50 protein-coding genes, 1 other RNA gene and 1 pseudogene (1 of these 52 running past the window's edge) are annotated in these 57,671 nt (G+C 66.2%); 39 read left to right on the top strand and 13 right to left on the bottom strand.

What is annotated here, in order from left to right; all coding sequences use genetic code 11:
* The 4 genes in view from HAV18_RS37480 to lipA are tightly spaced (at most 54 nt apart) and all read left to right on the top strand, a layout consistent with a single transcriptional unit that may run on beyond the window.
* On the top strand, positions 1–884 hold the 3' portion of the coding sequence (locus tag HAV18_RS37480) for a thiamine pyrophosphate-dependent dehydrogenase E1 component subunit alpha (RefSeq protein WP_166965785.1). The gene continues 100 nt to the left of window position 1, outside the view; only the last 884 of its 984 coding nucleotides appear in the window; the start codon falls outside the window, past its left edge; it ends in the stop codon at positions 882–884.
* 54 nt (positions 885–938) lie between these two features.
* Positions 939–1,943, top strand: coding sequence for an alpha-ketoacid dehydrogenase subunit beta (locus HAV18_RS37475; RefSeq protein WP_166965783.1), 1,005 nt, complete (start codon positions 939–941; stop codon positions 1,941–1,943).
* Positions 1,944–1,947: 4 nt separating this feature from the next.
* Complete coding sequence (locus tag HAV18_RS37470; RefSeq protein ID WP_166965781.1) at positions 1,948–3,063, top strand: acetoin dehydrogenase dihydrolipoyllysine-residue acetyltransferase subunit; 1,116 nt, start codon at positions 1,948–1,950, stop codon at positions 3,061–3,063.
* A 2-nt stretch (positions 3,064–3,065) separates the two neighbouring features.
* Positions 3,066–4,031: a lipoyl synthase gene (gene lipA / locus HAV18_RS37465; RefSeq protein WP_166965780.1), complete on the top strand. Its 966-nt coding sequence runs from the start codon at positions 3,066–3,068 to the stop codon at positions 4,029–4,031.
* Between the two features lie 11 nt (positions 4,032–4,042).
* Here lipA and HAV18_RS37460 read toward each other — a convergent pair whose 3' ends face one another.
* The 8 genes from HAV18_RS37460 to trxA all read right to left on the bottom strand — a co-directional run bounded on the left by HAV18_RS37460 (position 4,043) and on the right by trxA (position 12,646).
* Positions 4,043–5,404: an MATE family efflux transporter gene (locus tag HAV18_RS37460; protein ID WP_166965778.1), complete on the bottom strand. Its 1,362-nt coding sequence runs from the start codon at positions 5,402–5,404 to the stop codon at positions 4,043–4,045.
* Positions 5,405–5,406: 2 nt separating this feature from the next.
* Positions 5,407–7,239 (bottom strand): glycosyltransferase family 39 protein, encoded by a 1,833-nt coding sequence (locus HAV18_RS37455; protein ID WP_208102276.1) that lies wholly within the window; start codon positions 7,237–7,239, stop codon positions 5,407–5,409.
* A 144-nt stretch (positions 7,240–7,383) separates the two neighbouring features.
* Entirely contained in the window at positions 7,384–7,644 is a 261-nt protein-coding gene (locus tag HAV18_RS37450; protein ID WP_006753671.1) for a type B 50S ribosomal protein L31, read from the bottom strand.
* A gap of 157 nt (positions 7,645–7,801) precedes the next feature.
* Positions 7,802–8,635 carry a zinc-dependent peptidase gene (locus tag HAV18_RS37445; RefSeq protein ID WP_166965774.1) on the bottom strand — a complete coding sequence of 278 codons (834 nt, stop codon included), beginning with the start codon at positions 8,633–8,635 and terminating at the stop codon, positions 7,802–7,804.
* A gap of 38 nt (positions 8,636–8,673) precedes the next feature.
* Positions 8,674–10,230 (bottom strand): MFS transporter, encoded by a 1,557-nt coding sequence (locus tag HAV18_RS37440; RefSeq protein ID WP_166965772.1) that lies wholly within the window; start codon positions 10,228–10,230, stop codon positions 8,674–8,676.
* Positions 10,227–10,727: a MerR family transcriptional regulator gene (locus HAV18_RS37435; protein WP_166965770.1), complete on the bottom strand. Its 501-nt coding sequence runs from the start codon at positions 10,725–10,727 to the stop codon at positions 10,227–10,229. Before HAV18_RS37435 ends, HAV18_RS37440 begins: the two co-directional genes overlap by 4 nt.
* A gap of 136 nt (positions 10,728–10,863) precedes the next feature.
* Positions 10,864–12,126 (bottom strand): transcription termination factor Rho, encoded by a 1,263-nt coding sequence (gene rho / locus HAV18_RS37430; RefSeq protein ID WP_006478662.1) that lies wholly within the window; start codon positions 12,124–12,126, stop codon positions 10,864–10,866.
* Positions 12,127–12,319: 193 nt separating this feature from the next.
* A complete protein-coding gene (gene trxA / locus HAV18_RS37425) occupies positions 12,320–12,646 on the bottom strand; it encodes a thioredoxin TrxA (RefSeq protein WP_006402348.1) in 327 nt (108 codons plus the stop codon).
* A gap of 405 nt (positions 12,647–13,051) precedes the next feature.
* Between trxA and ffs the strand changes: the two genes are divergently transcribed.
* The 10 genes from ffs (at position 13,052) to HAV18_RS37375 (ending at position 22,619) form a co-directional block, all read left to right on the top strand.
* Positions 13,052–13,150, top strand: an RNA gene (gene ffs, locus HAV18_RS37420) — signal recognition particle sRNA small type.
* A gap of 127 nt (positions 13,151–13,277) precedes the next feature.
* Positions 13,278–15,632, top strand: a complete 2,355-nt coding sequence (locus tag HAV18_RS37415; protein WP_166965768.1) for a DNA polymerase III subunit gamma/tau — start codon at positions 13,278–13,280, stop codon at positions 15,630–15,632.
* A 92-nt stretch (positions 15,633–15,724) separates the two neighbouring features.
* Entirely contained in the window at positions 15,725–16,051 is a 327-nt protein-coding gene (locus tag HAV18_RS37410) for a YbaB/EbfC family nucleoid-associated protein (RefSeq protein WP_006482124.1), read from the top strand.
* A gap of 31 nt (positions 16,052–16,082) precedes the next feature.
* Positions 16,083–16,679 (top strand): recombination mediator RecR, encoded by a 597-nt coding sequence (gene recR / locus HAV18_RS37405; RefSeq protein ID WP_006478665.1) that lies wholly within the window; start codon positions 16,083–16,085, stop codon positions 16,677–16,679.
* A 48-nt stretch (positions 16,680–16,727) separates the two neighbouring features.
* Entirely contained in the window at positions 16,728–17,933 is a 1,206-nt protein-coding gene (locus tag HAV18_RS37400; protein ID WP_166965766.1) for a CaiB/BaiF CoA-transferase family protein, read from the top strand.
* Between the two features lie 222 nt (positions 17,934–18,155).
* A complete protein-coding gene (gene surE, locus HAV18_RS37395) occupies positions 18,156–18,917 on the top strand; it encodes a 5'/3'-nucleotidase SurE (RefSeq protein WP_166965764.1) in 762 nt (253 codons plus the stop codon).
* Positions 18,914–19,846, top strand: a complete 933-nt coding sequence (locus HAV18_RS37390; protein WP_166965762.1) for a protein-L-isoaspartate(D-aspartate) O-methyltransferase — start codon at positions 18,914–18,916, stop codon at positions 19,844–19,846. Before surE ends, HAV18_RS37390 begins: the two co-directional genes overlap by 4 nt.
* 5 nt (positions 19,847–19,851) lie before the next feature.
* Positions 19,852–20,739, top strand: a complete 888-nt coding sequence (locus tag HAV18_RS37385; protein ID WP_166965760.1) for a peptidoglycan DD-metalloendopeptidase family protein — start codon at positions 19,852–19,854, stop codon at positions 20,737–20,739.
* An 11-nt stretch (positions 20,740–20,750) separates the two neighbouring features.
* Positions 20,751–21,839 carry an RNA polymerase sigma factor RpoS gene (rpoS, locus tag HAV18_RS37380; protein ID WP_166965758.1) on the top strand — a complete coding sequence of 363 codons (1,089 nt, stop codon included), beginning with the start codon at positions 20,751–20,753 and terminating at the stop codon, positions 21,837–21,839.
* 3 nt (positions 21,840–21,842) lie between these two features.
* Positions 21,843–22,619: a 3'-5' exonuclease gene (locus HAV18_RS37375; RefSeq protein ID WP_166965756.1), complete on the top strand. Its 777-nt coding sequence runs from the start codon at positions 21,843–21,845 to the stop codon at positions 22,617–22,619.
* 30 nt (positions 22,620–22,649) lie between these two features.
* On the opposite strand, the gene HAV18_RS37370 is transcribed toward HAV18_RS37375, so the two are convergent.
* Entirely contained in the window at positions 22,650–23,504 is an 855-nt protein-coding gene (locus HAV18_RS37370) for an endonuclease/exonuclease/phosphatase family protein (protein WP_166965754.1), read from the bottom strand.
* 152 nt (positions 23,505–23,656) lie between these two features.
* On the opposite strand from HAV18_RS37370, the gene rlmD reads away from it, so the two are divergent.
* On the top strand, positions 23,657–25,111 hold the full coding sequence (gene rlmD, locus HAV18_RS37365; protein ID WP_208102275.1) for a 23S rRNA (uracil(1939)-C(5))-methyltransferase RlmD: 1,455 nt from the start codon (positions 23,657–23,659) through the stop codon (positions 25,109–25,111).
* A 64-nt stretch (positions 25,112–25,175) separates the two neighbouring features.
* Here the strand turns inward: rlmD and HAV18_RS37360 are convergent, their stop codons facing one another.
* The gene (locus tag HAV18_RS37360) at positions 25,176–25,874 is read right to left on the bottom strand and encodes a Bax inhibitor-1/YccA family protein (protein WP_006484459.1); all 699 of its coding nucleotides are present in this window, start codon (positions 25,872–25,874) and stop codon (positions 25,176–25,178) included.
* A gap of 249 nt (positions 25,875–26,123) precedes the next feature.
* On the opposite strand from HAV18_RS37360, the gene ndk reads away from it, so the two are divergent.
* The 17 genes from ndk (at position 26,124) to HAV18_RS37270 (ending at position 44,872) form a co-directional block, all read left to right on the top strand.
* Entirely contained in the window at positions 26,124–26,549 is a 426-nt protein-coding gene (gene ndk / locus HAV18_RS37355; protein WP_011352265.1) for a nucleoside-diphosphate kinase, read from the top strand.
* Between the two features lie 55 nt (positions 26,550–26,604).
* Positions 26,605–27,744, top strand: coding sequence for a 23S rRNA (adenine(2503)-C(2))-methyltransferase RlmN (gene rlmN / locus HAV18_RS37350; protein ID WP_166965750.1), 1,140 nt, complete (start codon positions 26,605–26,607; stop codon positions 27,742–27,744).
* A gap of 164 nt (positions 27,745–27,908) precedes the next feature.
* Positions 27,909–28,937 (top strand): helix-turn-helix domain-containing protein, encoded by a 1,029-nt coding sequence (locus tag HAV18_RS37345; RefSeq protein WP_166965748.1) that lies wholly within the window; start codon positions 27,909–27,911, stop codon positions 28,935–28,937.
* 112 nt (positions 28,938–29,049) lie between these two features.
* On the top strand, positions 29,050–30,354 hold the full coding sequence (gene ispG, locus HAV18_RS37340) for a flavodoxin-dependent (E)-4-hydroxy-3-methylbut-2-enyl-diphosphate synthase (protein ID WP_166965746.1): 1,305 nt from the start codon (positions 29,050–29,052) through the stop codon (positions 30,352–30,354).
* A gap of 20 nt (positions 30,355–30,374) precedes the next feature.
* Positions 30,375–31,715 carry a histidine--tRNA ligase gene (hisS, locus tag HAV18_RS37335; protein WP_011352261.1) on the top strand — a complete coding sequence of 447 codons (1,341 nt, stop codon included), beginning with the start codon at positions 30,375–30,377 and terminating at the stop codon, positions 31,713–31,715.
* 55 nt (positions 31,716–31,770) lie between these two features.
* A complete protein-coding gene (locus HAV18_RS37330) occupies positions 31,771–32,400 on the top strand; it encodes a tetratricopeptide repeat protein (RefSeq protein WP_166965744.1) in 630 nt (209 codons plus the stop codon).
* 41 nt (positions 32,401–32,441) lie between these two features.
* Positions 32,442–33,587 carry an outer membrane protein assembly factor BamB gene (gene bamB / locus HAV18_RS37325; RefSeq protein WP_166965742.1) on the top strand — a complete coding sequence of 382 codons (1,146 nt, stop codon included), beginning with the start codon at positions 32,442–32,444 and terminating at the stop codon, positions 33,585–33,587.
* Positions 33,588–33,834: 247 nt separating this feature from the next.
* Positions 33,835–35,172: a ribosome biogenesis GTPase Der gene (der, locus tag HAV18_RS37315; RefSeq protein ID WP_166965740.1), complete on the top strand. Its 1,338-nt coding sequence runs from the start codon at positions 33,835–33,837 to the stop codon at positions 35,170–35,172.
* Between the two features lie 155 nt (positions 35,173–35,327).
* The gene (gene hfq, locus HAV18_RS37310) at positions 35,328–35,567 is read left to right on the top strand and encodes an RNA chaperone Hfq (protein WP_006399927.1); all 240 of its coding nucleotides are present in this window, start codon (positions 35,328–35,330) and stop codon (positions 35,565–35,567) included.
* Positions 35,568–35,639: 72 nt separating this feature from the next.
* Complete coding sequence (gene hflX / locus HAV18_RS37305; protein WP_208102279.1) at positions 35,640–36,815, top strand: GTPase HflX; 1,176 nt, start codon at positions 35,640–35,642, stop codon at positions 36,813–36,815.
* Positions 36,816–36,862: 47 nt separating this feature from the next.
* Positions 36,863–38,209, top strand: coding sequence for an FtsH protease activity modulator HflK (gene hflK, locus HAV18_RS37300; RefSeq protein WP_166965736.1), 1,347 nt, complete (start codon positions 36,863–36,865; stop codon positions 38,207–38,209).
* Positions 38,210–38,224: 15 nt separating this feature from the next.
* Positions 38,225–39,124: a protease modulator HflC gene (gene hflC / locus HAV18_RS37295; protein ID WP_166965734.1), complete on the top strand. Its 900-nt coding sequence runs from the start codon at positions 38,225–38,227 to the stop codon at positions 39,122–39,124.
* Between the two features lie 36 nt (positions 39,125–39,160).
* On the top strand, positions 39,161–39,352 hold the full coding sequence (locus HAV18_RS37290) for a DUF2065 domain-containing protein (protein WP_011352254.1): 192 nt from the start codon (positions 39,161–39,163) through the stop codon (positions 39,350–39,352).
* A 114-nt stretch (positions 39,353–39,466) separates the two neighbouring features.
* Positions 39,467–40,615: an ATP phosphoribosyltransferase regulatory subunit gene (locus HAV18_RS37285; protein ID WP_059687423.1), complete on the top strand. Its 1,149-nt coding sequence runs from the start codon at positions 39,467–39,469 to the stop codon at positions 40,613–40,615.
* 113 nt (positions 40,616–40,728) lie between these two features.
* Entirely contained in the window at positions 40,729–42,075 is a 1,347-nt protein-coding gene (locus HAV18_RS37280; RefSeq protein ID WP_166965732.1) for an adenylosuccinate synthase, read from the top strand.
* Between the two features lie 7 nt (positions 42,076–42,082).
* Entirely contained in the window at positions 42,083–42,679 is a 597-nt protein-coding gene (locus HAV18_RS37275; protein WP_166965730.1) for a phosphoribosyltransferase, read from the top strand.
* Positions 42,680–42,955: 276 nt separating this feature from the next.
* Positions 42,956–44,872: a potassium transporter Kup gene (locus tag HAV18_RS37270; RefSeq protein WP_166965728.1), complete on the top strand. Its 1,917-nt coding sequence runs from the start codon at positions 42,956–42,958 to the stop codon at positions 44,870–44,872.
* A gap of 22 nt (positions 44,873–44,894) precedes the next feature.
* Here the strand turns inward: HAV18_RS37270 and HAV18_RS37265 are convergent, their stop codons facing one another.
* Entirely contained in the window at positions 44,895–45,923 is a 1,029-nt protein-coding gene (locus HAV18_RS37265; RefSeq protein WP_166965726.1) for a terpene synthase family protein, read from the bottom strand.
* A 411-nt stretch (positions 45,924–46,334) separates the two neighbouring features.
* The gene (locus tag HAV18_RS37260) at positions 46,335–48,659 is read right to left on the bottom strand and encodes a Tex family protein (RefSeq protein ID WP_166965724.1); all 2,325 of its coding nucleotides are present in this window, start codon (positions 48,657–48,659) and stop codon (positions 46,335–46,337) included.
* A 160-nt stretch (positions 48,660–48,819) separates the two neighbouring features.
* Between HAV18_RS37260 and HAV18_RS37255 the strand changes: the two genes are divergently transcribed.
* From HAV18_RS37255 to HAV18_RS37245, 3 genes are all read left to right on the top strand, one after another.
* Positions 48,820–49,572, top strand: coding sequence for a hypothetical protein (locus HAV18_RS37255; protein WP_166965722.1), 753 nt, complete (start codon positions 48,820–48,822; stop codon positions 49,570–49,572).
* A gap of 77 nt (positions 49,573–49,649) precedes the next feature.
* Positions 49,650–49,865: a YdcH family protein gene (locus tag HAV18_RS37250; protein ID WP_034181296.1), complete on the top strand. Its 216-nt coding sequence runs from the start codon at positions 49,650–49,652 to the stop codon at positions 49,863–49,865.
* A 55-nt stretch (positions 49,866–49,920) separates the two neighbouring features.
* Positions 49,921–52,170 (top strand): ATP-dependent DNA helicase, encoded by a 2,250-nt coding sequence (locus HAV18_RS37245; RefSeq protein ID WP_166965719.1) that lies wholly within the window; start codon positions 49,921–49,923, stop codon positions 52,168–52,170.
* 120 nt (positions 52,171–52,290) lie between these two features.
* Here HAV18_RS37245 and HAV18_RS37240 read toward each other — a convergent pair whose 3' ends face one another.
* On the bottom strand, positions 52,291–53,115 hold the full coding sequence (locus HAV18_RS37240; protein ID WP_011549700.1) for an outer membrane protein assembly factor BamD: 825 nt from the start codon (positions 53,113–53,115) through the stop codon (positions 52,291–52,293).
* A 41-nt stretch (positions 53,116–53,156) separates the two neighbouring features.
* Between HAV18_RS37240 and HAV18_RS37235 the strand changes: the two genes are divergently transcribed.
* The 4 genes and pseudogenes from HAV18_RS37235 to HAV18_RS37220 all read left to right on the top strand — a co-directional run.
* On the top strand, positions 53,157–54,365 hold the full coding sequence (locus HAV18_RS37235) for an RluA family pseudouridine synthase (RefSeq protein ID WP_166965717.1): 1,209 nt from the start codon (positions 53,157–53,159) through the stop codon (positions 54,363–54,365).
* A gap of 6 nt (positions 54,366–54,371) precedes the next feature.
* Positions 54,372–55,211: a peptidoglycan editing factor PgeF gene (pgeF, locus tag HAV18_RS37230; protein WP_166965715.1), complete on the top strand. Its 840-nt coding sequence runs from the start codon at positions 54,372–54,374 to the stop codon at positions 55,209–55,211.
* A 360-nt stretch (positions 55,212–55,571) separates the two neighbouring features.
* Positions 55,572–57,437, top strand: coding sequence for an alpha/beta hydrolase (locus tag HAV18_RS37225; protein ID WP_166965713.1), 1,866 nt, complete (start codon positions 55,572–55,574; stop codon positions 57,435–57,437).
* A gap of 98 nt (positions 57,438–57,535) precedes the next feature.
* Positions 57,536–57,671 (top strand): annotated as a pseudogene (locus HAV18_RS37220) (acetyl-CoA C-acetyltransferase); the annotation flags it as partial.

The raw sequence follows: 57,671 nt of genomic DNA, 5'->3' as shown, positions 1-57,671 counted from the left end.
CGACCGGCGAGATTCCGGGTTTCGTTCACCTGTACGCGGGCGAGGAGGCGTCCGCGGTCGGCACGATCCTGCATCTCGGCCTCGACGACTACGTCGCGACCACGCACCGCGGCCACGGCCATTGCATTGCGAAGGGCGTGGACGTGCACGGGATGATGGCCGAGATCTACGGCAAGAAAACCGGCGTCTGCCACGGCAAGGGCGGCTCGATGCATATCGCCGACCTGTCGATGGGGATGCTCGGCGCGAACGGGATCGTCGGCGCGGGCGGCCCGCTCGTGTGCGGCGCGGCGCTCGCGGCGAAGCACAAGAAGACGGGCGGCGTCGGCGTGTGCTTCTTCGGTGACGGCGCGTCGAACCAGGGCGTGATCTTCGAATCGATGAACCTCGCGTCGGTGTGGCGGCTGCCTGCGATCTTCGTGGCCGAGAACAACGGCTACGCGGAAGCGACGTCGTCGAGCTGGTCGGTCGCGACCGACAACATCGCCGATCGCGCGAACGGGTTCGGGATGCCGGGCGTGATCGTCGACGGCTTCGACTTCTTCGCGGTGCACGAAGCGCTCGGCGAGGCGGTCGAGCGCGCGCGCAACGGCGGCGGCCCGACGCTCGTCGAGGTGAAGTTCACGCGCTATTTCGGCCACTTCGAAGGCGATGCGCAGACCTACCGCGCGCCCGGCGAAGTGCAGAAGCTGCGCGACGAGAAGGATTGCCTGAAGCATTTCGAGACGCGTGTCGTGCGTGCCGAAGCGCTGACGAGCGCCGACCTGCGCGCGGTCGACGCGCAGGTGAAGGCGCTGATCGATGACGCGGTCGCGCAGGCCAAGGCCGCGCCGGTGCCGGATGCCGCCGACCTGCTGACCGACGTCTACGTGTCATACCCGTGAGCGCGGCCTGAAACCGCGGCAGGCACGGCGAACCGAACATTCCAGGAGACAGACATGGCAAGGAAGATCACTTATTCGCAGGCGATCAACGAGGCGCTCGCGCAGGAAATGGCGCGCGACGACAGCGTGATCGTGATGGGCGAGGACAATGCAGGCGGCGCGGGCGCGCCGGGCGAGGACGACGCGTGGGGCGGCGTGCTCGGCGTGACGAAGGGGCTGTTCCACAAGTTTCCGGGCCGCGTGCTCGATACGCCGCTGTCCGAGGGCGGCTACATCGGCGCGGCGGTCGGGGCGGCCGCATGCGGGATGCGGCCCGTCGCGGAGCTGATGTTCATCGATTTCATGGGTGTGTGCTTTGACCAGATCTTCAACCAGGCCGCCAAGTTCCGCTACATGTTCGGCGGCAAGGCCGTGACGCCGGTCGTGATCCGCGCGATGTACGGCGCCGGGCTGCGCGCGGCCGCGCAGCACTCGCAGATGCTCACGTCGCTGTTCACGCACATCCCGGGGCTGAAAGTCGTGTGCCCGTCGACGCCGTACGACGCGAAGGGGCTGCTGATCCAGGCGATCCGCGACAACGATCCCGTGATCTTCCTCGAACACAAGCTGCTCTATACACGAGAAGGCGATGTACCGGAGGAGTCCTATGCAATTCCGTTCGGCGAAGCGAACGTGATGCGCGACGGCGACGATGCGACGATCGTCACGTACGGCCGGATGGTGCATCTCGCGATGGACGCGGCCGCGAGGCTCGCGAAGGACGGCATCCAGGTCGACGTGATCGATCTGCGCACGACGTCGCCGCTTGACGAGGAAACGATCCTCGAAAGCGCGGAGCGCACCGGGCGCGTGGTGGTCGTCGACGAAGCGAACCCGCGCTGCTCGATCGCGACCGACATCGCCGCACTCGTCGCGCAGCGCGGGTTCCATGCGCTGAAGGCGCCGATCGAGCTCGTGACCGCACCGCATACGCCCGCGCCGTTCGCGAGCGTGCTGGAAGACCTGTATATCCCGTCCGCCGATGCGATTGCGCAGGCGGTCCTGAAGACGAGGAGCTGACACGATGTCGATTCACATGATCACGATGCCCAAGTGGGGGCTGTCGATGGAGCAGGGGCAGGTCAACGGCTGGCTGAAGGCGCTCGGCGAACGCGTGACCAAGGGCGACGAAGTGCTCGACGTCGAGACCGACAAGATCTCGTCGGGCGTCGAATGCGCGTTCGACGGCACGCTGCGCCGGCAGGTCGCGCAGGAAGGCGAGACGCTGCCGGTCGGCGCGCTGCTCGGCGTCGTCGCGGCCACCGATGCGAGCGATGCGGACATCGATGCGGCGATCGCCGATTTCCAGCGCGATTTCGTGCCGAGCGCGGCCTCCGACGAAGCCGCGGGCCCGCAGCCCGAAAAGGCGCAGATCGGCGGCCGGACGGTGCGCTTCCTGAAGCTCGGCGAAGGCACCGGCACGCCCGCCGTGCTGATCCACGGCTTCGGCGGCGACCTGAACAACTGGCTGTTCAATCACGCGGATCTCGCCGCGCACCGGCCCGTGTGGGCACTCGACCTGCCCGGTCATGGCGAATCGGGCAAGGCGGTCGAGACGGGCAGCCTCGACGAACTGGCCGACACGGTGCTCGCGTTCCTCGATGCGAAGGGCATCGACCACGCCCACCTGATTGGCCATTCGATGGGCGGCGCGGTGGCGATGGCGGCAGCCGAGCGCGCGCCGCAACGCGTCGCGTCGCTGACGCTGATTGCGAGCGCGGGGCTCGGCACCGACATCAACCGCGCTTACATCGACGGTTTCGTCGCCGGCAACAGCCGCAACACGCTGAAGCCGCACCTCGGCGCGCTGTTCGCGGACAACGCGCTGGTCACGCGGCAACTCGTCGAGGATCTCGTCAAGTACAAGCGGCTCGAAGGCGTGCAGGCCGCGCTCGAGAAGATCGCGAATGCCGCGTTCGACGGCGCCGCCCAGCGGCGTGTGTTCCGCGACCGGCTCACGACGCTTGCGCCGCGCACGCTCGTGATCTGGGGCGAGCGCGACCAGGTGATCCCGGCGCAGCACGCGCAGGGTTTGCCTGAAGGCGTGCGTGCCGAGGTGATCGCCGGCCGCGGGCACATGGTGCAGATGGAGGCGGCCGCCGACGTGAACCGCCTGATCGTCGCGTTTCTCGGAGACTGACGATGGCCGCCGCGCTCGAACGACCCAGCCTCACGGCGCTCGGCCAGCCGGGCGCGAGAAGCCGCGACAAGCTCGCGCGCATCCCGGTGCGCGTCGAGCCCGCGGCAGGCGCGGCGCTGCCGAAGCCGCCGTGGCTGCGCGCGCGGCCGATGATGAGCGCGGCGGTGGCCGACATGGCCGACGTGCTGCGTGACCATCGGCTGCATTCCGTCTGCGAGGAGGCGATGTGCCCGAATATCGGTGAGTGCTTCGCGCAACGCACCGCGACCTTCATGATCATGGGCGGGCTGTGCACGCGGCGCTGCCCGTTCTGTGATGTCGCGCACGGCCGCCCCGAGCCGCTCGATCCCGACGAGCCGGCGCGGCTGGCCGACGCGGTCGCGGCGCTCGGGCTGCGCTACGTCGTGATCACGTCGGTCGACCGCGACGACCTGCGCGATGGCGGCGCCGCGCATTTCGCCGCGTGTATCGCGGCGGTGCGCGCGAGCGTGCCGGGCATCGGCGTCGAAGTGCTGACGCCGGACTTCCGCGGCCGCGTGGCCCGTGCGCTCGATGCGCTGTCGACGGCCTGGCCGGACGTGTTCAACCACAACATCGAGACGGTGCCGTCGCTGTATCGCGCGGCGCGACCCGGCGCCGACTATCGCGGCTCGCTCGAATTGCTCGCGCAGGCGAAGCGGGCGCGACCGGGGCTGGTGACGAAATCGGGATTGATGCTCGGGCTGGGCGAGTGCGACGACGAAGTGCGCGACACGCTGCGTGACCTGCGCGCGCACGACGTCGATGTGGTGACGCTCGGCCAGTATCTCGCGCCGTCGGAACACCATCTGCCGGTGCGGCGCTACGTGAGCCCGGAGGCGTTCGCTGCGTGGCGCGACGAGGCGCTCGAACTCGGTTTCAGGGAAGTCGTCGCCGGCCCGCTCGTGCGGTCGTCATATCATGCGGCCGACGTGCTGGAGGACGCGTAGCGGGCCTTGTGTCAGGCGGCGGAGGCGGCAGAGGCGTGCGCACGACTCACGCGCCGCAGGTACAGCACGAGCCCGGCGCCCGCGAGCATCAGGCTGATCGTGTTCGCGAACCAGAAGCCGCGCGCGCCCGTCAGCCACACGGGCGCGATCCCGCCCACGTCGAAGCCGAGCGCGTAGCCGCCGCTGAGCCCGACGCCCCATAGCGCGACCGCATAGATTACTGTCGGCACGACCGCGACCTTGTACGCACGCAGCACGAACGCCGACGTGACCTGCAGCGCATCGAAGACGTGGTAGCACGCAACGATCGCGACGAGCGGCATCGCGGCCGCGGCGACGGCCGGGTTCGGCGTGTAGCCGCCGATGATCAGCGGTCGCAGCACGAACACGAGCAGGCCGTATGTCGCGGCAATGCCGCAGGCGAAGATCACGCTGTGCCGGCCGAGCAGCCGCGCTTCTTCCGGGCGTCCGGCACCGAGCGCACGCGCGACCAGCGTCGACGCCGCCACGCCGATCGACAGCGGCGTCATGTACAGCACCGCGCCGATGTTGCCGGCGATCTGGTGGCCGGCGAGCGTCGTCGTGCCGAATTGCGCGATGAACAGCGCCATGCACGTGTACGACGTGACCTCGATCAGGTACGACAGGCCCATCGGCACGCCGAGCTTCAGGATCGCTTTCTGGCGTTCCCAGACCGGCCAGCAGAAGCGCGAGAAGATCGCGAGCGGCGCGAACACGTCGAGCTTCGCGAGCAGCGTGTAGCCGATCAGTGCAAGCGCCCAGTTGATCAGCGTGCTCGCGAGCCCGCAGCCCGGGCCGCCGAGGGCCGGTACGCCGAACCCGCCGAAGATGAACCACACGTTGAGCGGAAACTTGAGCAGCAGCGCGCCGATCTGCAGGATCATCGCGAGGCGCGGCTTGCCGGCTGCATTGGTCAGCGCGTTGTAGATGCGGAAGACGAGGCTGGCGGGCAGCCCGTACGACAGGATGCGCAGGTAGTCGACGGTGCGGTCGTGCAGCGCGGCGGGCGTGTGCGCGACATGCAGCAGCGGTTCGGGAAAATGCAGCAGCAGAAAGCCGGGCACCGCGAGCAGCAGCGCGAGCCACAGCGCCTGGCGCACTTCCTCGCCGATTTCGGCATAGCGCCGCGCACCGTACAGTTGCCCGGTGATCGGCTGCAGCGCGGACAGGATGCCCGTCAGGCCGATATAGATCGATATGTAGATCGACGAGCCGAGCCCGAGCGCGGCCAGATCGACGGCCGAGTAACGCCCGACCATCGCGGTGTCGATCACGCCGAACGCGATGATCGCGAGCTGGCCGACGAGCACCGGCCACGCGAGACCGACGATCCGGCGGATGTCGCCGAACATCGTCAATCGGCCGGCTGACGGCGCGGCGGTCGCCGCTTGACGGGCGCCTTCGGCCGTTCGATGCGCTCGTACAGGCGGAAGCGCTCGTCGCGATCGGCGACGCGGCGGCCTTCCCACACGAGGCGCCACACGTATTGCGACATCGAGCTCGGCTCGCCGAAGTCCGCGTGGTCCTGGCGCAGGATCACGTCGCAGTCGCCGGAGAAATCGAAGCGCATGTTGCCGAAATACGCGAAGGTCGCGATCTGTGCGTCACCGAGCCGCACGGGCGAGATGCACTCGTAGTCGGACGGCAGGTGCACGGCGATCTGCTGCGCGACATCGCGATAGGTCCGGCCGTAGTTGACGATCGGCAGCCACAGCGTCATCAGCAGCACCCACATCAGCGTGGTGCCTGCACCCGACAGCACGACGCTGCGCCACAGGACCTTCGGCTGTCGCGAGATGCGCCAGCGCACGAGGAAGCACCAGCACACCGTGGCGATCACCGCGCAGATGAACGACAGGATCTTGAAATGCGGCTCGTAGCCGGGCACGAGGCGCGCGAGGTTGCGTGCGAGCGGATGCGGGAAGCCCGTGAGCGATGCGAGCCACACGAGCCACACGAAGGTGCCGAGGATCGTGAAGCTCAGTACCGCGAACCAGTCGATCGCGTTGATCGCGCCGCGCTTGAGGGTCGGCAGCGCGAACGTCGCGAGCACCGCGAGCGGCGGCAGCAGCAGCATGTACATGCGGTTCGACTGCTGACTCTGCAGGATCACGAGCGCGACGAGCGGCACGGCGACCGACAGCGGAATCGCGACGTGCGCGCGGCGGCGCATGCCGGCCCAGCTCCACCATGCCCAGATCGCGAGCGGCCACGCGGGCCAGGTGAACAGCGGCAGGTTCTTTGCCGCATAGCCGAGCACCGCGGTCGGCGGGCCCGAAAAGCGCATCAGGCTGCCGTGGATCCACTGGTTGAAGAACCATGCGGCATCGTCGGGCGCCGCGACGAACGCGGCAAGCGGCCACAGCGCGAAGATCGCGGCCGCGAGCGGCACGCCGACCAGCGGCAGGTGCAGGTTGCGCATCTCGGGCGTGACGAGCCACAGCACGGCCGTGCCGGCGAGCAGGGCGACGACCAGCACCGGGTTGCCGGACAGTGCGACGAGGCCGATCGCGAGGCCCCACCACAGCGCGCCCTGCATCGGCTTGTCGATGCCGCGCACGAGTCCGTAGACGAGCATCGCGATCCACGCGAACTGCGCGAGCTGCGGCGTCGTTTCGTGCCCGCGCTCCGCGAGGCCGAAGCAGGCGACGAGAACCAGCAGCGCGCCGTCGGCGAGCGTGCGGCCGTAGTCGCGCGGCTCGGGCTCGCCGCCGAACGCATATTTGAACGGCTGGACCTCGGCACGCCGGCCGAGCAGGTAGGCGGCATACCAGACGAATGCGCACGCGACGCAGAACAGCACGCCGGTATCGACTCGCGACGCGTTGCTCGCATCGACCCAGGGGCCGAGGCCGCGGATCGACAGCGCGCCGAGCCAGTAGCCGAGCGGCCCGTCGGTCGTGATGTACTTGCCGACGAGGTTCGGCAGCAGCCAGTCGTGCCAACCGCCCTTGGCCATCGTCCACATCACGCCGAAGCCCGCCGCGTCCTCGTTTTTCCACGGGTCGCGGCCGAACAGGCCGAACGCCGCATAGACGAAGCAAAGCGTGAGCAGCAGCCAGCGCGGCAGCGCACGCGTGGCGGAGGCGGTGAGACGGACGACAGGCTTCATGCAGATGAGCGTTTTGTTATGGGCGGGCGTCCGGCGCGGTCGCGCGCGGACGAGCCGGTTTCGAGCATCCGGCATTGTAGACGCGCCGGCTTTTGCGCGTCAGGTCATTGCCCGGACGCCGGCCGGCGCTTTCCGGGCGAGCAGAGACAAAAAAGGGCAGCCTGGGCTGCCCTTTTGTGCGATACCGGTGCGTCGCAACCACCGGATGCGGTGCGAAGCTTACTTCGCCTTGCCGCTGGCGCGAACGCCGAATTTGTTCTTGAACTTCTCGACACGGCCTGCCGTGTCCATGATCTTTTGCTGACCCGTGTAGAACGAGTGCGATTCCGACGACACTTCGATCTTGGCGAGCGGGTAGGTCTTGCCGTCGAGTTCGATGTTTTCGCGCGTCTGGATCGTCGAGCGCGTGATGAACTTGAAGCCGTTCGACATGTCTTGGAAGACGACTTCGCGGTAATTCGGGTGGATGCCTTCTTTCATGGTCTTTCCTTGGTGAGAGCGGTAGCCAACCCGCCGCTTGCCGTGCCGGATCGCGTGAATGACGCGTACCAGCCGACGCCAAGCTCGGCGCGAGCCACTTGCCTAAGGTCGAAAAACGGCGATTATGCCAGAAAATCAGATGGTTGACGAATAATTTTCACGGTGCGTCGAGTGCGCCGGTGCCTGCCGGATCCTGCCGGTAGTAGCGCGCGAGCAGCCGGTACAACTCCGGAAATTCGGACTCGAACGCTTTCGGCCGCACGAACAGCGCTTCGCTGCACACCGCGAAGAATTCCGACGGGTGGTCGGCGGCATAGGGATCGATCAGCGATTCCCGCTCGAAGCGCGCCCACGCGCGGTCCGGCACCGCGTCGACACGCGCGCAGAACTGGTCGTACGCGTGTTCGAACACATCGGCCCACGCCTGCGCGTCGAGGTGCGGCGCGTGCCAGCGGCGAAAAAGGGGCGGATAGCCGTCGGCCGCGCCGTTCACCATGTCGATCTTGTGCGCGAACTCGTGAATCACGACGTTATACGCGTCGCGGCCGTCCGTCATCTGCGCGTCTTCCCAGGACAGGATCACGGGGCCGCCTTCCCAGGCCTCGCCGCTCGCATCCTGCTCGACTTCATGGACGACGCCGTCCTCGTCCTGCACGGTCTTGCGGATCACGAATTCGCCCGGATACACGACGACGCCCACCCAGCCGTCGTACAGCGACAGGTCGAGATTCAGCACGGGCAGGCAGGCTTGCGCGGCGATCGCGACGATCATCTCGTCGGTCAGTTCCAGTCCGTGCGCGGTCGAGAACGATTTCTTCGCGACGAACAGGCTGGTCAGCTCGCGCAGCCGGCCGAGCGCCTCAGGCGCCAGCGCCGCGAGGAACGGCAGGCGCTCGACGGTGTCTTGCCACAGCGCGTCGGAGATCGGGTGGCTGCGCAGCGCACGGTCGCGGCGGCGGTCGTCGAACCAGCGGGTGAGTTTCGAGAGCATGGAGATGGCTGACGATAATCCAAAGCCTGTCTTTTAACTCAATCGATCTCTTTTTGCCATGCTGCGAAGACGCCGCCGACGAGCGCGACGCCCGCCAGGAAGTAAAAGCCGTCGAGCGACGCGAGGAACGACGCCTGTTGCGCGACCATCCGCGCGATCGAGGCGATCGCGAGGGCGTGCGCCTCGTTCAGCGCGTGGCCCGCCGCTGCGTAGCTGCGCGTAAGGGTATCGACGGTCTGCTGGAACAGCGGGTCGAACACGTTCGCGCGCTCGACGAGCCGCGTCTGGTGCACGGCCACGCGGTGCTGTTCGACGATGATCACCGACGACGTCGCGAACGAGATCGTCAGTTGCCGCACGATGTTCTTCAGCCGGTAGCCATGCGTATATTCGTCGATCGCGAAGATCCGGAACGTCAGGTTGGCCACCGGCAGCACGATGAAGAGCAGCAGCAGCCCGCGCAGCAGCAGCGGGACGATCAGCGCGGCTTCGCCGACCTGCGGCGTCATGCGTGTCATCCATAGCGCGGCCGTGATGGCGATCGCGAACCCCGGCACGACGAACCACTTCTTGTGCGTGACGAATTTCGCGTACCGCAGGTAGGCGAACAGCGCGGTGGCCGAAATCAGCGACATCGTGCCCACCAGGCGCCCGGCGTTCTCGACCGGATAGCCGAGCCCGCCTTCGAGAAACCGCGACGTCAGGTAACTGAAGCCCGTCGACTCGTAGTAATAGAACATGTAGAGCAGCAGCCCGACCTGGAACGTCCGTTCGCGGAACGCGTGAAGGCGCACGAGCGGAGTCGGATGGTTCCACTGGTGATACGCGAACCACGCAAGCGCGCCGATCCCAGCGATCGTCAGCAGGATCAGCATCGGCGAGCCGCTGTAGAGCTGGTAATGCACCTGCTGCAGCACGATCTGCAGCGCGCCTTGCGCGAGCGCGAACACGACATACGGCCAGAAGTGTCCGGAGCCGCGTTCGTCGTCGGGTGTCCGGCCCGAATCGGGCAGCGTGAGCAGTGCGAGGATCGCGAACGCGATTCCGGTCGGCGCCGTGCACGCGAACAGGGCGCGCCACGTCGAATGCGCGACGAGCAGGCCGCCCGCAATCGGCGCGAGCGCGCTGCCGAGCAGGATCATGATCAGGAACGCGCGCGTTGCGGGCGGCCGTTCCTGCGGCTTGAAACTGATCTGGATCAGGATCCGGCACGCGCCCATCATCGGGCCGATGAAATAGCCCTGGAAGCCGCGCGCGAACGCGAGTTCGAGCGACGTGTCGGCAAGCGCGGCCGCGATCGCGCCGAACGAGAACATCAGCATGCAGCCGGCGACGTAGCGGCGGTGGCCGAGCCGGTCGACCCACCATTGCTGCTGCAGGATGCCGAGCACGGCCGTGACCGCGTAGGCGCTCGACGACCACACGAGTTCGTCGGGCGATGCGTTGATGCCGCCCGCGATGTAGCTCGCGAAGAACGAGAAGACCGCGTTGTCGAAATAGTCGATGCCGGTGACAAGCGCGAGCGCCCACGGGAACAGGTCCGCGCGCAGGTTCGCGCGGCTCCACAGCGGCGGGCGACCGGGCATCGCGTTCATTCGCGAGCCTTGCGCGCGCGCCGCGTGCCGGCTTCGGCCTGCCGCTGCGCGATCAGCGCGTCGGCGTTTTCGCCGGCAAGACGCCGTTCGACGTAGTCGATGTCGTGCTGCAGTTCCTTGCGCAGCGCGACGGCTTCCTTCAGTTCGCGCTGGACCGCCGCGATCCGCCGGTCGAGCGTATCGATCTGCTCGGCGAGACCGTTACGGATGTCGCGCAGCGACGCATCCGAATAGCGGCGCCGACCGTCGCCCGTTTCTTCCAGCGGGCGCTTCAGCATCTCGGTGATGCCATGCAGCGAGAAGCCGATCGCCCGCAGCCGCAGGATGCGCGCGAAGCGCTCGAGGTCGGCTTCGTCGTAGAGGCGGTAGCGGCCTTCGCTGCGCGACGGTGTGACGAGCCCGCGCTCTTCGTAATATTTCAGCGTGCGCGGCGTGACGCCGAGCCGCGACGCGGCGTCGCTCACGGTCAGCAGCGGGTTGGGGGCGTCGTTCGGCATCGGGGTGGGGCGGGGAATTCGGTCAGGGCAATGACGCGATTATAGGTCAACCTGTACGTTCACGTTCATGTTTGGATCGAAAAACGGCCGCCGGGCACGATGCGCGGGCGGCCGTTCGAATGCGGGGCGAGGGCGATCAGCCGCCGCGGCGCATCAGGTCGAAGAACTCGGAGTTGCTCTTCGTCTGGCGGATCTTGTCGAGCAGGAATTCCATTGCCTCGACTTCATCCATGTCGTGGATGAACTTGCGCAGCACCCAGATCTTTTGAAGGATCTCGGGCTTGATCAGCATTTCTTCGCGACGCGTGCCCGACTTGTTCAGGTTGATCGACGGATACACGCGCTTTTCAGCGAGGCGGCGCTCGAGGTGCACTTCCATGTTGCCGGTGCCCTTGAACTCTTCGTAGATCACGTCGTCCATGCGGCTGCCGGTTTCGATCAGCGCGGTGCCGATGATCGTCAGCGAGCCGCCTTCCTCGATGTTGCGCGCCGCGCCGAAGAAGCGCTTCGGACGCTGCAGTGCGTTCGCGTCGACACCGCCCGTCAGCACCTTGCCCGATGCCGGGATCACGGTGTTGTATGCGCGTGCGAGACGCGTGATCGAGTCGAGCAGAATCACGACGTCGTGCTTCATTTCGACGAGGCGCTTGGCCTTCTCGATCACCATTTCGGCGACCTGGACGTGGCGCGTGGCCGGTTCGTCGAACGTCGATGCGATCACTTCGCCCGCAACCGAGCGCTGCATTTCGGTCACTTCTTCAGGGCGCTCGTCGATCAGCAGCACGAACAGGATCACGTCCGGGTGGTTCTGCTTGATCGCGTGCGCGATGTGCTGGAGCATCACGGTCTTGCCCGACTTCGGCGACGCGACGAGCAGGCCGCGCTGGCCCTTGCCGATCGGCGCGATCATGTCGATGATGCGGCCCGTGACGTTTTCCTCGCCGCGCATTTCGCGTTCGAGCGACAGCGGCTTGTTCGGGTGCAGCGGCGTGAGGTTCTCGAACATGATCTTGTGTTTCGAGGCCTCGGGCGGCTGCCCGTTGACTTTGTCGACCTTCACCAGCGCGAAGTAGCGCTCGCCGTCCTTCGGCGTGCGGACTTCACCTTCGATGGTGTCGCCGGTGTGCAGGTTGAAGCGGCGGATCTGCGACGGGCTGATGTAGATGTCGTCGGTGCTCGCGAGGTACGACATTTCCGGCGAGCGCAGGAAGCCGAAGCCGTCCGGCAGCACTTCGAGCGTACCGTCGCCGAAGATCGTCTCTCCCGTCTTGGCGCGCTTTTTAAGAATGGCAAACATCAACTCCTGCTTGCGCAGGCGGTTCGCGTTTTCGATCTCCAGGCCGTTGGCCATTTCGATCAGTTCGGAGACGTGCAGAGACTTGAGCTCGGATAAATGCATACGGAGAACCCGCCAGGGAGGAGACGACGAAAGAAATAAAGGGAGGAGGGCGAGCGGAAGCGCTCAGAGACTTAAATGCGTCTTGTAGACGTTTTTTAATTCTAGCATAGGCCGATTCGCGCTTGAGCGAGCGATCGGCGGCTTGACGACGGACGTGTTGCCGGTTGACAACACGTCCGCGGAACTGCCTGTATTACAGGTGGCTGTCCAGGAATGCGGTGAGCTGCGACTTCGACAGCGCGCCGACCTTCTGCGCGGCGGCCGCGCCATTCTTGAACAGGATCAGCGTCGGGATGCCGCGCACGCCGAACTTGGCGGGCGTCGCCTGGTTGTCGTCGACGTTGATCTTCGCGATCTGCAGCTTGTCGCCGTAGTCCTTCGCGACTTCGTCGAGGATCGGGGCGATCATCTTGCACGGGCCGCACCATTCGGCCCAGAAATCGACGAGCACAGGCTTGTCGGACTTGACGACGTCCTGTTCGAACGATGCGTCGCTGATGTGTTTGATCTGTTCGCTCATTGGGTCAATACCTCTTACGGTTCGGGGACTGCCTGCTTGCGCGTTGCGGCGTACCGGCCGCCGTTGGCAGCCGGCCGCTGCGGCAGGTCACTCCGCTCTCCGGAAAGGAGGGGTGTAAGCGCTGCATGCCGCGGCTCGCGGGTCGTTCGGGCGTCATATTAGCCTAAATTGCTATCTGCTGCGGGCGGCGATAGTAGCCGCTACGCGAGTAGGGGTACGGCGCGCCGTTCGACCGTTGTGTCCAGCAGGTGGAGGCCGGCCCGCGAATTACAAGGGGTGGGCGCGCATGCAATTCGATGCGCGTGATCGTCGTGCGGCCCGATGCGCGGCGGTTTGCCTGGTCATATTCGCATTGGTGCGAACAAACGGTCGCATTCATCCGGAAGCGGTGATAGAATATGCCGTGACGGGCCTCCTCGCATGGTGGGGCGGTGAACCTGGTCAGGTCGGGAACGAAGCAGCCACAATCGTTTTCCGCCAGTGCCGAGGGTTGGGCTCGTCACCTTCCTTCTCGCCCCGTTCGCCGGGCGTTTTTTATTTCTGCACCACACTCCGTTTTGCCTGCGCGTTGCCTGTCTTCCGCACCGTTTCGCGTGTCGGCGCGACGCAGCGTTACTGATACAATTTCCCGATGACCTATCAAGTTCTCGCACGCAAGTGGCGTCCGAAGGATTTCGCTTCGCTCGTCGGCCAGGAGCACGTCGTCAGGGCGCTCACGCACGCGCTCGACGGCGGGCGTCTCCATCACGCCTATCTGTTTACCGGAACCCGCGGTGTCGGCAAGACGACACTGTCGCGGATTTTCGCCAAGGCGCTCAACTGTGAAACCGGCGTCACGTCGCAGCCGTGCGGCGTGTGTCGCGCCTGTCGAGAGATCGACGAAGGGCGTTTCGTCGATTACGTCGAGATGGATGCCGCGAGCAACCGCGGCGTCGATGAAATGGCCGCGCTGCTCGAGCGTGCCGTGTACGCGCCCGTCGATGCGCGCTTCAAGGTCTACATGATCGACGAAGTGCACATGCTGACGAATCACGCGTTCAACGCGATGCTGAAGACGCTCGAAGAGCCGCCGCCGCACGTCAAGTTCATCCTTGCGACGACCGATCCGCAGAAAATCCCCGTCACCGTGCTGTCGCGCTGCCTGCAGTTCAACCTGAAGCAGATGCCGGCCGGGCACATTGTGTCGCATCTCGAACGGATTCTCGGCGAAGAGCACATTACGTTCGAGTCGCAGGCGCTGCGCCTGCTCGCGCGTGCGGCGCAGGGCAGCATGCGCGACGCGCTGTCCCTCACCGATCAGGCGATCGCCTACTCGGCAAACGAGGTGACCGAGTCGGCCGTGTCGGGCATGCTCGGTGCGCTCGACCAGACTTACATGGTGCGTCTGCTCGACGCGCTTGCAGCGGGCAGCGGCCCGGAAATCCTTGCGATTGCCGACGAGATGTCGCTGCGCAGCCTGTCGTTCTCGACTGCGCTTCAGGATCTCGCGAGCCTGCTGCACCGGATCGCGTGGGCGCAGTTCGCGCCAGGCTCGGTGCTCGACGAGTGGCCCGAAGCGGGCGACCTGCGCCGCTTCGCGGAGACGCTGAGCCCCGAGCAGGTCCAGCTGTTCTATCAGATCGCGACGGTCGGTCGCGCGGAACTCGGCCTGGCGCCGGACGAGTACGCCGGCTTCACGATGACGCTGCTGCGGATGCTCGCGTTCGAGCCGGCTGTTGCAGCCGGCAGTGCGCCGGGCGGCCAGCCTTCCGTGCCGCGTGCGGTGCCGGGTCCGCGCATTGCGGCGGCAACGGCTGCTGCGGCGAAGCCGGTATCGGCCGCACCTGCCGAGGCAGCGCGGCCGCAGGCTGCCGCAACGGCTGCGCCCGCGGCGCCGGTGCAGTCGGGCGACGAAATGGCCCGGCCGGCCGCGAAGCCGGCTGCCGTCCAGGTAACCGCACCGGCCCCGGTTGGCGCGCCAGTCGTCGAAACGCCGCAGCCGCATCCGGCCGCAGCGCTGCAAGCGGAGTCGCAAGCAGAGCCGGCCGGCGAAAAGCCGACACCCGTCCGCAATGAACCCGAGCCGCCCACTGCCGTTGCGCAGCGTAGCGACGAACCGGCTGCGCCGGCCGAACCGGTGCCGCGCGCTGCGCCGCCCGAGCCCGCCGCGCGTCCGGCAGCGCGTTCCGGAGGCGCCGCCGCCGCGCTCGACGTGCTGCGCAACGCGGGGATGCGTGTGTCGTCCGACCGCGGGCGCGCAGGCGCTGCCGCGAAACCGGCGGCCCAGCCGGCCGCCGAGAAGCCGGCCGCACCTCGTCCCGCCGCCGTACAGGTGCCGACGCCGCGCGCTGCGGCCCGTGCGCCGCAAGCGGCCGATTCGCGCCAGGCCTCGCCGCCGTGGGAGGACATCCCGCCCGACGACTACGTGCCACTCAGCGCCGACGAGATGTTTGGCGGCCCGCCGGACGATGGCTTCGTGCCGGTATTCGACAGCGGCCCCGACGACGTGCGCGTGACGCCGAAGCCGGCGGAAATGCGTCCGTCCGCACCGGTCGACACGCGTCCGCTGCCGCCCGCGATCGCGCTCGATCCAGTCGGCTTCGACGGCGATTGGCCGGCGCTCGCCGCGCGGCTGCCGCTCAAGGGTGTCGCGTACCAGCTCGCGTTCAACAGCGAGCTGACGGCGGTCGATGCGACGACGTTGAAACTTTCCGTGCCGGTGCCGCAATATGCGGACGCTGCGCAGGTGGCGAAGCTGAAGGCCGCGCTGGCCGATGCGCTCGGCAAGCCGGTCGAGGTGGCGGTCGAAGTCGGGCCCGCACGGCGTACGGCGGCGGCACTCGATGCGGCCGCGCGCGCGGCACGCCAGCGTGAGGCCGAGCAGGAGATTCACGGCGATCCGTTCGTCCAGCAGCTCGTGCGTGACTTCGGTGCGCGCATCGTCGAGGGTTCGGTGCGCCCGCTCGCCGACGCGGCGCCGGACGGCCCGCCGCCGACGCTGCATTGAACTGACCGCCCCGCGACAGGCACAATCACGCCCACACATTGACCGGCACGCGCCGCGTGCCGGTTTTCACACGATCAAGAAGGAGTATTCCCATGTTGAAAGGCAACCTCGCCGGACTGATGAAGCAAGCGCAGCAAATGCAGGAAAACATGAAGAAGATGCAGGAGCAGCTTGCGCTGATCGAAGTCGAAGGGCAGTCGGGCGCCGGTCTCGTCAAGGTGACGATGACGTGCCGCAACGAAGTGCGTCGCGTGTCGATCGACCCGAGCCTGCTCGCGGACGACAAGGACATGCTCGAGGACCTCGTCGCAGCTGCGTTCAACGACGCCGTGCGCAAGGCCGAAGCGACGTCGCAGGAAAAGATGAGCGGCATGACGTCGGGCCTGCCGCTGCCCCCGGGCTTCAAGCTGCCGTTCTGAGCGCGGCGTCCGTGCCACTTTTTGCCGCCGTATGAAACAGCCGTCCGCCCTGTCCGCTCTCGTCGAAGCGTTGCGCGTGCTGCCCGGCGTCGGGCCGAAATCCGCCCAGCGCATGGCGGTCCACCTGATGCAGCACGATCGCGAAGGCGCGGAGCGGCTCGGCCGGTCGCTGCTGTTCGCGACCGAGCACCTGCAGCACTGCGAGAAGTGCAACACGTTCACCGAAGCGCAGATCTGCGAGGTCTGCAGCGACGAAGAGCGTGATCCGACGCTGCTGTGCGTCGTCGAGACGCCCGCCGACCAGATCATGCTCGAGCAGACGATGACTTACCGCGGGCTGTATTTCGTGCTGATGGGGCGGCTGAGCCCGCTCGACGGGATCGGCCCGAAGGAAATCCATTTCGACCGCCTCGTGCGGCGCGCGTCCGATGGGGTAGTCAAGGAAGTCGTGCTCGCGACCAACTTCACGAACGAGGGCGAAGCCACCGCGCACTACCTCGGCCAGACGCTGAAGGCGCGCGGGCTTGCGGTCACGCGCCTCGCGCGCGGCGTGCCGGTGGGCGGCGAGCTCGAATATGTCGATGCGGGTACCATCGCCCGCGCGATGCTCGATCGCCGCACGATGTAAGTCGGGCGCCGCCGGTCGGCGGCGCCGTTCCTCATGCCAGGGAGACACATGAGCACCAGCCAGGGCCCGCTCGCGGGCGTCAAAGTGCTCGAATTCGGAACGCTGATCGCGGGGCCGTTCGCGTCGCGGCTGTTCGCCGAATTCGGCGCGGAAGTGATCAAGATCGAGGATCCGAACGGTGGCGACCCGTTGCGCAAGTGGCGCAAGCTCCACCCGGAGCAGGGCGGCACGTCGCTGTGGTGGTCCGTCCAGGCGCGCAACAAGAAATCGGTCACGCTCAACCTGAAGGCAGACGCCGGCAAGGCGATCGCGCGGCAACTCGCGCGTGAGGCCGACATCGTGATCGAGAATTTCCGCCCGGGTCTGCTGGAAAAGCTCGGGCTCGGCTACGACGTGCTGTCGGCCGAGAACCCGGGCCTCGTGATGGTGCGCCTGTCCGGCTACGGGCAGACGGGCCCGTACCGCGACCGGCCCGGCTTCGGCGCGATCGCCGAATCGATGGGCGGGCTGCGTCACATCACCGGATATCCCGACCTGCCGCCGCCGCGCATCGGCATTTCCATCGGCGATTCGATCGCCGCGCTGCACGGCGTGATCGGCGCGCTGATGGCATTGCATCACCGCAAGGTCAACGGCGGTGCGGGGCAGGTGGTCGACGTTGCATTGTATGAAGCCGTCTTCAACATGATGGAAAGCGTGGTGCCCGAATACGGCGTGTACGGGATGGTGCGCGAGCGCACCGGCGCGTCGCTGCCGGGTATCGTGCCGTCGAACACGTATGCATGCCGCGACGGCAGCATCGTGATCGGCGGCAACAGCGACCCGATCTTCAAGCGGCTGATGAAGGCGATCGAGCGCGACGACCTCGCCGACGATCCCGCGCTCGCGCAAAACGACGGGCGCGTGCCGCGCACGCAGGAGATCGACGACGCGATTGCCGCGTGGCTCGCACCGCGCACGATCGATGAAGCGCTTGTCGTGCTCAACGCGGCCGATGTGCCGGCCGGTCGCATCTACAGCGCCGCCGACATGTTCACCGATCCGCAGTTCGTCGCGCGGCAGATGATCCAGCGCTTCAAGCTGGCCGACGGCACCGACATTCCGCTGCCGAACATCACGCCGAAGCTGTCGGATACGCCCGGCGAAACGCGTTGGCTCGGGCCCGAACTCGGCGAGCACACGGACGAGGTGCTGCGCGGCCTCGGCTACGATGTGCAGGCGATCGCGGCACTGCGCGACGCGGGCGCGATTTGAGCGCTCCCGGGCCTGTCGCCGCGTGCCAGGCTCCCCGAAGGGAGCCTTCCCCAAGGGGGCTCCTTCGGCGGCGGAAAACCCGGGGCGGCCCGGCGTTTTCCTGAGCGCGCGGAACGCCGCCGCGCAACGCGGCGGCGCAGCGTGTACGGGTGCCCGCAACGGTCCATCCGCAGTCGCCGGACTGTCGCTCTCGCGCCATCTTTCCTCGGTTACAATCGCCGGATGCGAATCCTACTCAGCAACGACGACGGCTATCTCGCCCCCGGTCTCGCCGCGCTCAGCGACGCGCTGCAGCCGCTGGCCGAGCTCACGGTGATCGCGCCCGAGCAGAACTGCAGCGGCGCGTCGAATTCCCTCACGTTGTCGCGGCCGCTGTCGGTGCAGCGTGCGGCGAGTACGGGTTTCTTCTACGTGAACGGCACGCCGACCGATTCGGTGCACGTCGCGTTGACCGGGATGGTCGACGCCAGGCCGGACCTCGTCGTTTCCGGGATCAACAACGGCCAGAACATGGGCGAAGACACGCTCTATTCGGGGACAGTTGCAGCCGCCACCGAAGGCATCATGTTCGGCGTGCCGGCCATCGCGTTTTCGCTGGCCGACAAGGGCTGGGCCTATCTGGCGGACGCGGCGCGCGTCGCCGGGGAAATCGTCGGGCACTACCTCGCGCATCCGCTGCCGGGACAACCGCTGTTGAACGTCAACATTCCGAACCTGCCTTACGACGAACTGAAAGGCTGGAAGGTCACGCGTCTCGGCAAGCGTCACCCGTCGCAGCCGGTGATTCGCCAGACCGACCCGCGCGGTGAACCGATCTACTGGATCGGCGCGGCGGGCGAAGCGCTGGACGCCAGCGAAGGCACCGATTTTCACGCGGTGGCAAACGGTTTCGTGTCGATCACGCCGCTGCAGCTGGACCTTACGCACACGCAGATGCTGCCCGCGACGCGCGATTGGGCGAGCGCCGGAGGGCGGGCTTCATGAGCGGCGAGCGCGCGAAGCGGTTCCCGCTCGCGCTCGAGGATCTCAAGCGAGCGCCACGCAAGTCGGAAGTTCGGGCCGGCGAACGCCATGCGGCGGTCGCGGTATCGAAGGCCGCCGACAAGCCCGCGGCCGTGCTGAAACCGGTTGCGGTGAAACCTGCTGCGGCGCGAACAGCATTGCCCGGTTCCGCCGCCGCGAAGCCCGCGACCGCACCGAAGCCGACCGCGCTGAAGCCCGCGATGCCGAAACCGGCTGCGCCGAGCGTCGCGCCGGCCGGCGCGTTCGCGCTCACGTCGGAACGCGTGCGCGAGCGGATGGTCGAACGATTGCGCGCGAACGGCGTGACCGACGCGCGCGTGCTGGACGCGATGGCCGCGGTGCCGCGCCACCTGTTCGTGGATCCGGGGCTCGCGACGCAGGCCTACGAGGATTCGGCGTTGCCGATCGGCCACCAGCAAACCATTTCCAAGCCGTCGGTTGTCGCGCGCATGATCGAGCTCGCGATGGCCGGCCGCACACTCGAGCGCGTGCTCGAGATCGGCACGGGCTGCGGCTATCAGGCCGCCGTGCTGAGCCACGTGGCACGCGACGTGTATTCGATTGAACGCATCAAGCCGCTCTACGAGCGCGCGAAGCTGAACCTGCGGCCGCTGCGCGTGCCGAACATCCGTCTGCACTACGGCGACGGGCGTGTCGGCCTGCCGTCCGCGGCCCCGTTCGACGCGATCGTGATCGCGGCGGCAGGGCTTGACGTGCCGCAGGCGCTGCTCGAGCAGCTCGCGATCGGCGGGCGGCTCGTCGCGCCGGTCGGCGCGCAGAGCGGGCAGCACCAGGTGCTCACGCTCGTCGAGCGCGTCGCGCACGCGCAATGGCGAGAGTCACGGCTTGATCGCGTTTTCTTTGTCCCTTTAAAATCCGGAGTAATTTGAAACCGATGAGTATGTTGCGCGCGATGCAAAACAACCGATCCAGGGAACCGCTCACGCTCGCCCAGCGCGCGATCTGCGTAGCTGCGTTCTCCACGCTACTGGCCGCCTGTGCGACGCGGCTCGACAACGCGCCCGTCGTCGATCGCTCCGGTTCGCTCGGCACGACTGCCGCCGCGCAGCCCGCGGTGCCGCTTCCGCCGGCGCCGCCGGGTTACTACCGGGTGAAGCCGGGCGACACGCTGTACCGGATCGCACTCGAAAACGGGCAGAACTATCGCGACATCGCCGCGTGGAACAACCTGGCGAACCCGAATCAGATTGAAGTCGACCAGCTGCTGCGCGTTTCGCCGCAGGCCGGTGCCGCCGTGGCGGGCACGCAGGTCGCCGCGCCGATCGCGGGCGCCGCCGTTGCTACCGCGCCGCTCAGCAGCGGCCCGGCAACGCCGGCCGCCGGTATGTCGTCCTCGGTTGCGACACCGCCTGCCGCGGCAGGCGCATCGAGCGACACGGCAGCTGCGCCGAGTGGCCCCGTGACGTTCGCGTGGCCCGCGCGCGGCCCCGTGCTGAACGGGTTCGACGACGCGAAGAACAAGGGCGTCAATATCGGCGGTACGGCCGGCGAGGCCGTGAAGGCGGCAGCCGACGGCCGCGTCGTCTATTCCGGCAATGGCCTGCGTGGCTACGGCAACCTCATTATCATCAAACACGATGCAACTTACCTCACGGCGTATGCACACAATCGCGCTTTGATGGTAAAAGAGGGGGACGCGGTAACGAAGGGGCAGAAGATCGCCGAGATGGGTAACAGCGACTCCGACCGCGTGATGCTGCATTTCGAGGTTCGCCGGCAGGGTAAACCTGTCGATCCGCTGAAGTATTTGCCGCCTCAATAACCGAGACGACCATGCCGAAATCGAAGCGCCACGAGCCGCAAGCCGAGTCTGAGAAGATCAGTCGTGCCACGCAAGCATCGGTGGGGCGAGCGGGTGCTTCGACGGACGACGATGACGACAGCGCGGATAACGAACGCGATCTCGAGGCGCGCGACGCCGAGGCGGACGGCGGCGACGACGAGCGCGAAGGCCGCGCCGAGGCGGCGCCGGATGTCGACGATTTCCGCACGATGCTACAGGCCGAACTCACGGCCGACACGATCCAGCATTACCTGAACCGTATCAGTGTGAAGCCGCTGCTCACCGTCGAGGAGGAGCAGCGCTATTCGCGTCTGGCCAAGGCCGGTGAATTCGAGGCGCGGCAGGTGATGATCGAGCGCAACCTGCGCCTCGTCGTCAGCATTGCGAAGGGGTATCTGAACCGTGGGGTACCGCTGCTCGACCTGATCGAGGAGGGCAACCTCGGCCTGATGCACGCGATCGAAAAATTCGACCCGACGCGCGGCTTCCGTTTTTCGACCTACGCGACGTGGTGGATCCGGCAGAGCATCGAGCGGGCGATCATGAACCAGGCCCGCACGGTGCGCCTGCCCGTGCACGTGATCCGCGAACTGAACCAGGTGCTGCGCGCGAAGCGCCACCTCGAAAAGAATTCGATGTCGACGGGCGAAGCGGCCGAGCGCCGCGAAGCCAGCATCGACGACATCGCCTATCTCACCGGCAAGACCGCCGAGGAAGTCACCGACATCCTCGCGCTCAACGAGCACACGGCGTCCCTCGACGCGCCGCTCGACCTCGATCCCGCGAGCAGCCTGCTCGACCTGCTGCCCGACGACCAGAGCCAGTCGCCCGACGCCGAAGTGCAGCACCGCGAGCTCGAGACGCTGACCCGCGCGTGGCTGTCGCGGCTGTCCGACAAGCATCGGCACGTGATCGAGCGCCGCTTCGGCCTGAACCACATCGAACCGGCGACGCTCGAGGAGCTTGCCGACGAGATGGGGCTCACGCGCGAGCGCGTGCGCCAGATCCAGCAGGAAGCGCTGGTGCGCCTCAAGCGGTTTTTTGCCTCCAACGGCGTGCGCAAGGACGCCGTTCTGTAACAGATGACTCCGATTCTTGTTTTTGACATCGAGACGATTCCCGATGTCGACGGCATTCGCCGTCTGGAAGACCTGCCCGCGACGCTCGACGATGCCGCGGTGGCTGAACATGCGTTCGCCGCCCGCCGCGAGAAGACCGGCGGCGATTTCCTGCCGCACCACCTGCAGCGCATCGCGGCGATCTCGTGCGTGTTCCGTGACAACAACGGTTTTCGCGTACGCTCGCTCGGCACGGCGCAGGACAACGAAGCGACGCTGATCCAGTCGTTCTACCGCGTGATCGAGAAATACACGCCGCAGCTCGTGTCGTGGAACGGCGGCGGCTTCGATCTGCCGGTGCTCCATTACCGCGCGCTCGTGCATGGCATTCCCGCGACCCGCTACTGGGATCTGGGCGAGGACGACCGCGATTTCAAGTGGAACAACTACATCTCGCGCTATCACTCGCGGCATACCGACCTGATGGATGTGCTCGCGATGTATCAGGCGCGCGCGAACGCGCCGCTCGACGCGCTCGCGAAGATGTGCGGCTTTCCGGGCAAGCTCGGGATGGACGGCAGCCAGGTGTGGCCGGCGTTCCAGGACGGGCGGATCGAGGAAATCCGCAACTACTGCGAAACCGACGTCGTCAACACCTACCTGTTGTACTGCCGGTTCCAGTTGATGCGTGGCGGCCTGACGCCGAGCGAGTATGCGGACGAGATCCTGCTTGTGAAGAACTCGCTTGCACAGGAGCCTGCGTCGCACTGGGCCGAATACCTGGCTGGCTTCGACGCGTAGCGCGTGCGGGTTGCGCCGCGGCCGGCACGATCAATCGAGTTCGAGCAGTACCGGCTGGTGATCCGACGCGCGGACGTCGCCGTCGATGTCGCAGTGCATGACGCGCGGCAGCAGCGTATCGGTCACGAATACGAAGTCGCACGCGAGCGGCCCCTCCGACCATTGCACCGTATCGTAGACGCCCGCCGTTGGCGGTGGTGAGCGGCCGGGGTGCCGTTCGACCCACGCGTCGACGAAGCGCGGCGCGTCTGCGATCGGCTCCAGGAATCGACAATAGGCATCGCTGCCGAACGCGCTGTTGAAATCGCCGCAGACGATCGCATCGCACGGCTGGCCAGTCGCGCTGAACGGCCCCTCAACGGTTTCGGCAGGTGCCGGTCGTGCCGCGTGCGCGCAGGCCTCGCGGTGCCGGTCACGCAGCGCGTCGACCTGAGCGAGCCGCTGGCGCGCCGAATAGTATTCCAGATGCGTGGTGACCACGCGCAGTGGCCCGAAGGGTGTCTGCAACTCGACGTCGAGTGCGACGCGCGGCATCGACGGCGCGCCGGCGTCTGCCGGCCACGGCAGTAACTGGCGGAGCACGCGCCCGACCGGCAGCCGGGTCGCGATCGCATTGCCGAACTGGCGGCGCGGTGCGCCGGCTTCGATGGACGGCAGGTCGGCGCCGATCGCTTCGACGATCGTATGGCAGGGCAGCAGCGCCGCGAGTTCGGCGAACTGGTCGGCGCCGGGTCGGCCGGGCAATGCGCCGAAGCCGCGCGTGACTTCCTGCAGGCACAGCACGTCGAAGTCGCCGAGCCTGCGGATCGCAGCGACGGTGCGCGAAAGATCGACGACGCCGTTCGCGTCCCGACCCCATTGGATGTTCCAGTCGATCAGTCGCATGGTCGAATCTCCTGCCGGGCGGATTCCGGGTCGGGGGCGGCTCCCGATCGGCTCCACTGCCTCTGCGCCGGCCGTGGGCTGCCGGGCCGTTCCGGCGCAATGCCGGGCCGTCTATGCTTAAGTATCGACGCTTGCCTCATGCAAAGCGGGCGATGCGAGCCTTCGTCGTCTACAATCTCGCCTTCTTCAACGTTTGTCAGGAAAAGCTGGTGTCCGAAGCCGTCCCCACTTCTGCGCGCAAATCAAGAAATGCGCCCGTCGCGCCCGGAATCGCCCCGGTTCTCGAGATCGAATCGCTCGACATGGAAGCGCGCGGTGTCGGCCGCACGATCACCGAGGACGGCGAGCCGGGCAAGGTCATCTTCGTCGAGGGGGCACTGCCGGGCGAGCGCGTGACCTATTCGAGCTACCGCCGCAAGCCGAGCTACGAGCAGGCGACGGTTGTCGATATTCTGCGCCCGAGCGTGATGCGCACGAAGCCGAAATGCGCGTTCTTCGGCACCTGCGGTGGCTGCTCGATGCAGCATCTCGATATGCGCGCACAGGTGGCGGTCAAGCAGCGCGTGCTCGAAGACAATCTGTGGCACCTGGCGAAGCTGCGCGCTGAAACGATGTTCGCGCCGATCCACGGCCCGTCGTGGGGCTATCGCTACCGTGCACGCCTGACCGTGCGCAACGTCGCAAAGAAGGGCGGCGTGCTGGTCGGGTTCCATGAGAAGAAGAGCAGCTACGTTGCCGACATGACGAGCTGCGAAGTGCTGCCTCCGCACGTGTCGGCGATGCTGGTGCCGCTGCGCCGGCTCGTCGAGGGGCTGTCGATTCGTGATCGGATGCCGCAGATCGAGCTCGCGGTCGGCTCGGAAGTCACCGCCCTCGTGCTGCGTGTGCTGGAGCCGATCAACACCGACGACGAAGCGTTGCTGCGCGCGTTCGCGGACGAGCACAAGGTGCAGTTCTGGCTGCAGCCGAAGGGCCCTGATACCGTGACGCCGTTCTATCCGCTCGACGTGTCGCTCGACTACACGCTGCCGGAATTCGGTATCCGCATGCCGTTCAAGCCGACCGACTTCACGCAGGTCAACCATCAGATCAACCGCGTGCTGGTGGGCCGCGCGCTGCGTCTGCTCGCGCCGTCGCGCGACGACCGCGTGCTCGACCTGTTCTGCGGAATCGGCAACTTCACGTTGCCGCTCGCGCGGCTGTCGCGCGAGGTGATGGGCATCGAGGGCAGCGACACGCTGACGACGCGTGCACTGGCGAACGCGCGCGAGAACGGTGTCGACGGCCACACGACGTTCGCGTGCCGGAACCTGTTCGAGGTGACGGGTGACGACCTCCGTGCGCTCGGCGCATTCGACAAGTTCCTGATCGACCCGCCGCGCGAAGGCGCGCTCGCGGTGTCGAAGGCGCTGGCCGAGATCGCGCAAAGCGGTGAAGGCCCGCTGCCGAAGCGCATCGTCTACGTGTCGTGCAACCCGTCGACGCTGGCGCGCGACGCGGGCCTGCTCGTGCACGAGGCCGGCTACCGCCTGAAGGGCGCCGGTGTCGTGAACATGTTCCCGAATACGTCGCACGTCGAATCGATCGCGCTGTTCGAGCGCGACTGATCCCCGGGCGGCGGACGTAAAAAAACCGGCCCGCGGGCCGGTTTTTCATGATGCATGGCGAACGTCAGTTGCGGTTGCCGCCGAAGATGCCGAGCAGCGCGAGCAGGTTCGTGAACACGTTGTACAGGTCGAGGTAGATCGCGAGCGTCGCCGAAATGTAGTTCGTCTCGCCACCATTCACGACGCGCTGGACGTCGAACAGCATGTAGGCGGAGAAGATCGCGATCGCGAGCACCGACACGGTAAGCATCAGCGCCGGCAGCTGCAGGAAGATGTTCGCGACCGACGCGAGCAGGATCACGATCACGCCCATGAACAGCCACTTGCCGAGACCCGAGAAATCACGCTTGCTGACGGTGGCGATCGTCGCCATCGTGGCGAAGATGATGCCGGTGCCCCCGAACGCGAGCATGATCAGCGACGGGCCGTTCGAGAAGCCGAGGATGAAGCTCAGCAGCCGCGACAGCATCAGGCCCATGAAGAACGTGAAGCCGAGCAGCACGAACACGCCGGCCGCGCTGTTTTTCGTCCGCTCGATCGCGAACATGAAGCCGAACGCAATCGCGAAGAACGCGAGCAGGCTCATCATCGGGCTCGTGGCCGCGAACAGCGAGAAGCCTGTCGCGACGCCGACCCAGGCGCCCAGCACGGTCGGCACCATCGACAGCGCGAGCAGCCAGTACGTGTTCCGCAGCACGCGGTTGCGAACCTCGGCGGTGCTGACGGAACCGCCGCGGCCGAAATTGTACGGATAGTCGTTCATGGTTTCTCCTAACATTGAACGCGTGGGCGTCCGGGGCCGGTTCGGCACACGCGGTGTGCGGCGCAGCAAACCGGAGCAGCTATGGCTAAGATACGTTCCGTGCCGGGAGGTTTCAATGGCCGTGCGGCACAAAACATATAGATTCGGAACCTTTCACGTGTGTAAGGGTTCAATCGCAATGATACACGGGATCGTGCTACAATAGCGGATTCATTTGAACCTGTAACTTCTTAATTTCTTGGAGTTTTTATGGCAATCGAGCGCACCCTGTCGATCATCAAGCCGGATGCGGTGGCAAAGAACGTGATCGGCCAGATCTACAGCCGTTTCGAAGGCGCCGGCCTGAAGATCGTCGCATCGCGCATGGCACACCTGTCGCGTGCTGACGCAGAGAAGTTCTACGCGGTTCACGCAGCGCGTCCGTTCTTCAAGGACCTCGTCGATTTCATGATCTCGGGCCCGGTGATGATCCAGGTTCTGGAAGGTGAAGGCGCGATCCTGAAGAACCGTGACCTGATGGGCGCAACGGATCCGAAGAAGGCAGAAAAGGGCACGATCCGCGCCGATTTCGCCGACAGCATCGACGCGAACGCCGTTCACGGCTCGGACGCTGCAGAAACGGCAGCGGTCGAAGTCGCGTTCTTCTTCCCGGAAATGAACGTTTACTCGCGTTAAGCCCTGGCTGACAGCAAGTAGGCAGGATCCAGCGCACGCGGCAAGGCAGCACATCATGACGAGCGAAACTTCCGTCAATCTTCTCGACTTCGATGCCGAGGGTCTTGTCGCGTACTGCGGCAGCCTCGGCGAGAAGCCGTTCCGCGCCAAGCAGTTGCAGCGCTGGATCCATCAGTACAACGCTGGCGATTTCGACGGCATGACCGATCTCGCGAAGTCCTTGAGAGAGAAACTCAAGGGCCGCGCGTCGATCGGCATGCCCGAGATCGCCAGCGATCACGTTTCCGCCGACGGCACGCGCAAGTGGCTGATCGACGTCGGAAACGGCAATGCGGTCGAAACCGTGTTCATCCCGGAAGAGACGCGCGGCACGCTGTGCGTGTCGTCGCAAGCCGGGTGTGCGGTCAACTGCCGCTTCTGTTCGACGGGCAAGCAGGGCTTTTCCCGCAACCTGTCGACAGCCGAAATCATTGGCCAGCTCCGCATGGCCGAATTTGCATTGCGAGCGTCGCTGGGCCGCGCGCCCGGCCCGAACGGCAAGGCCGAACGGGTCGTCACCAACGTGGTGATGATGGGCATGGGCGAGCCGCTGCTGAATTACAGCGCAGTCGTGCCGGCGATGCGGCTGATGCTCGACGACAATGCGTACGGCCTGTCGCGCCGCCGCGTTACGCTGTCGACGTCCGGCGTGGTGCCGATGATGGACCGCCTCGGTGCCGAGCTGCCGGTTGCGCTGGCCGTTTCGCTGCACGCGCCGAACGATGCGCTGCGCGACGAGCTGGTGCCGCTCAACAAGAAGTACCCGCTGCGCGAGCTGATGGCGGCTTGCCAGCGTTATCTGAAAGTCGCGCCGCGCGACTTCATTACTTTCGAATACTGCATGCTGGACGGCGTCAACGACACCGAAGCGCATGCACGCGAATTGCTGGCCGTCACGCGCGACGTGCCGTGCAAGTTCAATCTGATCCCGTTCAATCCGTTTCCGGAATCGGGCCTCATCCGCTCGAAGCCGGAGCAGATCAAGCGCTTTGCACAGGTCCTCATCGACGCGGGTGTCGTCACGACCGTGCGCAAGACGCGCGGCGACGACATCGATGCCGCGTGCGGCCAGCTGGCCGGCGCGGTGAAGGATCGCACGCGCCTCGCGGAACGAACGGGTACTGCAGGAAAAATCATCGAAGTTCGGGCAGTTTGACAGGGATGCCTGGCCGGGGATGCCAGGGCCTGTTGGCGGTACAACACGCGAATAGCGATCGGTCGCGGCGCCTCGGCGTCGCGCATGGTATGGACAGTTGCGGGTGCCGGCCGGCGGGAACCGGTGGCGGCCGCCAGTGAAGAAGAATCGACGCGAGGACAAGGATGAGTGAGCCGCAGCCGTCTAACGGCGCAGAGACGAATGGCGCGAAGCCGGCACCGGCAGGGTTGGAATCGCTTGCGGCGGTCGGAAGCCGACTGGCGCAGCTTCGGGAGACAAGAGGGTGGACCGTCGACGACGTGTCGGCGCGACTCAAGGTCGCACCGCAGAAGCTCCGGGCGCTCGAGGCGGGTGACATCAGCCATTTGCCCGGCGTCACGTTTGCGCTCGGCGTCGTGCGCAGCTACGCGAAGATGCTAGGCGTCGATCCGGAACCGTTCGCGCAGGCGTTGCGTCGTGAGCGCGGGGTGCCGGAAGTCGACTTGTCGATGCCCGCGTCGTCGGGGACGGATCTGCCGCGCGGCCGCGTGTCGATTCCGCTGGGCGGGTCGTCGCGGCATCACCCGTGGCTGTGGGGCACGGCGATTGTCGTGGTCGCGGTGGTTGCCGTACTGATGTGGCACACTGGCGGCGATTCGTCGAGCCTGCTCGCGCGCTTCAAGAGCGGCGACGCGGAGCATGCGTCGGCCGCGAGCGTGCCGGCGGCGGCATCCTCGTCATCCGTCGAAGAGGCGGCCTCGAGCGGCGCGTCTGCCGTGATCGCGAATGAGGTTCCGGCCCCGGCTGCTGCATCCGCAGCCCCGGCGCCGGCAATTGCATCGGCTGTTCCGGCGCCCGCGCCGGTGGCGCCGGTCGTGACGGCGGCCGCGTCGCAGCCCGTCGTGGCAACGACGGCGACAAGCGCCGCCGCGCCGGCTCAGCCGGCGAGCGTCGCGGTTGCGGCTGGCCAGTCGATGGTGGAACTGAAGGTCAAGCAGGACAGCTGGTTCAGCGTGCGCGACAAGAACGGCAAGGAGCTGTTCTCCGGGCTGGTGCGGGGCGGCGAGGCGAAGCAGGTCGCGGGCGACGGCCCGTTCAAGGTCACGATCGGCAACAAGGCAGGCCTCGACGCAGTTGCGTTCGACGGGAAACCCGTCGATCCGGCAAAATATTCGGCAGCGCGGGGTAACGTGGCGCGGTTCACGTTGCCCTGACGTCAAGCGCCGTGGCGAAGGCCTGTCGTCGATATCGGCAGGCCGTGAGGGCACGGCGCTTTTTCAATTCATGCGCCGCGTCGCGGCGCATTCCGCGTAAATGGATCTATCGATGCAATCCGAAGCTCAATCCCCACGCAGCAGTCAGATTTGTTCAACCGAGCCGGTGTTCGGCGGGCATCAGCCGCGCCGCGTATCGCATGCGGTGGATGTCCGCTGGGGCGGGCAGCTCGTGACGATCGGCGGCGACGCGCCGGTGCGCGTGCAGTCGATGACGAATACCGACACGGCCGACGCGATCGGCACGGCGATCCAGATCAAGGAACTCGCGAACGCAGGCTCCGAACTGGTGCGCATCACGGTCAACACGCCCGAGGCCGCGGCCGCCGTGCCGGCGATCCGCGAGCAGCTCGACCGCATGGGCGTGACCGTGCCGCTCGTCGGCGATTTCCACTACAACGGCCACCTGCTGCTGCGCGATTACCCGGGCTGCGCGGAGGCGCTGTCGAAGTACCGGATCAACCCCGGCAACGTCGGCCAGGGCGCAAAACGCGATACGCAGTTCGCACTGATGATCGAGGCCGCGGCCAAGTACGACAAGGTCGTGCGAATCGGCGTGAACTGGGGCAGCCTCGACCAGGACCTGCTCGCGCGCATGATGGACGAGAACGGTGCACGCTCGCAGCCGTGGGGCGCGCAAAGCGTGATGTACGAGGCGCTGATCCAGTCGGCGATCGGGTCGGCCGAGCGTGCGGTCGAACTCGGCCTCGGCCGTGACCGCATCGTGCTGTCGTGCAAGGTCAGCGGCGTGCAGGACCTGATCGCCGTGTACCGCGAGCTCGGCCGCCGCTGCGGCTTCGCGCTGCACCTCGGGCTGACCGAAGCCGGCATGGGCTCGAAGGGCATCGTCGCGTCGACGGCCGCACTCGGCGTGCTGCTGCAGGAAGGGATCGGCGACACGATCCGCATCTCGCTGACGCCGGAACCGGGCGCGCCGCGCACGGGCGAAGTGATCGTCGGCCAGGAAATCCTGCAGACGATGGGCCTGCGCTCGTTCGCACCGATGGTGATCGCGTGCCCGGGCTGCGGCCGCACGACGAGCACGCTGTTCCAGGAGCTCGCGATGCAGATCCAGACCTACTTGCGTGAGCAGATGCCGGTCTGGCGCAAGGAGTACCCGGGCGTCGAGAAGATGAACGTCGCGGTGATGGGCTGCATCGTCAACGGCCCGGGTGAGTCGAAGCACGCGAACATCGGCATCAGCCTGCCGGGTTCGGGCGAGAACCCGGCCGCACCCGTCTTCATCGACGGCGAGAAGGTCAAGACGCTGCGCGGCGAGCGGATCGCCGAGGAATTCCAGCAGATCGTCAGCGACTACGTCGCACGCAATTACGGCCGCACCGAGGCCCTGAACTAATTCGTCCACACACACGAACGATGACTGAACAGAAACGCAAGATCGAGAAGCTCACCGGCGTCAAAGGCATGAACGACATCCTTCCGCAGGATGCCGGCCTGTGGGAATTCTTCGAAGCTACCGTGAAATCGCTGCTGCGCGCGTACGGCTACCAGAACATCCGCACGCCGATCGTCGAACACACGCAGCTCTTCACGCGCGGCATCGGCGAAGTCACCGACATCGTCGAGAAGGAGATGTACAGCTTCACCGACGCGCTGAACGGCGAGAACCTGACGATGCGCCCGGAAAACACCGCGGCTGTGGTGCGCGCGTCGATCGAGCACAACATGCTGTACGACGGCCCGAAGCGCCTGTGGTACATCGGCCCGATGTTCCGTCACGAGCGCCCGCAACGCGGCCGCTATCGCCAGTTCCACCAGGTCGGCGTCGAGGCGCTCGGCTTCGCGGGCCCCGATGCGGATGCCGAGATCATCATGATGTGCCAGCGCCTGTGGGATGACCTCGGCCTGACCGGCATCAAGCTCGAGATCAACTCGCTCGGCCTCGCGGAAGAGCGTGCCGCACACCGCGTCGAACTGATCAAGTACCTCGAGCAGTTCGCCGACGTGCTCGACGAGGATGCGAAGCGCCGTCTGTATACGAACCCGCTGCGCGTGCTCGACACGAAGAATCCCGCGCTGCAGGAAATCGCGCAGAACGCACCGAAGCTGATCGACTTCCTCGGCGACGAATCGCGCGCGCACTTCGAAGGACTGCAGCGCCTGCTGCTCGCGAACAACATTCCGTTCAAGATCAACCCGCGTCTCGTGCGTGGCCTCGACTACTACAACCTGACCGTGTTCGAGTGGGTGACCGACAAGCTCGGCGCGCAGGGCACGGTTGCGGCGGGCGGGCGCTACGATCCGCTGATCGAGCAGCTCGGTGGCAAGCCGACCGCGGCGTGCGGCTGGGCGATGGGCATCGAGCGGATCCTCGAACTGCTGAAGGAAGACGATCTCGCGCCCGAGCAGGAAGGCGTCGACGTGTACGTCGTGCACCAGGGTGAGACCGCGCGCGAACAGGCGTTCATCGCGGCCGAGCGCCTGCGCGATACGGGTCTCGACGTGATCTTCCACTGCAGCGCCGACGGCGCGCCGGCGAGCTTCAAGTCGCAAATGAAACGGGCCGACGCAAGCGGCGCCGCGTTCGCGGTGATCTTCGGCGAAGAAGAGGTTGCGAACGGTACGGTGGGCGTGAAGGCGCTGCGCGGTGCGGGCGGAGATGGGGAAAAGAACGTTCAGCAGACCGTACCGGTCGAAGGCTTGACCGAATTCCTAATCAATGCGATGGTTGCATCCGCCGAAGACGGCGACGACTGATCGCGCCGGCATCCGCTCGACAAGAAAGGCCTGAACAGGAAGGAATCGCTCGCCGATGAGTTATCACGACGAACAAGAATCGATTGAAAGTCTCAAGGCGTGGTGGGCCCGCTGGGGCAACCTCACCACGTGGATCGTGCTCGCGGCGCTCGTCGTCGCGGCCGGTTTCAATGGCTGGAACTACTGGCAGCGCCGTCAGGCTGCCGAGGCGTCCGGGCTGTACGAACAGGTCCAGAAGGCTGCCGCCGCGAACGACAAGGCGACGATGGCTCGCGCGGCCGCCGACATGGAAGACAAGTTCGGCAGCACGCCGTATGCACAGATGACGGCGCTCTCCGCTGCGAAGACGCTTTACGCGGCCGGCGACGCGGCAGGTGCGAAGGCGCAGCTGCAATGGGCTGCCGATCACGCCAAGGATGACGAGTACAAGCAGATCGCGAAGCTGCGTCTCGCGTCGCTGCTGCTCGACGAGAAGGCGTACGACGCGGGCCTCGCGCTGCTGTCGGGTACGCCGGTCGATGCATTCAAGGGCCTCGTGGCCGATCGCCGCGGCGATCTGCTTGCCGCGCAAGGCAAGACCGACGACGCGCGTGCCGCTTACAAGCTCGCGCTCGACGGCCTGTCGAAGGACGACCAGTCTGCGCGCCAGCTCGTGCAGTTCAAGCTGGACGCGCTCGGCGGCTGAACCCCGGTCCCCTCAACCTCTTAACTCTGCTTCGCTAACCGATGAATTTGCTGAAACGTTACGCTGTGCCCGCTGCCTGCGCGGCGGCTGTCCTCGCATTGGCGGCCTGCTCGTCGTCGAAGGACGCGCGCCGCGTGCCGACGCCGCTCACCGAGTTCAAGCCCGTGATGGACGTGCAACAGGTCTGGAAGGCGAGCGTCGGCAAGGGTGGACGCTACCTGTTCTCGCCGGTGGCCGTGGGCGACGCCGTCTATGCGGCGGGCGAAAACGGTTCGGTCGAGAAGATCGACGCGAAGACGGGCCAGACGCTCTGGCGTTCGAAGGTCGGTTCGGACCTGTCGGCTGGTGTCGGCAGCGACGGCAACCTGACCGCGGTCGGCGCGCTGAAGGGCGGCGTGTTCGTGCTGGGTCCGGACGGCAAGCAACTGTGGAAGACCAGCGTGCAGGGCGAGATCTTCTCGCCGCCGCTCGTCGGCAACGGCCTGGTGGTCGTCCGCACGATCGACGGCCAGGTGATCGCGTTCAACGCGCAGACGGGCGAGCAGAAGTGGAACTACCGCAACCGCGCGGTGCCGCTGAACCTGCGCGTGTCGGCCGGCATGACGTTCGCAGGTGACGCGGCGGTGCTGGCGGGCTTCCCCGGCGGCGGACTGGTCGCGATCAACCTGCAGACGGGCGAGCCGTTCTGGCAGACACCTGTCTCGTTCCCGAAGGGCGTGACCGAGGTCGAGCGCATCAACGACGTCAGCGGCCCGCCGACGCTCGTGGGCGCGGAAGCCTGCGCGGTGACGTTCCAGGGGCAGCTCGGCTGCTTCGATGCGAACTCGGGGCGCCCGCTGTGGGAAAAGGCGTTCTCGAGCCGCAGCGGCCTCGCGCAGGACGATTCGGTCGTCGCCGGCGGCGACGATTGGTCGGTCGTGACCGCGTACGATGCCGCTTCGGGCAACCAGCTCTGGCGCAACGACAAGCTGAAGAGCCGTGACGTCGGCGTGCCGTATCTGCTCGGGCACGCGGTCGTGATGGGCGATTACAAGGGCTTCGTGCACTTCCTGTCGCGCGAAGACGGCACCTTCATCGCACGGATGAAGACCGACGGCAGCGCGATTACGGCGGCGCCGGTCCTCGCAGGCAATACGCTCGTCGTGCAGACGAAGGACGGCGGCCTGTACGGATTCCGTCCGCGCTGACGCGCAGGAAACATGCGCGAGCGCGGCGCGACGGGCTTGTCCCGCGCGCCGCGCTCGCGCGACTTGAAGGCGGCCGGTGCTCCCGGCCGCTCGGTATTTGAAAGGCAGTTCGAGACGAAAGACGACGGCGCGTAACGCGCGCCCGGCGCGCGCATCCGGCGCTGCGCGAATTCGTGATATTTTCATTCAGCGCAGCCGCCCGCAGCAGCGGGCCTCCCGCTGCTGCGCTTCACCGTAGAAAACACAGATGAAACCGGTCATTGCCCTTGTTGGGCGCCCCAATGTGGGGAAATCCACGCTGTTCAACCGGCTCACGCGTTCGCGTGATGCGCTGGTCGCCGACTTGCCGGGCCTGACGCGCGATCGCCATTACGGCGAAGGGCGGACGGGCGAGCGGCCGTACCTGGTCGTCGATACCGGCGGCTTCGAGCCCGTCGCGAAGGACGGCATCCTGCACGAGATGGCGCGCCAGACGCGCCAGGCCGTCGAGGAAGCCGACGTCGTCGTGTTCATCGTCGACGGCCGCAACGGGCTCGCGCCGCAGGACAAGTCGATCGCCGACTACCTGCGCAAGACCGGCCGGCCGATCTTCCTCGTCGTCAACAAGGCCGAGGGGATGAAGTACACGGCGGTCGCGACCGACTTCTATGAGCTCGGGCTCGGCGACCCGCGCGCGATCTCGGCCGCGCACGGTGACGGCGTGACCGACATGATCAACGAAGCGCTGGAGGTCGCGTACGCCGACCGTCCGGCGGAAGAGGACGAGAACGACCCGTCGCGCGGCATCAAGATTGCGATCGTCGGTCGCCCGAACGTCGGCAAGTCGACGCTCGTCAACGCGCTGATCGGCGAGGATCGCGTGATCGCGTTCGACATGCCGGGCACGACGCGCGATTCGATCTATGTCGACTTCGAGCGTAACGGCAAGAAATACACGCTGATCGACACGGCCGGCTTGCGGCGCCGCGGCAAGGTGTTCGAGGCGATCGAGAAGTTCTCGGTCGTGAAGACGCTGCAGTCGATCTCCGACGCGAACGTCGTCATTCTTCTGCTCGATGCGCAGCAGGACATTTCCGACCAGGACGCGCACATCGCCGGCTTCGTCGTCGAGCAGGGCCGCGCGCTCGTGATCGGCGTCAACAAGTGGGACGGGCTCGACGAGCATGCGCGCGATCGGGCGAAAGCGGATTTGACCCGCAAGCTGAAATTCCTCGACTTCGCGAAATCGCACTTCATTTCGGCCACGAAGAAGACGGGCATCGGCACGCTGATGCGCTCGGTCGACGACGCGTACGCGGCGGCAATGGCGAAGCTGCCGACGCCGAAGCTCACGCGCGCGCTGATCGAGGCGGTCGAGTTCCAGCAGCCGCGCCGTCGCGGCCCGGTGCGTCCGAAGCTGCGCTACGCGCACCAGGGCGGCCAGAATCCGCCGATCATCGTCATCCACGGCAATGCACTCGACGCCGTGACGGAAACGTACAAGCGTTACCTGGAAAACCGGTTCCGCGAAACTTTCTCACTGACGGGGACTCCATTGCGCATAGAGTTCCGTTCGTCGAACAATCCGTACGCGGACAAGAGCTGAAGCACGCCTGTTACACCCGTTATGCAAGGGGTTGGCCGCAAGGCCTATGCCCCGGGCTGGCCAGGCAAAATCGGCTATAGTGTAGCGATTGGCGCCGGATCTCTTTTTCTTCGCCGCCAATCCAGATCAACCTGCAAAAAAAGATGGAGTACGCCATGAGCAACAAAGGGCAATTGTTACAAGACCCGTTTTTGAACGCACTGCGCAAAGAGCACGTTCCCGTTTCGATCTACCTCGTCAATGGCATCAAGCTTCAAGGGAACATTGAATCGTTCGACCAGTACGTCGTGTTGCTCCGTAATACGGTGACCCAGATGGTGTACAAGCACGCCATCTCGACGGTCGTGCCGGCGCGCCCGGTGAATTTCCACCCGGACGCGGAAGCCTCGTCCTAACCTATCGCAGCGGCCGGCATCCGGTCGCCGCGAGCGACCGATGCCAGCCGCCTTATCTTGACACCCGATAATTTGATCAACGCAGCGCTCGTCGGCATCGATTTCGGCAAGACCGATTTCGAAGCCAGTCTCGAAGAACTCAGTCTTCTCGCCTCCAGCGCGGGGGCCCGTCCCGCCGTCACCCTCACGGGTCGTCGCGCCAGTCCCGATGCCAAGATGTTCATCGGCAGCGGCAAAGCCGAAGAACTCCGGCTCGCCTGCGACGCGCACAACGTCGAAATCGTCATCTTCAACCACGCACTGGCGCCCGCCCAGCAACGTAATCTGGAGCAGGCACTTAACAGGCGTGTGGTCGATCGCACCAGTCTCATCCTCGACATCTTTGCGCAGCGCGCCCGTAGCCACGAAGGCAAGCTGCAGGTCGAACTCGCGCAGCTTCAGTACCTGTCGACGCGACTCATTCGCGCGTGGACCCACCTCGAACGGCAGAAGGGTGGTATCGGCCTGCGCGGCCCTGGCGAAACCCAGCTCGAAACCGACCGTCGGCTGATCGGCGAGCGCATCAAGATGCTGAAGTCGCGGCTCGACCGGCTGCGCCGGCAACACAGCACGCAACGCCGTCAGCGCGCGCGCAGCGGCACGATGTCGGTGTCGCTCGTCGGCTATACGAACGCGGGCAAGTCGACGCTGTTCAATGCGCTGACCAAAGCGCAGGCGTATGCGGCCGACCAGCTGTTCGCCACGCTCGACACGACGTCGCGGCGCGTGTACCTCGGCGACGAGGTCGGCCAGATCGTTGTGTCGGATACGGTCGGGTTCATCCGCGAGTTGCCTCACCAGCTGGTCGCTGCATTCCGTGCGACCCTCGAGGAAACGATTCACGCGGATCTGCTGCTGCATGTGGTCGATGCATCGAGCGCGGTCAGGCTCGAGCAGATCGAGCAGGTCAACGGCGTGCTGCACGAAATCGGCGCGGACACGATCCGTCAGGTGCTGGTGTTCAACAAGATCGACGCCGTACCCGAGCTGGCGGCCCGCGGCGACGCGGTCGAGCGGGACGAATATGGTAATATTTCGCGCGTCTTTTTGAGCGCGCGCACCGGTCAGGGTCTTGATACGTTGCGTGCCGCCATCGCCGAAATCGCCTCCGCGGAACACCTCTCCAGCGCGACGTTACCCAGCGGCGCGCTCGACGGCGCCTCCGCTGAACCACACGAAGACCACACGATTTCCGAACACGGGCGCTAACCGGTCCCGGCCGGTTCGCCGGCGTCTTATCTGGTGAACAAACTCTGGTGAACGAATACAACGAGCGGAGTACCTGGCGGCGGATGCGCGCCTTGCTGTCGATCAACGATCCCCGCTGGGGACGCGGCGAAGGCAATGGCAAAGACGGATCCCGTCCCCGTCCGAACGAATCGAAGCGTCCGCAAGGCGGCGACGGCGATGGTCCGCCCGACCTCGACGAGATGTGGCGCAACTTCAACCGGCGCCTGAATGGCCTGTTCGGCGGCAAGGGCGGCAACGGTTTCCGTCCTGACAACGGGCGAGCCGCGCGAGTCGGCGTAGGCATCGTGATCGGCGTACTGGTCGCGGTCTACGCGGGCAGCGGGCTGTTCGTCGTGCAGGAAGGCCAGACGGGCGTCGTGCTGCAGCTCGGCAAGCTGTCCGGCACGGTCGGCCAGGGCGTGCACTGGCGCGCGCCGTATCCGTTTGCGTCGCACGAGATCGTCGATACGACGCAGGTTCGCTCGATCGAGATCGGCCGCAACAACGTCGTGCGTCTCGCGAACGTGAAGGAAGCAGCGATGCTGACGCGCGATGCCGATATCGTCGACGTGCGCTTCATCGTCCAGTACCGGATCCGTTCCGCGACCGATTACCTGTTCCGCAGCGTCGATCCCGAGCGCAGCGTCTCGCAGGCCGCCCAGGCTGCGGTACGCGCGATCGTCGGTACGCGCAGCGCGGCCGACGTGCTGAACCAGGACCGCGACGCGCTGCGCGAGCAGCTCTCCGCCGCGATCCAGCGCGATCTCGATCGCTACCAGTCGGGGCTCGAGGTGACGGCCGTCACGATGCAGAGCGTTGCGGCGCCCGAGCAGACACAGGCCGCGTATGGCGAAGTCGCCAAGGCGCGTGACGAGCGCGAGGCCGCGAAGCGCGCCGCGCAGGCGTATGCGAACGACCTGCTGCCGAAGGCGCAGGGCGATGCCGCGAAGCTCGTCGACGAAGCAAGGGTGTATGCCGATCGCGTGGTCACGGAAGCCGAAGGCGATGCCGACCGCTTCAAGCAGGTCTATGCGCAGTATTCGAAGGCGCCTGCGGTGATCCGTGAGCGGATGTATCTCGAGACGATGCAGGAAATCTATTCGAACTCGACGAAGGTGTTCGTCGGCAACAAGGGCGGCAACAGCGTCGTGTATCTGCCGCTCGACAAGCTCGTCGAGCAGGGGCGACAAAACGCCGCGGCGTCCAACGGCGCGTCCGCGTCCGCACCCGATGCGGCGTCGGCACCGACCGCCGTCGCGCCGGCTGCAGCGGCACCCGCGAGTGCGGCGTCGGCTGCGGCGGCGTCGGGCAACGACGTGCTGCGATCGCGCGAAGCGTTTCGCAGCCGGTCGCGCGAAGACGATACGAAGTAACGGGGAGCGCAGAACATGAACCGAATCATTGCGCTCGTCGTCGCAATCGTGATCGTTGCCTTCGCGGCATCCTCGACAGTCCTTACCGTCGATCCGCGCCATGCAGCCGTGCTGTCGGGGCGCGACGGCGCGCAGCCCGAGCTGGCGGGGCCCGGCATCCATTTCAAATTGCCGCCGCCGCTGCAGACGGCCACGCTGATCGACACGCGCCTGCAATCGCTCGAGTCGTCGGATCCGCTGCAACTGGCAACGGAAGACAAGCACGACCTGCTCGTCGCCTATGCGGTGAAGTACCGGATCAGCGATCCGATGAAGTATTTCACGGCGACGGGGGGCGACCCGGCGGCAGCGGGCGAACGTCTGGGCGGCGCACTGAAGAGCGCACTCGGCGACGCGTTCGGCAAGCATGCGCTCGACGATGCGCTCGGCGGCCAGCGCGCGATCGCTGATGCGGCCCGCGACGAAGTGAAGGCAAAGGCGTCCGCTTTTGGCGTCGACGTGGTCGATGTCCAGCTGACGCGCGTCGACTTGCCGGCCGCGCAGACCGATGCCGTCTATCAGCGGATGATCGGCGCACTGCGCGATCAGGCGGCACAGGTGCGTGCGCAAGGCACGGCCGACGTCGAGCAGATCAAGGCCGACGCCGAACGCGAGCAGCAGGCCGTGCTCGCGAACGCGTACAAGTCTGCGCAGACGATCAAGGGCGAGGGCGACGCGAAGGCCGCGACGATTGCCGCCGACGCGTTCGGCCGCGATCCGCAGTTCTATCAGTTCTACGCGAGCCTGCAGGCTTACCGGAACACGTTCAAGCGCAACGACATCATCGTCGTCGATCCCGACAGCGAGTTCTTCCGCTTCATGCGCAGTCCGACGGGCGGTGCCGCACCGGCGGCGCCTGCTCCCCGCAAACACTGACTTTGGGGCGCCGCGTCGAGCGGCGCCGTCGCTCGCATGGACCTGGCTGGCTCGTTGTTGCTCGCAGTAGCGCTGATGCTGATCATCGAGGGGGCGTTCCCCTTCGTGTTTCCCGTCGCCTGGCGCGACACGTTTCGTAGAATAGCTGAGCGGCCGCCGCATCATATCCGGATCGGCGGGCTGATCGTGATGGTGCTCGGGCTCATACTGCTGCTGCTCGCTACCTGACCGGGGACCTGATCCGGACGGCGCATCCGCCGTTCGTCCCGCCCGAATTCAGAATTTCCGATTCACATCGCGGCGCGCGTGTCGCGCGCTGTTTCCTGTCGTAGGACCGTACCGATGTCGACCTGGTTACTTCCCGAGAATATCGCCGACGTACTGCCGTCGGAAGCGCGCAAGATCGAGGAGCTGCGCCGCAGGCTGCTCGACCGCTTCCGTTCGTATGGCTACGAAATGGTGATGCCGCCGCTGCTCGAGTATCTCGAGTCGCTGCTGACGAGCGGCGGCGCCGACCTGCGCCTGCGCACCTTCAAGCTGGTCGACCAGTTGTCGGGCCGTACGCTCGGCCTGCGTGCCGACATCACGCCGCAGGTCGCGCGGATCGACGCGCACCTGTTGAACCGCCAGGGCGTGACGCGCCTCTGCTATGCGGGTCACGTGATGCATACGCGTCCGCGCGGCCTGCACGCGACGCGCGAGCAGATCCAGATCGGCGCGGAAATCTACGGGCATGCCGGGCTGGAAGCCGACCTCGAGATCCAGCAACTGATGCTCGATGCGCTGCATCTCGCGGGCCTGTCGCGCATCCGTCTCGACCTCGGCCACGCGGGCGTGCTCGCGGCGCTGCTGGCGCGCGACGCGCAGGCTGCCGAGCGCGGCGAGTCGCTGTATGACGCGCTGTCGGGCAAGGATGTGCCACTGCTGAACGAACTCACCGACGATCTCGGCGCCGATACGCGCGCCGCGCTGCGCGCGCTGCCGCACCTCTATGGCGACGCGAGCGTGCTCGCCGAGGCGCGGACACGCTTGCCGGTGCTGCCGGAAATCACGCGGGCGCTCGACGATCTGGCGCAGCTCGCGGCCCAGGCGAAGGGTGCCGAAGTGGCGATCGATCTCGGCGATCTGCGTGGCTATGCGTATCACAGCGGCGCGATGTTCAGCGCCTACATCGACGGCGTGCCGAACGCGATCGCACGGGGTGGCCGCTACGACCACGTCGGCCAGGCGTATGGCCGTGCCCGTCCGGCCACGGGCTTCTCGCTCGACCTGCGCGAGCTCGCACGGATTTCCCCGGTCGAGGCACGCGGTACCGCGATTCTCGCGCCGTGGGCGCAGGACGACGCGCTGAGCGCAGCCGTTGCGGCGCTGCGCGATGCGGGCGAGGTCGTGATCCAGGCGCTGCCGGGCCACGATCATGTGCTCGACGAGTTCGCCTGCGACCGGTCGCTCGTCGAGCGCGACGGCGCATGGGTGGTCGAACCCCGGTAAACAGGCGTTCGCGGGACGTGCTTCGGCTTGCATATCGTTGAAGCTAAACGGAAAAATTCGGAATCGCCCGCGAACATAGGTAGAATACGTTTTTAACCAGCTAACGAATCAACATGTCTGCCAGCGCAGTGAACGTGACTCCCGGGCGCAATGTCGTCGTCGTGGGAACGCAATGGGGTGATGAAGGCAAGGGCAAGATCGTCGACTGGCTGACGGACCACGCTCAAGGCGTCGTGCGTTTCCAGGGCGGTCACAACGCCGGCCACACCCTCATCATCGGCGGCAAGAAAACGATCTTGCGCCTCATTCCGTCGGGCATCATGCGTGAAGGCGTCGCCTGCTACATCGGCAACGGCGTCGTCCTGTCCCCCGAAGCACTGTTCAAGGAAATTGGCGAGCTGGAAGAGGCCGGCGTGAACGTGCGCGACCGCCTGTTCATTTCCGAAGCCACGACGCTGATCCTGCCGTACCACATCGCGATCGACCAGGCGCGCGAAGCGCGCAAGGGCGCGGGCAAGATCGGCACGACGGGCCGTGGCATCGGCCCCGCGTACGAAGACAAGGTCGGCCGCCGCGCGCTGCGCGTGCAGGACCTGTTCGACGCGAAGACCTTCGCCGACCGCCTGCGCGAAAACCTCGATTTCCACAACTTCGTGCTGACCCAGTACCTGGGTGGCGCGGCCGTCGATTTCCAGGCTACGCTCGACACGATGCTCGGTTATGCCGACCGCCTGAAGCCGATGGTGGCCGACGTGTCGCGCCGCCTGTACGACGCGAACAATGCGGGCCAGAACCTGCTGTTCGAAGGCGCACAAGGCACGCTGCTCGACATTGATCACGGCACCTATCCGTTCGTCACGTCGAGCAACTGCGTCGCAGGTGCGGCGTCGGCCGGCGCGGGCGTGGGCCCGCAGAAGCTCAACTACATCCTCGGCATCACGAAGGCATATTGCACGCGCGTCGGCTCGGGCCCGTTCCCGAGCGAACTGTACGACGCGGACAATCCGCAGCGTCAGGACCAGGTCGGCGTCACGCTCGCCAACGTCGGCAAGGAATTCGGTTCGGTCACCGGCCGTCCGCGCCGCACGGGCTGGCTCGATGCGGCCGCGCTGCGCCGCTCGATCCAGATCAACGGCGTGTCGGGCCTGTGCATGACGAAGCTCGACGTGCTCGATGGTCTCGACGAAGTCAAGCTGTGCGTCGGCTACAAGATCGACGGCAAGGATGCGGACATCCTGCCGCGCGGTGCAGCCGACGTGGCGCGTTGCGAACCCGTGTACGAAACGTTCCCCGGCTGGAAGGAAAGCACGGTCGGCATCAAGACGTGGGAAGCGCTGCCGGCGAACGCGCAGGCTTACCTGACCCGCGTCCAGGAAGTGGCTGGCGTGCCGGTTGACATGGTGTCGACGGGCCCGGACCGCGACGAAACGATCCTGCTCCGCCATCCGTTCAAGGTGTAATTTTCAGATGACGCAGCAAATCACGATGACGGCGGCAGACTTGATGACTGATCCGCGCAACGACGACAAGAACCTGTGGGTAGGCTGGGACGAGTATCACCGTCTCATCGAGCTGCTCGCGCTCCAGGTGCATGCATCGGGCTGGAAGTTCGACCAGATCCTGTGCCTCGCGCGCGGCGGCCTGCGCGTCGGCGATCAACTGTCGCGCATCTACGACGTGCCGCTCGCGATCCTCGCGACGAGTTCGTACCGGGAAGCGGCCGGCACCGAGCAGGGCGACCTCGACATCGCGCAGTACATCACGATGACGCGCGGCAACCTGGCGGGCAACGTGCTGCTGGTCGACGATCTCGTCGATTCGGGCGTCACGCTTGCGCGCGTGCAGGAGCATCTGAAGGAGCGCTATCCGTCCGTGACGGCCGTGCGTTCGGCCGTGCTCTGGTACAAGGGGTGCTCGAAGGTCAAGCCCGACTATCACACGCAGTATCTGCCGACGAATCCGTGGATTCATCAGCCGTTCGAGGAGTGGGACACGGTTCGCCCGCACAACCTCGAGGCGTGGATCAAGCGCGGTCGCGCACAGCGCGACGGTTCGGGCGCGTAAGCGGCCGGCCAATCGAAGGAAAGCCTTGTACGGCGCCGCTTGCGGCGCCGTTTTTCATTGGGACGCCATGTGCGGCGCCGCCGCGCGCGCCGCGGATCCGGTAGGCAGACGGCGCTGCCCCGGCTATGATTGGCAGCCCTGCCACAGCTTGCGCCGGATTGCATGCGTAGCGTGGATCTCGTGGTTCCACGGCAACAGAGCAGGGCGGCGTTTCACGGGGGCGCGAGTAGAATAGCGCTCGTTTTGTCCGACCCGGACCCGATTATTACGCTTCATATGAACGACACGATCCACGCGACCGACGCCGCACAAGCGCCGCATTCGACGCAACAACACTCGATGCGGGCGCTAGCGATAGCAGCCATCGGCGTCGTGTTCGGCGACATCGGCACCAGCCCCTTGTATTCGCTCAAGGAGGCGTTCAGCCCCGCACACGGCATTCCGCTCACCGAAGGATCGATTCTCGGCGTGATCTCGCTGCTGTTCTGGGCAATCATCCTGGTGGTCGGCATCAAGTACCTGCTGTTCGTGATGCGGGCCGACAACAACGGCGAAGGCGGCGTGCTTGCGCTGATGGCGCTGTCGTTGCGGCCGCTCGACTCGAAGACCCGCGTTGCGGGCGCGCTGATGGCGCTCGGGATCTTCGGCGCGTGCATGTTCTACGGGGACGCGGTGATCACGCCGGCGATCTCGGTGATGTCGGCGGTCGAAGGTCTCGAAATCGCGACACCGCACCTGTCCCATCTCGTGCTGCCGATCACGATCGTGATCCTGATCGCGCTGTTCTGGATCCAGCGTCATGGCACCACGCTGGTCGGCAAGCTGTTCGGCCCGATCATGGTGCTGTGGTTCATCGTGATCGCGGCGCTCGGCGTGTACCACATCGTGCGCGTGCCGGGCATCATGGCGGCCATCAACCCGTATTACGCGGCGTCGTTCATGGCCGATCACCTGCTGCAGGCGTACGTGGTGCTCGGCTCGGTCGTGCTGGTGCTGACCGGCGCGGAAGCGCTCTACGCGGACATGGGCCACTTCGGCGCGAAGCCGATCCGCATCGCCGCCTACGGGCTCGTGATGCCGTCGCTCGTGCTGAACTACTTCGGCCAGGGCGCGCTGCTGATCCAGAACCCGAAGGCGATCGAGAACCCGTTCTTCCTGCTGGCACCCGAATGGGGGCTGCTGCCGCTCGTCGTGCTGTCGACGGTCGCGACCGTGATCGCGTCGCAGGCGGTGATCTCGGGCGCGTATTCGCTGACGTCGCAGGCCATCCAGCTCGGCTACGTGCCGCGCATGAAAGTGCTGCATACGTCGGAACTGGCGATCGGCCAGATCTACGTGCCGGTCGTGAACTGGCTGCTGCTGTTCGTGATCCTCTGCATCGTCATCGGCTTCAAGAGCTCCGACAACCTCGCGGCCGCGTACGGCATCGCGGTGACGGCGACGATGGTGATCACGACCGTGCTCGCCGCGGTCGTGATGGTGAAGGTGTGGAACTGGAACCGGCTGCTGGTCGGCGCGATCATCGCCGTGTTCCTCGCGGTCGACCTCGGCTTTTTCGGCGCGAACCTGCTGAAGGTTGCGCAGGGCGGCTGGCTGCCGCTCGGCATCGGCGCGCTGCTGTTCTTCCTGCTGATGACCTGGTACAAGGGGCGTCACATCGTCAAGGAGCGGACGGCTGCCGACGGTATTCCGCTCGAGCCGTTCCTGCAGGGGCTGCTCGCGCACCCACCGCATCGCGTGTCGGGCACCGCGATCTACCTGACCGGCAACGACAAGCTCGTGCCCGTCAGCCTGCTGCACAATCTGAAGCACAACAAGGTGCTGCACGAGCGGACCATTTTCCTCACGTTCGTGACGCGCGACATTCCCTACGTGCGCGACGACAAGCGCCAGACCTCGCGTGATGCGGGCGGCGGGCTGTACATCGTCAGGGCCGAGTACGGCTTCAACGAGACGCCGGACGTGAAGGCCGTGCTCGAGGAATTCGGTCGCATGCACGACATGACGTTCGAGCTGATGGACACGTCGTTCTTCCTCGCGCGCGAAACGGTCGTACCGACGCATCTGCCCGGGATGTCGATCTGGCGCGAGCGCGTGTTCGCGTGGATGCACCAGAATGCCGCGAAGCCGACCGACTTCTTCTCGATTCCGGCGAACCGCGTGGTCGAACTCGGGACGAAGATCGAGATCTGACCGGGCGCGGCGCGCGGGCCGTTCAGCCGCGCGCCGCCGAGTCTGCCGAACAGGCAATCAGGCCGCGATCGTCCGCATCGCCGGCCGCGAACGCAGCCGCATAGCGCTGCGTATCCCGCGCGACCCAATCCAGATAGCCGCGTATCCAGTATCGGCAGCCGTCGACGAGGCCGTGCACGCGCGTGTCGGCATGCTGTGCGAGTGCATCGGCGCACAGGACGAACGCGCTGATTTCCGCGCGCACACGTTCGGCCGTGTAGTCGACGCTTGCCTGCAGCGTATGGCCGCGGGAAGCGTGGATCATCACCATGTTCCGGAACTGCCCGGGCTGGCGCGCTTCGACGCCGATGCTCTGGATGTCGTTGCTCCAGCAGACGATATGGTTCGCGTGCCGGCACAGTGTCTGGATTTCCGGCCGATGAAACGTATCGGGCGGGACGGCGCCGGAATTGGCCGCGTCCGCCAGCGCGAGGCACGGATTCATCCCGCTCGTGTGACGCCGGATCGTTTCGTATTGCTGCACTGCGATCGGCTCGGCCCGCAGGTGGCCGATAATCTGCAGCCCGGCCGTGGTGGCCCACAGGCGCATGCCTTGTGCGAAGCGCGCGAAATGTTCGGCCGACAGGCGCGCGCGCAGGCGCTGACACAGATCGAACCACGCTCGCTCGCCATATACAGGCTGGGGGGATGTACATTCGTAGTCGAGCACATCGATCATCGCGGTCAGATTGCGCAACGTATCAGGGCCTACCGGCTCGACGCGGTCGACGAACAGGTCGTCGACGAGAAAGAACCACACGAAATAATCGGCGAGCGCTTGCAGCAGCGAAGGATCGGCGTTCGGGTAACAGCGCGCGGCGAGCCAGCCGTATCGGGTGCGCGCGACGCGTTCCCGGTAGGCGTCGCTGATGAACATGCCGTATGCGTCGGCCCATTCGAGCATGCGCGATTCGATTCGTTCGACGTGCGGTGAACAGGCACCGGCCCAAGGGACGTCGAAAACGGGAATGCGTAATGCGGCCAGTTCGGTTTTCAGATGGTCGTCTTCCATGGTTCCCCGATCCATTTTTCGCGAATCCGTCCCGGTTCGCCGGCCGGGCGAATACCGGATGCAATGCGTCGCGAATCGACTGCAAAAAGCGAGACTGAAACACGCGAGGCCGGATATTCACGGCGCATCCGAGCGCCGTGGAAAATCCTGCCGCTGAGCTGAAAGATCGCTGCTTGTTACGGAAGCATCAAAATACGGCCGTTCGAAAATTTATTTTATGTACCGATCGTGAAGCGTCAAGAAAACGCATGTCTCAACGCGGATTGTTTAATTCGCCGATTAAACGTGGGGGAATGGTGATGAAAACGCGCATATTCGGTTTTCATCGCGGATATTGAAATGTACGCGACGATTCAATAAAAAAACCCGCCGTAAGGCGGGTTTTTTCGTGCGTCGACGCTCTTCGCGTGCTCAGCGCTTCAGCTTCGCGAACGCCGCGGCCATTGCGCCGGCCGGTTCCGGCTCGCGCGAACGCTGCGGGCGGGCGGCGCCGCGCCCCGCGTTGCCGCGATCCTGGCCACCGCGCGACGGCATGCCGGGCGCTGCCGCGTCGTCGTCGAGGCGCATCGTCAGCGCAATGCGCTGGCGTTTCACATCGACGTCGAGCACCTTCACCTTGACGACCTGGCCCGCCTTCACGACTTCGTGCGGATCCTTGATGAACTTCGTCGACATCGCGGACACGTGGACGAGGCCGTCCTGGTGGACACCGATGTCCACGAACGCGCCGAATGCGGCGACGTTCGTCACGACGCCTTCGAGCGTCATGCCCGGCACGAGATCCGACACTTTTTCGACGCCTTCGCGGAACGTCGCGGTCTTGAATTCGGGGCGCGGATCGCGGCCCGGCTTCTCCAGTTCGGACAGGATGTCGCGCACGGTCGGCAGGCCGAAACGTTCGTCGACAAATTCCGTCGGGGACAGGCCCGACAGCGCTTCGCGGCTGCCGAGCACGTCGTCGATGCGCTTGCTGATCTTCGCGAGCATCCGCTCGACGACCGGATACGCTTCCGGGTGCACCGACGAGCGGTCGAGCGGATTCTCGCCGCCGTTGATGCGCAGGAAGCCGGCGGCCTGTTCGAAAGTCTTGTCGCCGAGGCGCGGGACCTTGCGCAGGTGCTCGCGCGACGGGAACGGGCCGTTCGCATCGCGGTAGTCGACGATGTTGCGTGCGAGTGTCGCGTTCAGGCCCGACACGCGCGCGAGCAGCGGGGCCGATGCCGTGTTCGCGTCGACGCCGACCGCGTTCACGCAGTCTTCGACAACCGCGTCGAGCGAGCGGGCGAGTTCGCGCTGGTTCACGTCGTGCTGGTACTGGCCGACGCCGATCGCCTTCGGCTCGATCTTCACGAGTTCGGCGAGCGGATCCTGCAGGCGGCGCGCGATCGATACGGCGCCGCGCAGCGACACGTCCATTTCGGGGAATTCCTTCGCCGCGAGTTCGGACGCCGAGTAGACCGATGCGCCGGCTTCCGACACGACGATTTTCTGCAGGCGCAGTTCCGGGTGCTTCGCGATCAGTTCGCTCGCGAGCTTGTCGGTTTCGCGCGACGCGGTGCCGTTGCCGATGCTGATCAGCTCGGCCTGCGTCTGCGCGGCGATGCGCGCGAGTTTCGCGATCGAGCCGTCCCAGTCGCGGCGCGGCTCGTGCGGGTAGATCGTGTCGGTCGCGAGCACCTTGCCGGTGCGGTCGACGACCGCGACCTTCACGCCCGTGCGCAGGCCGGGGTCGAGACCGATCACGGCCTTCGGGCCGGCCGGCGCGGCCAGCAGCAGGTCGTTCAGGTTGCGCGCGAACACGCGGATCGCTTCCGTTTCGGCCGTTTCGCGCAATTGCGTGAGCAGCTCGTTCTCGATATGCGGTTGCACCTTCACGCGCCAGCACCAGCGGCAGACATCCGACAGCCATTTGTCGGTCGGGCGGTTCTGGTTCGCGATGCCGAAATGGCGCGCGATCATCGCCTCGCCGGGATGCGGCACCTGCGCGTCGAGCTCTTCGCCGAGGCCGAGCTTGACCGTCAGCACGCCTGCATTACGGGCGCGGAACAGCGCGAGTGCGCGATGCGACGGCACGGTCCTGATCGTTTCCGCGTAGTCGTAATAGTCGCGGAATTTCTCGCCTTCCTCGTTTTCCTTGCCCTCGACGACGGCCGACGACACGACGCCCTGGTTGTGCAGGTAGTCGCGCAGCTTGCCGAGCAGCTCGGCCGTTTCACCGAACTGTTCGGACAGGATGTCGCGCGCACCGTCGAGCGCGGCCTTCACGTCGGCGACGCCCTTGTCGGCGTCGACATAGGCGGCCGCCTCGACCTGCGGGTCGAGCAGCGGATTCGCGAGCAGCGCCTGCGCGAGCGGCTCGAGGCCGGCCTCGCGGGCGATCTGCGCACGCGTGCGGCGCTTCGGCTTGTACGGCAGGTAAAGGTCTTCGAGCACCTGCTTGCTGTCGGCCGTATCGATCGCGGCGCGCAGCTCGTCCGTCAGCTTGCCCTGTTCGTCGATGCTCGACAGGATCGTCGCGCGGCGATCCTCGAGCTCGCGCAGATACAGGAGACGCTCCTCGAGGTTGCGCAGCTGCGTGTCGTCCAGGTTGCCGGTCACTTCCTTGCGGTACCGGGCAATGAACGGAACGGTCGAGCCTTCGTCGAGGAGTTGCACGGCCGCCGCGACCTGGCGCGGCTGGACGGACAGTTCGGTGGCGATGCGCTGTACGATCTTGAGTGCTACGGTTTCCGTCATGTCGTGGATGATCTGCCTGCTGAAATCGCGGCGCGGGCCGGCAGGCCCGAAGCGGCGGGCTGCATGGCGGGCCCGACGGGCCAGATGCCGCGGGTGAGTGAAGCGGGGCATTTTGCCATAAATGGCGGAGCGTCCAGCCGGGGGTGATAGAATTTGACACATGTCCCGCAGCTTTCCTACGACGTTGCCAACTTCCCGAATTTCTCTCGTCGCGCTCGGCGCAGCGCTCGCCGCGGCTTTGTCTGCCGGGCCTTCCGGCGCGTTCGCGCAAGCTTCGGGCGCCACTGCGCCGGCCGCCGCCGCGGCCGCACCGGTGACGGCCACGGCCGCACCGGACTTCGACGCCCGTCAAAAAGTGCTCAATCAACGCTCCGCGGAAAACGATTATCGTTATGCGGTGTCCGAGCATGATTGCTACAGCAAGTTCTTCGTCAATCACTGTCTCGGCAAGGCGCGTGAACAGATGCGCGACGAGCGGGCGAGCATCCGCCAGGAGCAGCTCGCGCTCAACGACGAGCAGCGGGCGGTGCGCGCACAGCAGCGTGACCAGCAGCAGGCGCTGAAGGCGGCGCAGAATGCGGCACAAGCGCCGCAGCGCGCGGCGAACGACGCGGCAAACGCCGCTGCGTTCCGCGACAAGCAGGAGCAGAATGCGCTGAAGCAGGCGCAGCGTGGCGCGGAAGGGCCGCAGCGCGCGGCGAGCAAGCAGGCATACGACCAAAAGCAGGGCGACTTCCAGCACAAGCTCGACCAGGCGCACCAGCAGGCCGCGCAGAAGGCGCAGGAGCGGGCGGACAACGCCACGCGCTACGAGCAGAAGCAGAAGGAAGCTGCGCAGCACAAGGCCGATGTCGAGCAGCGTCAGAAGGAAGCGACCGAAAAGGCGCAGCAGAAGCAACAGCAGGGGCAGTAACGTGTTGGATTGATCCGGAATCAGTCTCGTGCGCGCTGGCACGCCAGCCGGCGCGCTGCTTCGATGAGGAGGCAAACATGCAAAACCGTCTCACGGAACAGCAGCAGGAATTGCACAACCGTTTGGCTGCATTGCAGGAGCAGCACCAGCAGCTCGCTCGGGAGATCGAGCTGAAGGAAGGACACTCCGACATCGACGACATCACGCTGCACCGGCTGAAGAAGGAAAAGCTGGCGGCCAAGGACAAAATCATTTTGCTGCAATCGCAGCTGGAACCGGATAAGCGCGCCTGAGCGCGGCCTGGCAAGCGCCGGCGCCGCCCGGGCGCTGGACACAGGAACGCTTGCCTTGAATTCTCCGCTTGAAGCCACCCCCGATGCCCGGCGCGACGTGTCGTCCGCCGGGCGCGCACGTGCGCCCGAAGGCACCTTTGAACTGAGCCGCAAGCGCGTCGACGAACTCGATACGATCTTCGGCGAAGGCGGATTGCTGGCGCGTGCGCTCGACGGCTATCGGCCGCGTACGTCGCAGATCGAGATGGCGCGCGCCGTCGCGTCCGCGATGGAAGCGTCCGCGCGCCGGATGCCCGAACCCGAGATCTTCGAAACCCGCAAGCGGCCGGCGCGTCGCCTCGGCGACGGTGACAAGGCGGCCGAACCGGGCGTGGACGCCGCCACGCCAGCCGAAACCGATAACGACGCGGCCGACAACACGCTGATCGTCGAGGCCGGTACGGGTACCGGCAAGACCTATGCGTACCTTGTGCCCGCGATGCTGTGGGGCGGTAAGGTGATCGTGTCGACCGGTACGAAACACCTGCAGGACCAGCTGTTCCAGCGCGACATCCCGACCGTGCGCAACGCGCTCGCGGTGCCGGTGTCGGTGGCGATGCTAAAGGGGCGGTCGAACTACCTGTGCCATTACTACCTGCAACGCACGGCCGACAACGGCCGCCTGCCGTCGCGGCAGGATACGGCCTATCTGCAGGAAATCGTCCGTTTCGCGAAGATCACGAAGAGCGGCGACAAGGCCGAGCTCGCGAGCGTGCCGGAAACGGCGCCCGTGTGGTCGATGGTCACGTCGACGCGCGACAACTGCCTTGGCCAGGAATGCCCGCATTACAAGGAATGCTTCGTGATGCAGGCGCGGCGCGAGGCGCAGCAGGCCGACGTCGTCGTCGTCAACCACCACCTGTTCTTTGCGGACATCATGCTGCGCGATACAGGGATGGCCGAGCTGCTGCCGAACGCGAACACGGTCATCTTCGACGAAGCGCACCAGTTGCCGGAAACGGCGACGCTGTTTTTCGGCGAGACGCTGTCGACGACGCAGATTCTCGAGCTCGCACGCGACACGGTGGCAGAAGGCCTGAGCCATGCACGCGACGCGGTCGAATGGGTGAAGCTCGGCGGCGATCTCGAGCGCGCGGCGCGCGACTTGCGCCTTGCGTTCGCGAACGACCAGATCGTGCGCATGTCGCTCGCCCAACTCGGCGACGATCACCCGATGTTCGGCGCGCTCGACGCGCTCGAGGCTGCGCTCGACGCGCTTGCGTCGGCGCTTGCAAGCCAGGCCGAACGGGCGGAATCGCTCGGTGCGTGCCTGCGGCGTGCACGTGAGCTGCAGGACCTGCTGGCCGGCTGGGTCGCGCCCGGCGCGACGGAAGCGGCCGCGAAGGCCGACGCGGCGGCGGCCGGCGACAAGGCGGCATCCGACGGCGATCCGAACGAGAAGGTGCGCTGGGTCGAAGTGTTCGCGCATACGGTCCAGTTGCACGAAACGCCGCTGTCGGTCGCGCCGATCTTTGCCAAGCAGCGCGCGGGCGTGCCGCGTGCGTGGGTGTTCACGTCGGCCACGCTGTCGGTGCGCGGCGATTTCACGCACTACGCGGCACAGATGGGCCTCAGCTCGCGTCGCTCGATGACGCTCGCGAGCCCGTTCGACTACCAGTCGCAAGGGCTGCTGTACGTGCCGCGCAACCTGCCGCAACCGTCTTCTCCGGCGTTTACCGATGCCGTCTTCGACGCCGCGCTGCCGGCGATCGAGGCGTCCGGTGGCGGCGTGTTCATGCTGTGCACGACGCTGCGCGCGGTCGACCGGATCGCGTCGAAGCTGCGCGACGTGATCGAATCGCGCGGCTGGAACACGCCGCTGCTCGTGCAGGGCGATGCGAGCCGCACCGAACTGCTCGACCGTTTCCGTGCGTACGGCAACGCGATCCTGGTCGGCAGCCAGAGTTTCTGGGAAGGCGTCGACGTGCGTGGCGATGCGCTGTCGCTCGTCGTGATCGACAAGCTGCCGTTCGCGCCGCCGGACGATCCGGTGCTGGCCGCGCGGCTCGATGCGCTGACGAAGAAGGGGCTGAGCCCGTTCGCCGTGCACCAGTTGCCGCAGGCCGTGATCACGCTGAAGCAGGGCGCGGGCCGGCTGATTCGCGCGGAGACGGATCGCGGCGTGCTGATGATCTGCGACACGCGGCTCGTCGACAAGCCCTACGGGCGCCGGATCTGGCAGAGCCTGCCGCCGTTCAAGCGGACCCGCGAGATCGCGGTCGTCCAGGACTTCTTCGACGAGCACCGTTCGGCAAAGCGCACGTGACGGCGCGCGCGGCGATCGCCGCGCGATCGCACCGGCGCCGCCTGAACGCGGCGCCAATAAAAAACCCGGCTCGATGGCCGGGTTTTTTGCGCGTGCAGCGGGCGCTGCACGGTGCTTTCGTCAGAACTGCCACCACGACTTCTTCGCGCCGGGGCGCGAGTGGCCCGTGACGTACGGGCTGTCGGGGAACGTGCCTGCGAGCACGCGCTTCGTGTCCTCGGCGAGTTCCGGCTGGTTCAGCTTGCCGTACGACAGGATCATGATGTGCAGCGCGTCCTCGATCGCCGGGGCACCCTTGTAGTCCTTGATCGCGAGCTGCGCGCGGTTGATGGCCGCGACGTAGGCGCCGCGCCGGTAGTAGTAGTCGGCCGCGTGCACTTCGTGCGACGCGAGCGCGTTGACGATGTAGCGCATCCGCGCGGCGGCGTCGGGCGCGTACTTGCTCTTCGGGAAGCGGTCGACGACGACCTTGAACGCATCGTACGATTCGCGCAGTGCCTGCGGATCGCGCTCGCTCATGTCCTGACCGGAGAACCGGCCGAACAGGCCGAGATCGTCGTTGAAGTGGATCATCCCCTTCAGGTAGTACGCGTACGGGATATCCGGATGATCGGGGTGGAGCTGGATGAAGCGGTCGACGGCCTGGTCAGCGGCTGCCGCTTCGTTGTCCTTCCAGTTGCAGTATGCAACGTTGATCTGTGCCTGCTGCGCGAAATGACCGAACGGATCGCGGCCTTGCAGCGACTCGAAATATTTCGCGCACTTGCCCCAGTCGCCGCCGGACAGTGCGTCCTGGGCCTCTGAGTATAATTTGTTATTCGACCAGGTAGCCGTCTCGTCCTGCTTCTGCGGCAAGCCGTGGCAGCCGGCGATGAGGGCCGCGGCCGCTACCGCCGCAGCCCGGGCGGCGACGGTTCTGGCCGTACGTTTGGTCGAATTCATCATGCTCGCATGTCCTAGCTTCAAGTCTCGGTGACCCAGTCTAAATGACCCGTTCAAGTTCGCAGAATGCCCAGCCGGGCACACCAAATCGCGAAGATTATAGCCCAAGCGATCGGCCCGCCGACGCTGCGTCGGGGGATTCCCTCGATGACGATCTGGCTGGCGACGCAATGCAGCCGCCCGTCGTGCCGTCCGCGGCGGTCGACGACGCGCCGCGCGTCGTCGAAGTGCCGCTGTCGCTCGCGGGTGAACGCCTCGACAAGGCGCTCGCCCAACTGTTCCCCGAATTCTCGCGCAGCCGCCTGCAGAGCTGGATCGAGGCGCAGCGCGTGCTCGTCGACGGCGCACCGGCGAAGATCCGCCAACCGGTGCCGCTCGGCGCGAAGGTCGAGCTCGTGCCCGACCTGCTCCCCGAGCAGCTCGCCTTTACGCCGGAGCCCGTGCCGCTCGACGTGATCTACGAGGACGACGCGCTCGTCGTGATCAACAAGCCGGCCGGCCTCGTCGTGCATCCGGCTGCCGGCAACTGGAGTGGCACGATCCTCAACGGGCTGCTGCATCGCTACGGCGACGCGGCGGCCGGCCTGCCGCGCGCGGGCATCGTCCACCGGCTCGACAAGGAAACGTCCGGCCTGATGGTGGTGGCCCGTACGCTGGCCGCGCAGACCGACCTCGTGCGCCAGTTGCAGGCCCGCACGGTGAAGCGCCGCTATTTCGCGCTCGTGTGGGGCACGATGCCCGAGGAAGGCACGATCGACGCGCCGATCGGCCGCGATCCGCGCGAACGCACACGCATGGCCGTCGTCACCGGCGCATCGGGCAAGCCCGCGCGCACGCATTTCCGCACGGTTGACACATGCCTGTGGCAACGTCAGCCGGTTTCGGCGATCCAGTGCGATCTCGAGACCGGTCGCACGCACCAGATCCGCGTGCATTGCGCGCATGCCGGGCACCCGCTGCTCGGCGACCCCGTGTACGGGCGGGCGCGCGGCAAGCGCTCGGTCGCGCCGTTGCCGGACGGTTTCGCGCGACAGGCGCTGCATGCATGGCGGCTCGGTCTCGTGCATCCGGTCACGGGCAAGTCGATGCAATGGCGCTGCCCGCTGCCGGACGACATGAACGCACTCATCGCGGCGCTCGGCTTCGGGCAGGGTGACGAGGAATTCGACGACGATGACGGTGTCTACGACGATGACGATTTCGGCGGCGAGTATCACGACGATGAGCCGTACCTGGACGATGAGGAGGAGTGAGTGCCGATGACGAACCTGGCGCCGTTGACGTGGCAGGACTGCGTCCAGCCCGACTGGCAGGTGTCGCCGCGCGTGCGCGCGCTGATCACGACGCGCGACGGCGGGGTGAGCGAAGGCCCGTACGGGCGCTGGCAGGGCGCAGAAGCGTTGCCGGGCGGGATGAATCTCGGCCTGCATACCGGTGACGACCCGGCTCATGTCGCCGGGAATCGCGCGCGCTTGCTCGCGCTGGCGGGCCAGTCGAGCGCCGCCTGGCTCGAGCAGGTTCACGGCGCGCAGATCGTGCACGCGGACGAGGTGATCGCGGCGGCACCCGCGGCTGCGGCGCCGGTGCAGGCCGACGCGAGTGTCACTGACCGTGCAGGGGCTGTCTGCGTCGTGATGGTCGCGGATTGCCTGCCCGTGCTGCTGTGCGACACGCAAGGCCGCGCCGTCGGCGCCGCGCATGCGGGCTGGCGCGGGCTGGCGGCCGGCATCGTCGAGCAGACCGCGGCGCGTGTCGCGGCACTCGCGGGCGGCGCGACGGACGCGCTTCATGCTTACCTCGGGCCGGCGATCGGCCCGCGGGCGTTCGAGGTCGGCGCCGACGTGCGTGACGCGTTTCTCGACACGGCCCCGCAGTCGGAGCATGATGAAACCCGGCTTGCGTTCGTCGCGATCGATGGCGCGCCCGGCAAGTTCCTGGCCGATCTCTATGCGCTCGCGCGCTTGCGTCTTGCGCGTGCGGGTGTTGCGCACGTGAGCGGCGGGACGGCCTGCACGGTCACCGAACAGGCGCGCTTCTATTCGTACCGGCGCGATCGCGTGACGGGCCGCATGGCGGCGGCGATCTGGCTGGCCGATTGACGGGATGCGCATGCGCGAGGCATTTGCTGCGCCGCAAAATCGGGTTATCTCGGTATTTCGGCGGCTATGCCGCGCCGCATGCGCGACTGAATGAAAAATCGCGAAGTCAAGTCAATCAAAATGTTTTATGTTTCGCCGGAACCCTTGTCCCGCCTGTTGCGCGAGGATTATCTCCGTGCGGAAATGTTCAGCGGTTTGACATGGCGCTTCACATGGGGAAAACGATAATGATAAAAATACCGCACTGCGGCAGAATCTGGAGACGCCTCTCCAGAGCATGACGGCCCGGCTCGCAGCCGGCATGCCGCGCGCGAGCAGGATTTCACGATAGACGCTCACGAATCACCGGTAAGGCAGGTAATGACAGCATCGAAAAAATCGTCGACGTCCGCTCAGGCGGGCACTTCCACGGGCAGCATTGGTTTCGATCCGGCCGCCCAGCCGATGCAGCAGATGTTCGAGTCGTGGTTGAACGCGTGGCGCGGTTTTGCAGATCCGGCACGTGCCGCGACTGCGTCGGCCACCGTGAATCCGTTCGCGACATTCCAGTTCCCGACATCATTCCCGTTCCAGGTGCCGTCGATGCCCGATTTCGGCGCGATGGCGTCGCCGTTCGCCGGGCTGAAGCTGCCGGCCGCCGCGATTCCGCCCGAGCGGCTGCAGGCGTTGCAGGCCGACTATGCGCGCGATTGCATGGCGCTGATGCAGCAGGCAGCCGCCGCGAAGCTCGAGTCGCCCGAACTGAAGGACCGCCGCTTCAGCGGCGATGCGTGGAAGGCGTCGCCGGCGCATGCGTTCGCGGCGGCCTGGTATCTGCTCAACGCGCGCTATCTGCAGGAACTGGCCGACGCGCTTCAGACCGATCCGAAGACGCGCGAGCGGATTCGTTTCACGGTCCAGCAGTGGACGGCCGCGGCCGCGCCGAGCAACTTCCTCGCACTCAATCCCGACGCACAGAAATCGATCCTCGAGACGCAGGGCGAAAGCCTGCGGCAAGGGATGATGAACCTGCTCGGCGACCTGCAGCGCGGCAAGATTTCGCAGACCGACGAATCGCAGTTCGTGGTCGGCAAGAACCTCGGGTGTACTGAAGGCGCGGTCGTCTACGAGAACGACCTGATCCAGCTGATCCAGTACACGCCGAAGACGGACAAGGTGTTCGAGCGGCCGCTGCTGATCGTCCCGCCTTGCATCAACAAGTTCTACATCCTCGACCTGCAGCCCGAGAATTCGCTCGTCGCGCACGCGCTGTCGAACGGTCATCAGGTGTTCCTCGTGTCGTGGCGCAACGCGGATGCATCGGTCGCGCACAAGACGTGGGACGACTACATGAACGAAGGGCTGCTCGCGGCGATCGACGCCGTGCAGCAGGTGAGCGGCCGCGAGCAGATCAACACGCTCGGTTTCTGCGTCGGCGGCACGATGCTCGCGACCGCGCTCGCGGTGCTCGCCGCGCGTGGCGAACATCCGGCCGCGTCGATGACGCTGCTCACCGCGATGCTCGACTTCAGCGACACCGGCATTCTCGACGTGTTCGTCGACGAGGCACACGTGCAGATGCGCGAGCAGACCATCGGCGGCAAGAACGGCACGCAGCCGGGGCTGATGCACGGCGTCGAGTTCGCGAACACGTTCTCGTTCCTGCGTCCGAACGATCTCGTGTGGAACTACGTCGTCGACAACTACCTGAAGGGCCGCACGCCGGCGCCGTTCGACCTGCTGTACTGGAACAGCGATTCGACGAGCCTGCCGGGCCCGATGTACGCGTGGTACCTGCGCAATACCTATCTCGAGAACAAGTTGCGCGAGCCGGGCGCGTTGACCGTGTGCGGCGAATCGGTCGACCTGACGCTGATCGACGTGCCGACCTTCATCTACGGCTCGCGCGAGGATCACATCGTGCCGTGGCAGACGGCTTATGCATCGACGTCGATCCTGTCGGGCCCGCTGAAGTTCGTGCTCGGCGCGTCGGGGCACATCGCGGGCGTGATCAATCCGCCGGCGAAGAAGAAGCGCAGCTATTGGGTCAACGACAGCGCCCTGCCCGAATCGGCGGACGACTGGTTCGCCGGTGCGGCCGAGCAGCCGGGAAGCTGGTGGACGACCTGGGTCGAATGGCTCGGCGAGTACGGTGGCCGCAAGGTGGCGCCGCCCGCCCAGCCCGGTACCGCGCAGTTCCCGGTGATCGAGCCGGCGCCGGGGCGTTACGTGTTGCAGCGCGATTGACGAAAACCGGACAGCGGCGCACGCTGTCCGGAGCACCGCAGTTTTTTAACAGGGCCGGTAGCGATGCGCCGTGTCGTGCGGGCCTGGAGGAAAGGGAAATGACGGACGTAGTGATCGTATCGGCCGCGCGTACCGCGGTCGGCAAATTCGGCGGTTCGCTTGCGAAGATTGCGGCGCCGGAGCTGGGCGCGACGGTGATCCGCGCGGTGCTGGAGCGTGCGGGCGTGAAGCCCG

It is taken from the genome of Burkholderia sp. D-99, assembly GCF_011605345.1.
Lineage (GTDB): Bacteria > Pseudomonadota > Gammaproteobacteria > Burkholderiales > Burkholderiaceae > Burkholderia.
This window is presented reverse-complemented; position numbering and strand designations above follow the sequence as displayed.

Bases quoted from the DNA above. Each gene is read 5' to 3' on its own strand.
- HAV18_RS37475 (WP_166965783.1), top strand. From the start codon at position 939: ATGGCAAGGAAGATCACTTATTCGCAGGCGATCAACGAGGCGCTCGCG.
- HAV18_RS37470 (WP_166965781.1), top strand. From the start codon at position 1,948: ATGTCGATTCACATGATCACGATGCCCAAGTGGGGGCTGTCGATGGAG.
- lipA (WP_166965780.1), top strand. From the start codon at position 3,066: ATGGCCGCCGCGCTCGAACGACCCAGCCTCACGGCGCTCGGCCAGCCG.
- HAV18_RS37460 (WP_166965778.1), bottom strand. From the start codon at position 5,404: ATGTTCGGCGACATCCGCCGGATCGTCGGTCTCGCGTGGCCGGTGCTC.
- HAV18_RS37455 (WP_208102276.1), bottom strand. From the start codon at position 7,239: ATGCCGGATGCTCGAAACCGGCTCGTCCGCGCGCGACCGCGCCGGACG.
- HAV18_RS37450 (WP_006753671.1), bottom strand. From the start codon at position 7,644: ATGAAAGAAGGCATCCACCCGAATTACCGCGAAGTCGTCTTCCAAGAC.
- HAV18_RS37445 (WP_166965774.1), bottom strand. From the start codon at position 8,635: ATGCTCTCGAAACTCACCCGCTGGTTCGACGACCGCCGCCGCGACCGT.
- HAV18_RS37440 (WP_166965772.1), bottom strand. From the start codon at position 10,230: ATGAACGCGATGCCCGGTCGCCCGCCGCTGTGGAGCCGCGCGAACCTG.
- HAV18_RS37435 (WP_166965770.1), bottom strand. From the start codon at position 10,727: ATGCCGAACGACGCCCCCAACCCGCTGCTGACCGTGAGCGACGCCGCG.
- rho (WP_006478662.1), bottom strand. From the start codon at position 12,126: ATGCATTTATCCGAGCTCAAGTCTCTGCACGTCTCCGAACTGATCGAA.
- trxA (WP_006402348.1), bottom strand. From the start codon at position 12,646: ATGAGCGAACAGATCAAACACATCAGCGACGCATCGTTCGAACAGGAC.
- HAV18_RS37415 (WP_166965768.1), top strand. From the start codon at position 13,278: ATGACCTATCAAGTTCTCGCACGCAAGTGGCGTCCGAAGGATTTCGCT.
- HAV18_RS37410 (WP_006482124.1), top strand. From the start codon at position 15,725: ATGTTGAAAGGCAACCTCGCCGGACTGATGAAGCAAGCGCAGCAAATG.
- recR (WP_006478665.1), top strand. From the start codon at position 16,083: ATGAAACAGCCGTCCGCCCTGTCCGCTCTCGTCGAAGCGTTGCGCGTG.
- HAV18_RS37400 (WP_166965766.1), top strand. From the start codon at position 16,728: ATGAGCACCAGCCAGGGCCCGCTCGCGGGCGTCAAAGTGCTCGAATTC.
- surE (WP_166965764.1), top strand. From the start codon at position 18,156: ATGCGAATCCTACTCAGCAACGACGACGGCTATCTCGCCCCCGGTCTC.
- HAV18_RS37390 (WP_166965762.1), top strand. From the start codon at position 18,914: ATGAGCGGCGAGCGCGCGAAGCGGTTCCCGCTCGCGCTCGAGGATCTC.
- HAV18_RS37385 (WP_166965760.1), top strand. From the start codon at position 19,852: ATGAGTATGTTGCGCGCGATGCAAAACAACCGATCCAGGGAACCGCTC.
- rpoS (WP_166965758.1), top strand. From the start codon at position 20,751: ATGCCGAAATCGAAGCGCCACGAGCCGCAAGCCGAGTCTGAGAAGATC.
- HAV18_RS37375 (WP_166965756.1), top strand. From the start codon at position 21,843: ATGACTCCGATTCTTGTTTTTGACATCGAGACGATTCCCGATGTCGAC.
- HAV18_RS37370 (WP_166965754.1), bottom strand. From the start codon at position 23,504: ATGCGACTGATCGACTGGAACATCCAATGGGGTCGGGACGCGAACGGC.
- rlmD (WP_208102275.1), top strand. From the start codon at position 23,657: ATGCGAGCCTTCGTCGTCTACAATCTCGCCTTCTTCAACGTTTGTCAG.
- HAV18_RS37360 (WP_006484459.1), bottom strand. From the start codon at position 25,874: ATGAACGACTATCCGTACAATTTCGGCCGCGGCGGTTCCGTCAGCACC.
- ndk (WP_011352265.1), top strand. From the start codon at position 26,124: ATGGCAATCGAGCGCACCCTGTCGATCATCAAGCCGGATGCGGTGGCA.
- rlmN (WP_166965750.1), top strand. From the start codon at position 26,605: ATGACGAGCGAAACTTCCGTCAATCTTCTCGACTTCGATGCCGAGGGT.
- HAV18_RS37345 (WP_166965748.1), top strand. From the start codon at position 27,909: ATGAGTGAGCCGCAGCCGTCTAACGGCGCAGAGACGAATGGCGCGAAG.
- ispG (WP_166965746.1), top strand. From the start codon at position 29,050: ATGCAATCCGAAGCTCAATCCCCACGCAGCAGTCAGATTTGTTCAACC.
- hisS (WP_011352261.1), top strand. From the start codon at position 30,375: ATGACTGAACAGAAACGCAAGATCGAGAAGCTCACCGGCGTCAAAGGC.
- HAV18_RS37330 (WP_166965744.1), top strand. From the start codon at position 31,771: ATGAGTTATCACGACGAACAAGAATCGATTGAAAGTCTCAAGGCGTGG.
- bamB (WP_166965742.1), top strand. From the start codon at position 32,442: ATGAATTTGCTGAAACGTTACGCTGTGCCCGCTGCCTGCGCGGCGGCT.
- der (WP_166965740.1), top strand. From the start codon at position 33,835: ATGAAACCGGTCATTGCCCTTGTTGGGCGCCCCAATGTGGGGAAATCC.
- hfq (WP_006399927.1), top strand. From the start codon at position 35,328: ATGAGCAACAAAGGGCAATTGTTACAAGACCCGTTTTTGAACGCACTG.
- hflC (WP_166965734.1), top strand. From the start codon at position 38,225: ATGAACCGAATCATTGCGCTCGTCGTCGCAATCGTGATCGTTGCCTTC.
- HAV18_RS37290 (WP_011352254.1), top strand. From the start codon at position 39,161: ATGGACCTGGCTGGCTCGTTGTTGCTCGCAGTAGCGCTGATGCTGATC.
- HAV18_RS37285 (WP_059687423.1), top strand. From the start codon at position 39,467: ATGTCGACCTGGTTACTTCCCGAGAATATCGCCGACGTACTGCCGTCG.
- HAV18_RS37280 (WP_166965732.1), top strand. From the start codon at position 40,729: ATGTCTGCCAGCGCAGTGAACGTGACTCCCGGGCGCAATGTCGTCGTC.
- HAV18_RS37275 (WP_166965730.1), top strand. From the start codon at position 42,083: ATGACGCAGCAAATCACGATGACGGCGGCAGACTTGATGACTGATCCG.
- HAV18_RS37270 (WP_166965728.1), top strand. From the start codon at position 42,956: ATGAACGACACGATCCACGCGACCGACGCCGCACAAGCGCCGCATTCG.
- HAV18_RS37265 (WP_166965726.1), bottom strand. From the start codon at position 45,923: ATGGAAGACGACCATCTGAAAACCGAACTGGCCGCATTACGCATTCCC.
- HAV18_RS37260 (WP_166965724.1), bottom strand. From the start codon at position 48,659: ATGACGGAAACCGTAGCACTCAAGATCGTACAGCGCATCGCCACCGAA.
- HAV18_RS37255 (WP_166965722.1), top strand. From the start codon at position 48,820: ATGTCCCGCAGCTTTCCTACGACGTTGCCAACTTCCCGAATTTCTCTC.
- HAV18_RS37250 (WP_034181296.1), top strand. From the start codon at position 49,650: ATGCAAAACCGTCTCACGGAACAGCAGCAGGAATTGCACAACCGTTTG.
- HAV18_RS37240 (WP_011549700.1), bottom strand. From the start codon at position 53,115: ATGATGAATTCGACCAAACGTACGGCCAGAACCGTCGCCGCCCGGGCT.
- HAV18_RS37235 (WP_166965717.1), top strand. From the start codon at position 53,157: ATGACCCGTTCAAGTTCGCAGAATGCCCAGCCGGGCACACCAAATCGC.
- pgeF (WP_166965715.1), top strand. From the start codon at position 54,372: ATGACGAACCTGGCGCCGTTGACGTGGCAGGACTGCGTCCAGCCCGAC.
- HAV18_RS37225 (WP_166965713.1), top strand. From the start codon at position 55,572: ATGACAGCATCGAAAAAATCGTCGACGTCCGCTCAGGCGGGCACTTCC.